Genomic DNA, 56923 nt, shown 5'->3' with positions numbered 1-56923 from the left:
CAGATCCCAATAAGTTCATTGCCAAGATGGGCGCGGAAGCTATCTACGATTTGCTGTCACGCCTCGACCTTGACTCTTTGTCTTACGAACTGCGTAACCGTGCCGGAAGCGATGCTTCACAGCAACGCAAGACCGAAGCTCTGAAACGTCTTCAGGTAGTTGAGTCGTTCCGTGCATCACGCGGACGCAACAAGCCCGAGTGGATGATTGTACGCATTGTACCGGTTATTCCGCCCGAACTTCGTCCGTTGGTCCCATTGGATGGCGGCCGTTTCGCAACTTCTGACTTGAATGACCTTTACCGTCGTGTCATCATCCGTAACAACCGTCTGAAGAGATTGATTGAAATCAAGGCTCCTGAAGTGATTTTGCGTAATGAAAAACGTATGTTGCAGGAAGCTGTCGACTCTCTGTTTGATAACTCCCGTAAATCGAGTGCAGTGAAGACCGACGCTAACCGTCCGTTGAAGTCACTTTCCGACAGTTTGAAGGGTAAGCAAGGACGTTTCCGTCAGAACTTGTTGGGTAAGCGTGTCGACTATTCCGCACGTTCTGTAATCGTTGTAGGTCCGGAGCTGAAGATGGGCGAATGCGGTATCCCTAAACTGATGGCAGCCGAGCTTTACAAGCCGTTCATCATTCGTAAGCTCATTGAGCGTGGTATCGTGAAGACGGTAAAGAGCGCCAAGAAGATTGTAGACCGCAAGGAACCCGTTATCTGGGATATTTTGGAACACGTGATGAAGGGGCATCCGGTGCTGTTGAACCGTGCCCCGACACTTCACCGTCTGGGTATCCAGGCATTCCAGCCTAAAATGATTGAAGGTAAGGCAATCCAGCTGCACCCGTTGGCATGTACGGCGTTCAATGCCGACTTCGACGGTGACCAGATGGCCGTGCACTTGCCGTTGAGCAACGAAGCGATTCTGGAAGCACAGATGCTAATGCTCCAGTCACACAATATATTGAACCCTGCCAACGGTGCTCCTATCACTGTGCCTGCTCAGGATATGGTACTTGGTCTGTACTATATTACGAAGCTGCGCAAGGGTGCCAAGGGTGAAGGCCTGACATTCTACGGTCCTGAGGAAGCGCTGATTGCCTACAATGAAGGTAAGTGCGACATCCATGCTCCGGTAAGCGTAATAGTGAAAGACGTTGACGAGAATGGTAACATTGTGGACAAGATGATGCACGATACCTCCGTGGGCCGTGTCATTGTCAACGAAATTGTTCCGGCAGAAGCAGGATATATCAATACGATTATCTCCAAGAAGTCACTCCGAGACATCATCAGTCACGTAATCAAGGTGTGCGGTGTTGCCAAGGCAGCCGACTTCCTCGACGGAATCAAGAACCTCGGTTATTACATGGCCTTCAAGGGTGGTTTGTCGTTCAACTTGGGCGATATCATTATCCCGGAAGAGAAGGAAGCATTAGTACAGAAAGGTTATGATGAAGTAGAGCAGGTAATCAATAACTATAACATGGGTTTCATCACGAACAACGAGCGTTACAACCAGGTAATCGATATCTGGACGCACGTGAACTCTGAGTTGTCCAACATCCTGATGAAAACCATTTCAAGCGACGACCAGGGTTTCAACTCTGTATACATGATGCTGGATTCCGGTGCCCGTGGTTCTAAGGAACAGATTCGTCAGCTCTCCGGTATGCGTGGTTTGATGGCGAAGCCCCAGAAAGCAGGTGCCGAAGGCGGTCAGATTATCGAAAACCCGATTCTTTCTAACTTTAAGGAAGGTCTGTCCGTGTTGGAGTACTTTATCTCTACCCACGGTGCCCGTAAGGGTCTTGCCGATACCGCTTTGAAGACGGCCGATGCCGGATACCTGACCCGTCGTCTGGTTGACGTATCGCATGATGTGATTATTAATGAAGAAGACTGCGGCACGCTCCGCGGATTGGTTTGTACGGCACTGAAGAACAATGATGAAACCATTGCCACTCTGTATGAACGTATCCTGGGTCGTGTATCCGTACATGATATTGTTCATCCTACAACCGGCGAACTGATTGTGGCCGGCGGTGAGGAAATTACCGAGGACATTGCACAACGCATTGAAGACTCTCCAATCGAGAGCGTTGAAATCCGTTCTGTATTGACCTGCGAATCCAAGAAAGGTGTTTGTGCCAAGTGTTACGGACGTAACCTGGCTTCCAGCCGTATGGTTCAGAAGGGCGAGGCAGTCGGCGTAATCGCTGCACAGTCTATCGGTGAGCCGGGTACACAGTTGACACTGCGTACATTCCATGCCGGTGGTACGGCAGCCAATATTGCTGCCAACGCAAGCATCGTGGCCAAGAATCCTGCCCGTCTGGAATTCGAAGAACTCCGTACGGTAGACGTTATCGACGAAGCAGGCGAACCGGCAAAGGTAGTGGTAGGCCGTTTGGCCGAAGTGCGTTTCGTGGATGTCAACACGGGTATTGTGCTTTCCACTCATAATGTACCCTACGGTTCTACGCTCTATGCAGCCGATGGTGAAATGGTAGAGAAAGGCAAGATGATTGCCCGTTGGGACCCGTTCAACGCGGTTATCATTACCGAAGCTACCGGTAAGATTGAATTTGAAGGTGTTATTGAAAACGTGACTTATAAGGTAGAGTCTGATGAATCTACCGGTTTGCGCGAAATCATCATCATTGAGTCTAAGGATAAGACGAAGGTGCCTACCGCACACATCATGACAGAAGACGGCGAACTGATCCGTACATACAACTTGCCAGTAGGTGGCCACGTAGTGGTTGAAGACGGTCAGAAGGTAAAGGCCGGTGAAGTTATCGTGAAGATTCCGCGTGCCGTAGGTAAAGCGGGTGATATCACGGGTGGTCTTCCCCGTGTCACTGAGTTGTTCGAGGCACGTAACCCGTCTAATCCCGCTGTGGTTTCAGAAATCGACGGTGAGGTTACCATGGGTAAGGTGAAACGCGGTAATCGCGAAATCATCGTTACTTCCAAGACCGGTGAAGTGAAGAAGTACCTCGTACCGTTGTCCAAGCAGATTCTGGTTCAGGAGAACGACTATGTACGCGCCGGTACTCCGTTGTCTGACGGTGCTATCACACCTGCGGACATCCTGGCTATCAAAGGTCCTACGGCCGTGCAGGAATATATTGTGAACGAGGTTCAGGACGTTTACCGTCTGCAGGGTGTGAAGATTAATGATAAGCACTTTGAAATCATCGTTCGTCAGATGATGCGCAAGGTGGAAATCGACGAGCCAGGTGATACCCGCTTCCTGGAACAGCAAGTTGTTGACAAGATGGAATTCATGGAAGAGAATGACCGTATCTGGGGAAAGAAGGTGGTAGTGGATGCTGGAGATTCCCAGAGTCTGCAGGCTGGCCAGATTGTGACGGCCCGCAAGCTGCGTGACGAGAACTCCATGTTGAAACGCCGCGACTTGAAACCCGTGGAAGTGCGCGACGCTGTACCTGCGACTTCTACTCAGATTCTTCAAGGTATCACCCGTGCTGCATTGCAGACTTCAAGCTTCATGTCGGCTGCTTCCTTCCAGGAAACGACGAAGGTACTGAACGAGGCTGCCATCAACGGAAAGGTGGACCGTCTGGAAGGTATGAAGGAGAACGTAATTTGCGGTCACCTGATTCCTGCCGGTACCGGACAACGCGAGTTCGAGAAGATTATCGTTGGCTCCAAAGAAGAGTACGACCGTATGCTTGCCAACAAGAAGACGGTACTTGATTATGCTGTAGACGAGAAAGTAGAGGGATAGCCTTACAACGTCAATATAATTCTATAAAATAGAGAGGGAATATCCTATAAGAAGGAGTATTCCCTCTCTGTTTTATCTTTGCCTCTTCCTTCTGTACTGCAATGCTTCTGTATGTTTGTTACAGTGCTACTGCAAAACGGTTGCAGTGGCTTGCTCCTTTTTCAGAACGGATTATTATGTGTCTTTTTGAACTTAAATGTATATCATCCGAAAAAAAAGAGTACTTTTGGTCTATCTTTTAAGAACATTTTAAAAACAATTGTGCAACATGGAAAATCAAGAAAACAACAACGGTCAACTCCAGATAGAATTGAAGGAAGAAGTGGCGCAAGGTACATATGCCAATTTGGCTATTATAACTCATTCCAGTTCGGAATTTATTCTCGACTTTATCCGCGTGATGCCTGGAATGCCAAAGGCTGGCGTGCAATCGCGCATAGTTTTGGCACCCGAACATGCCAAGCGTTTGCTGCGTGCACTCGAAGAGAATATTGGGAAATATGAACGCGCTTTCGGACTGATTCGCATGCCGGACGAACAAACATTTCCGCCTCTTCCCAACATCAAGGGTGAAGCGTAAAATCAAAAAAAAACTTGTAGTGCATTGATTATTCAAAACTTATTAGTATCTTTGCAGCCCAAAAGTGTATAGTTTTGAATTAATATAAACAATAATATATAACTAAAAACAATTAAAATGCCTACAATTCAGCAATTAGTAAGAAAAGGACGCGAAGTGCTGGTGGAGAAATCAAAGTCTCCAGCCTTGGACTCTTGTCCTCAAAGACGTGGCGTTTGCGTGAGAGTGTATACAACCACTCCGAAGAAGCCGAATTCAGCTATGCGTAAAGTAGCTCGTGTACGTTTGACCAATGGTAAAGAGGTGAACTCTTATATTCCGGGAGAAGGTCACAACTTGCAGGAACACTCTATCGTGTTGGTACGTGGTGGTCGTGTAAAAGACCTTCCGGGTGTGCGTTATCACATCGTACGTGGTACTTTGGATACTGCAGGTGTTGCAGGTCGTACACAAAGACGTTCCAAATACGGCGCAAAACGTCCGAAACCGGGTCAAGCAGCTCCTGCTAAGAAGAAATAATCTGGTGGCCTGATTCCCAAAATAGGAAAATTTAAAGTAATAACTTACGTTTTAGTTTGTTGGAAATGCTAAAGGTTGAGTAAATTCTCCGGAGGGAGAGTTGAAGAAGACAGAAGTAAACAACCAAGAACGAAAAACATTATTCTTTCAGACAAATGAGAAAAGCAAAACCAAAAAAACGCGTTATCCTTCCGGATCCCGTGTTCAATGATGTAAAAGTTTCCAAGTTCGTGAATCACTTGATGTACGATGGAAAGAAGAACACTTCTTATGAAATCTTCTATGCTGCGTTGGAAACAGTGAAGAACAAAATGCAGAACGAAGAGAAATCCGCTCTTGAAATCTGGAAAAAAGCTCTGGATAATGTGACTCCTCAAGTGGAAGTTAAGTCTCGCCGTGTGGGTGGTGCTACTTTCCAGGTTCCTACAGAAATCCGTGCTGACCGTAAGGAATCAATTTCCATGAAGAACTTGATTATCTTTGCACGTAAGCGTGGCGGTAAATCAATGGCTGATAAGCTGGCTGCCGAAATCATGGATGCTTTCAATGAACAGGGCGGTGCTTACAAACGTAAAGAAGATATGCATAGAATGGCAGAAGCTAACCGTGCATTTGCTCATTTCAGATTCTAATACTATAAGAGACTAACCAATTAGAAGATTAAAAAAACTTAAAGTAAGGGAATTAGAAAATGGCAAAGCATGATTTACATTTGACACGTAATATCGGTATCATGGCCCACATCGATGCCGGAAAGACAACGACTTCTGAACGTATTTTGTTTTACACGGGTTTGACCCACAAAATCGGTGAGGTACACGATGGTGCCGCTACAATGGACTGGATGGAGCAAGAACAAGAACGTGGTATCACTATCACTTCTGCTGCTACTACCACTCGTTGGAAATATGCCGGTGATACTTATAAAATTAACTTGATTGACACTCCGGGGCACGTTGACTTTACCGCTGAGGTAGAACGCTCTTTGCGTATTCTTGATGGTGCCGTTGCTGCTTATTGTGCAGTAGGTGGTGTTGAACCGCAATCTGAGACAGTTTGGCGCCAGGCTGATAAATATAACGTACCGCGTATCGCTTACGTTAATAAGATGGACCGTTCGGGTGCTGACTTCTTTGAGGTAGTCCGCCAGATGAAGGACGTTTTGGGCGCTAATCCGTGTCCTATCGTCGTTCCTATCGGTGCTGAGGAATCTTTCAAAGGTCTGGTAGACCTTATCAAAATGAAAGCTATCTATTGGCATGATGAAACAATGGGTGCTGACTATACAGTAGAAGAAATTCCTGCAAATCTGGTAGACGAAGCTAATGAATGGAGAGATAAGATGCTCGAAAAAGTGGCTGAGTTTGACGATGCTTTGATGGAGAAATATTTCGATGATCCTTCTACCATTACAGAAGAAGAGGTTTTGAGAGCTCTCCGTAACGCAACAGTGCAAATGGCTGTCGTTCCGATGCTTTGCGGTTCTTCATTCAAGAACAAAGGTGTACAGACATTGCTCGATTACGTGTGTGCATTCTTGCCTTCTCCGCTGGATACAGAGAACGTTATCGGTACAAACCCCGAAACTGGTGCTGAAGAAGACCGTAAACCGAGCGAAGACGAAAAGACTTCTGCTTTGGCATTTAAGATTGCAACAGACCCGTATGTAGGTCGTTTGACTTTCTTCCGCGTTTATTCCGGTAAGATTGAGGCTGGTTCTTATATCTATAACTCTCGTTCTGGTAAGAAAGAACGCGTATCCCGTCTGTTCCAGATGCACTCAAACAAGCAGAATCCGGTAGAAGTTATCGGTGCTGGTGATATTGGTGCTGGCGTAGGTTTCAAGGATATACATACTGGTGATACATTGTGTGACGAAACTGCACCGATTGTATTGGAGTCTATGGACTTCCCGGAACCGGTAATTGGTATCGCAGTTGAGCCTAAGACTCAGAAGGATATGGATAAACTGTCAAATGGCTTGGCTAAGCTGGCTGAAGAAGATCCGACGTTTACAGTTAAGACTGACGAACAGACTGGTCAGACAGTTATCTCTGGTATGGGTGAGCTTCACTTGGATATTATCATCGACCGTCTGAAACGTGAGTTCAAGGTTGAATGTAACCAAGGTAAGCCTCAAGTTAACTATAAGGAAGCTATCACTAAGACAGTCAACTTGCGTGAAGTTTACAAGAAGCAGTCCGGTGGTCGTGGTAAGTTCGCTGATATTATCGTGAACATCGGCCCGGTTGATGAAGACTTCAAGGAAGGCGGATTGCAATTCGTCGACGAAGTGAAGGGTGGTAACATTCCTAAGGAATTTATCCCGTCTGTACAGAAGGGCTTCACTACTGCCATGAAGAATGGTGTGTTGGCAGGTTATCCGTTGGATTCACTGAAAGTAACCTTGATTGACGGTTCTTTCCACCCGGTTGACTCTGACCAGTTGTCTTTCGAAATCTGTGCTATCCAGGCATATAAGAATGCTTGTGCTAAGGCAGGCCCGGTATTGATGGAGCCTATCATGAAGCTGGAAGTTGTTACTCCGGAAGAGAACATGGGTGACGTTATTGGTGACTTGAACAAGCGTCGTGGCCAGGTGGAAGGTATGGAATCCAGCCGTTCCGGTGCACGTATCGTGAAGGCAATGGTTCCGCTGGCAGAAATGTTCGGTTACGTAACAGCATTGCGTACCATCACTTCTGGTCGTGCAACCTCTTCAATGGTATACTCTCACCACGCCCAGGTTTCCAACTCTATTGCCAAGGCAGTATTGGAGGAAGTAAAAGGTCGTGCTGACTTAATCTAAAAAAACTTGAAGTCCCGTAGGCTAGCGAATGACTCTTAGCCTGCGGAACTTCATCTTATATAACTATTTAATAATTAAAGACAGTAATGAGTCAAAAAATTAGAATCAAACTGAAATCTTACGACCACAACTTGGTTGACAAGTCAGCTGAGAAGATTGTAAGAACGGTGAAGACAACGGGCGCCATCGTTAGCGGTCCGATTCCTCTTCCTACGCACAAGCGTATCTTTACCGTGAACCGTTCGACTTTCGTTAACAAGAAGTCGCGTGAACAATTCGAACTCTCTTCTTACAAGAGACTGATTGACATCTATAGCTCAACAGCTAAGACAGTAGATGCTCTGATGAAGTTGGAGTTGCCGAGTGGTGTGGAAGTAGAAATCAAAGTGTAAGTATTAAAAATTAAGTGAAATGCCAGGATTATTAGGAAAAAAAATCGGAATGACATCCGTTTTCAGTGCCGAGGGTAAGAATGTACCATGCACTGTTATCGAAGCAGGTCCTTGTGTTGTTACTCAAGTGAAAACTGTAGAAAAGGACGGTTATGAAGCTGTTCAGCTGGGCTTCCAGGACAAGAAGGAGAAGCACACTACAAAGCCTTTGATGGGCCACTTTAAGAAAGCTGGAGTAACTCCCAAGAAACACTTGGCTGAGTTCAAAGAATTTGAAACAGAGTTGAATCTGGGTGACACTGTTACCGTAGAACTGTTCAATGACGCAACTTTTGTTGACGTTGTAGGTACTTCTAAGGGTAAAGGTTTCCAGGGTGTAGTAAAACGCCATGGTTTTGGTGGTGTAGGCCAGACTACTCACGGTCAGCACAACCGCGCTCGTAAGCCGGGTTCTATCGGTGCTTGTTCTTACCCTGCAAAAGTATTCAAAGGAATGCGCATGGGCGGACAGCTTGGTGGCGACAGAGTAACTGTTCAAAACCTGCAGGTATTAAAGGTAATCGCGGAGCACAATCTTCTTTTGATTAAGGGATCTGTTCCTGGTTGCAAAGGTTCAATCGTAATAATTGAGAAATAATGGAAGTTAACGTATATAACATTAAAGGTGAAGACACTGGGAGAAAGATTACGTTAAACGAGTCTATCTTCGGAATTGAGCCCAACGACCACGCTATCTACTTGGATGTTAAACAGTTTATGGCTAACCAGCGTCAGGGTACACACAAGTCAAAGGAAAGAAGCGAAATCAGTGGTTCTACTCGTAAAATCGGTCGCCAGAAAGGTGGTGGTGGTGCACGTCGTGGTGACATGAACTCACCGGTACTTGTTGGTGGTGGACGCGTATTCGGTCCGAAACCGAGAGATTACTACTTCAAATTAAACAAAAAAGTAAAGGCTCTGGCTCGTAAGTCAGCTTTGTCATACAAGGCTCAGAACAACGCAGTTGTAGTAGTAGAAGACTTCTCTTTTGAAGCTCCGAAGACTAAAGATTTTGTTGCAATGATAAAAAATCTTAAAGTTTCTGACAAAAAGCTGCTTGTGATTTTACCAGAAGCAAATAAAAACGTATATTTGTCGGCTCGTAATGTGAAGGGTGCTAATGTGCAGACTATCTCAGGGTTAAATACTTACAGAGTATTGGACGCTGGGGTCGTTGTGTTTGCTGAAAGTGCACTTTCTGCTATCGACAATATCTTAATGTAAAAAGGAGGCTTAAATAATGGGAATTATTATTAAACCGTTAGTGACAGAGAAGATGACTGCAATTACTGATAAGACGAATAATCGTTTCGGCTTTATCGTGCGTCCTGAAGCTAATAAACTGGAAATTAAGAAGGAAGTTGAAGCCCTTTACAACGTTACAGTAGTTGATGTGAATACAATGAAGTATGCCGGCAAAAACAAGAGCCGCTATACTCGTGCCGGTATCATCAACGGACGTACGAATGCGTTCAAGAAGGCTATCGTTACGTTGAAAGAAGGAGATACTATTGATTTTTATAGCAATATTTAATAAAAATGGCAGTACGTAAATTTAAGCCCACAACACCGGGGCAAAGACATAAAATTATTGGTACTTACGAAGAGATTACTGCACGGGTACCAGAAAAGTCTCTTGTATTTGGTAAGAAATCTTCAGGTGGTCGTAACAACGAAGGTAAGATGACTATGCGCTACATCGGTGGCGGTAGTAAGAAGATTATTCGTATCGTAGATTTCAAGAGAAATAAAGACGGTGTGCCTGCAGTGGTTAAAACAATTGAATACGATCCGAATCGTTCGGCTCGTATCGCTTTGTTGTTTTATGCAGATGGAGAAAAAAGATATATTATTGCTCCCAATGGATTGCAAGTTGGTACGACTTTGATGTCAGGTGAGACTGCCGCTCCGGAAATCGGAAACGCACTTCCGCTTCAGAATATTCCGGTCGGTACTGTAATTCACAACATCGAATTACGTCCGGGACAAGGCGCTGCCTTGGTTCGCTCGGCTGGTAACTTCGCTCAGTTGACTTCTAGAGAAGGTAAGTACTGCGTTATCAAGTTGCCTTCAGGTGAGGTTCGTCAGATCCTCAGTACTTGTAAGGCTACTATTGGTAGTGTAGGTAACTCAGATCATGGATTGGAAAGTTCAGGTAAAGCTGGACGTTCTCGTTGGTTAGGACGTCGTCCGCGTAACCGTGGTGTTGTTATGAACCCGGTTGATCACCCGATGGGTGGTGGTGAAGGACGTGCTTCAGGAGGACACCCGAGATCTCGTAAGGGATTGTACGCTAAGGGTCTTAAGACAAGAGCTCCGAAGAAACAATCGTCTAAGTATATTATTGAGAGAAGAAAGAAGTAATCTGATTAATTGAGTAAATTATGAGTCGTTCATTAAAAAAAGGTCCGTATATTAACGTTAAGCTTGAGAAGAAAGTGCTTGCCATGAATGAATCGGGCAAGAAAGTGGTAGTTAAGACCTGGGCCAGAGCTTCAATGATTTCGCCTGATTTCGTAGGCCATACTGTTGCAGTTCACAACGGAAATAAATTTATTCCTGTTTATGTTACCGAAAATATGGTAGGACACAAGTTGGGCGAATTTGCTCCAACTCGTACTTTCAGAGGACACGCTGGTAACAAGAAAAAATAAAACAGGATTTATCTGAAATAATAAAGTAATAATATAATGGGAGCAAGAAAAAAAATATCGGCTGAAAAAAGAAAAGAAGCCCTTAAGACCATGTATTTTGCGAAATTGCAAAATGTTCCTACTTCCCCCCGTAAAATGCGTCTCGTGGCTGACATGATTCGCGGGATGGAGGTGAACAGAGCACTCGGCGTTTTGAAGTTCTCTTCAAAAGAGGCTGCCGCAAGAGTGGAAAAGTTGCTGCGCTCTGCAATTGCTAACTGGGAGCAGAAAAACGAACGTAAAGCTGAAAGTGGCGAGCTGTTCGTAACCAAGATTTTTGTTGATGGTGGTGCTACACTCAAAAGAATGAGACCGGCTCCGCAGGGTAGAGGTTACAGAATTCGTAAACGTTCAAACCACGTAACGTTGTTCGTTGGTTCTAAAAGTAATAACGAAGATCAAAATTAAGGTAAATGGGACAAAAAGTTAATCCAATAAGCAACCGTTTAGGAATTATCAGAGGATGGGATTCCAATTGGTATGGTGGAAAGAATTACGGCGATTCTCTGCTGGAAGATAGCAAGATTCGTAAATATTTGAACGCTCGTCTGGCAAAGGCTAGTGTGTCAAGAATTGTAATTGAACGTACACTGAAACTCGTGACTATTACCGTTTGTACTGCACGTCCGGGTATCATTATCGGCAAAGGTGGCCAAGAAGTTGACAAGTTGAAAGAGGAGTTGAAGAAGGTTACTGATAAGGATATTCAGATTAATATCTTCGAAGTTAAGAGACCAGAGTTGGATGCTGTTATCGTGGCTAACAACATTGCCCGTCAGGTTGAAGGCAAAATAGCCTACCGTCGTGCCATCAAGATGGCTATTGCCAATACAATGCGTATGGGTGCGGAAGGTATCAAGATTCAGATTTCAGGACGTTTGAATGGTGCAGAAATGGCCCGTTCTGAAATGTATAAGGAAGGAAGAACTCCGTTGCACACTTTCAGAGCAGATATCGACTATTGTCATGCAGAAGCATTGACTAAGGTTGGTCTTCTCGGCATTAAAGTTTGGATTTGTAGAGGTGAAGTTTATGGTAAGAAGGAGTTGGCTCCGAACTTTACGCAAAGCAAGGAAAGTGGTCGTGGAAGCAATAGCGGAAACAATGGCGGAAAGAACTTCAAAAGAAAGAAAAATAATCGCTAACGAATTTGATTTTTAGGAATTATGTTACAACCGAAAAAAACAAAATTCAGAAGACAACAAAAAGGCCGTCAAAAGGGTAATGCCCAAAGAGGAAACCAGTTGGCTTTCGGATCTTTTGGTATTAAGGCCTTGGAAACGAAATGGATTACAGGCCGTCAGATTGAAGCTGCGCGTATTGCAGTGACAAGATATATGCAACGTCAAGGACAGATTTGGATTCGTATTTTCCCCGACAAACCTATCACCAGAAAGCCTGCTGATGTGCGTATGGGTAAGGGTAAGGGTGCGCCGGAAGGATTCGTAGCGCCTGTTACACCGGGTAGAATTATTATCGAAGCCGAAGGAGTATCTTATGAAATCGCTAAAGAAGCTTTGCGCTTGGCTGCACAGAAGCTTCCTATCACAACTAAGTTTGTGGTTAGACGTGATTATGATATTCAAAATCAAAATGCGTAAGAAGTATGAAAACAGCAGAAATTAAAGAGATGCCTACCAGTGACTTGGTAGAAAGAGTTGAAGCAGAAGTAGCTAATTACAACCAAGTGATTTTAAATCATTCTATTTCTCCTTTGGATAATCCTGCTCAGATCAAACAATTACGCAGGACTATTGCGCGTATGAAGACTGAATTACGCCAAAGAGAACTTAACAATAAATGATGAGCTTGATGGAAGCAAGAAATTTAAGAAAAGAAAGAACTGGGGTTGTGCTGAGCAACAAGATGGATAAGACCATTACAGTAGCAGCTAAGTTTAAGGAGAAACACCCCATATATGGTAAGTTCGTTAGCAAGACGAAGAAGTACCATGCTCATGATGAAAAGAATGAGTGCAATATCGGCGATACTGTACACATCATGGAAACTCGTCCTTTGAGCAAGACTAAGAGATGGAGATTGGTAGAAATAATTGAAAGAGCTAAGTAATTATGATACAAGTAGAATCCAGACTTACAGTATGTGATAATAGTGGGGCAAAAGAGGCTCTCTGTATCCGCGTTTTGGGTGGTACAGGTCGTCGCTATGCTTCAGTAGGGGACGTGATTGTCGTTTCTGTTAAGAGCGTTATCCCTTCAAGTGATATTAAAAAAGGTGCAGTGTCTAAAGCTTTGATCGTACGTACTAAGAAAGAAATCCGTCGTGCTGATGGCTCTTACATACGTTTTGATGATAATGCTTGCGTGTTGTTGAACAATGCAGGTGAAATTAGAGGTAGTCGTATTTTCGGTCCGGTAGCTCGTGAACTTCGTGCTACTAACATGAAAGTTGTGTCACTCGCTCCTGAAGTACTTTAATATTGTAAAAGATTTGAGTAATGAGTAAATTACATATTAAAAAAGGCGATACAGTTTATGTAAACTCCGGTGAAGACAAGGGTAAGACTGGTCGTGTATTGAAGGTTCTTGTTGATAAAAACCGCGCAATCGTTGAAGGTATCAACATGGTGTCTAAGAGCACAAAACCGAATGCTAAGAACCCGCAAGGTGGTATTGTGAAGCAAGAAGCTTCTATCCACTTGTCAAACTTGAACCCCGTTGATCCAAAGACTGGCAAAGCAACGCGTGTTGGTAGAAAAGTAAGTGCTGAAGGCACTTTAGTGCGTTATTCTAAAAAATCAGGAGAGGAGATTAAGTAATGAGTAATACTGCTAGCCTTAAGAAAGAATATGCAGAGCGTATTGCGCCTGCATTGAAATCACAGTTCCAGTATTCTTCTTCTATGCAGATACCCGTACTTAAGAAGATTGTTATCAATCAGGGTCTGGGTATGGCTGTTGCCGACAAGAAGATTATTGAAGTGGCAATTAATGAAATGACTACTATCACTGGCCAGAAAGCCGTGGCAACCATTTCTCGTAAGGATATTGCAAACTTTAAGTTGCGTAAGAAAATGCCGATTGGCGTTATGGTAACTCTGCGTCGTGAGAGAATGTACGAATTCCTTGAAAAGTTGGTTCGTGTAGCTCTGCCTCGTATCCGCGACTTCAAGGGTATTGAAAGTAAGTTCGATGGTAAGGGTAACTATACCCTTGGTATTCAGGAACAAATCATTTTCCCTGAAATTAATATCGATAGTATTACTAGAATTCTCGGAATGAATATTACCTTTGTAACCTCTGCGCAAACAGATGAAGAAGGGTATGCCTTGTTGAAAGAATTCGGTTTACCGTTTAAAAACGCTAAAAAAGATTGATAATATGGCAAAGGAATCAATGAAAGCACGCGAAGTAAAGCGTGCTAAATTAGTAGCCAGATATGCCGAGAAAAGAGCTGCGTTGAAGCAAATCGTTAGAACCGGTGATCCTGCTGAAGCTTTTGAAGCTGCACAGAAATTGCAGGATTTGCCTAAAAATTCTAACCCGATTCGCATGCACAACCGTTGCAAGCTGACAGGTCGTCCCAAAGGATATATCCGTCAGTTTGGCATCTCCAGAATCCAGTTCCGTGAGATGGCTTCTAACGGTCTTATTCCCGGTGTAAAGAAAGCAAGCTGGTAATTATTGTTTTTAAATATTGTCAGGGTAGGCCTGATTAATTTAATTTATTTTTTATATGACTGATCCAATAGCAGATTATTTGACGAGGTTGCGGAACGCTATTCAAGCGAAGCACAGAGTTGTGGAAGTTCCGGCTTCTAATTTGAAAAAAGAAATCACTAAGATTCTTTTTGAAAAGGGCTACATTCTTAATTATAAGTTTGTAGAAGATGGTCCTCAAGGTACAATCAAAGTTGCCTTGAAGTATGATCCGGTAAACAAGGTTAACGCAATCAAGAAGCTGGAGAGAATCTCTTCTCCGGGTTTGCGTCAATATACCGGTTATAAAGACATGCCGCGTGTTATTAATGGTTTGGGTATTGCTATAATATCTACTTCCAAGGGTGTAATGACCAACAAAGAAGCCGCTGAACTGAAGATTGGTGGTGAAGTTTTGTGTTATGTATATTAATAGGAGGAATTAGCAATGTCAAGAATAGGAAAATTACCCATTAGTATTCCCGCTGGAGTAACAGTTACTCTGAAAGATGACGTGGTTACCGTTAAGGGACCCAAAGGCGAAATGAGCCAATATGTAAATCCTGCTATCAATGTTACCATCGAAGACGGTCATGTTGTTTTGGCTGAGAATGAAAATGCAATGCTGGATAACCCCAAGCAAAAGCATGCATTCCATGGATTATACCGTTCATTGGTGCACAACATGGTTGTTGGTGTATCAGAAGGATATAAGAAAGAATTGGAACTTGTCGGTGTAGGTTACCGTGCCTCTAACCAGGGAAATATCATTGAACTGGCTTTAGGTTATACTCACAGTATCTTTATACAGTTGCCTCCTGAAGTTAAAGTTGAGACTAAGTCTGAAAGAAACAAGAATCCTTTGATTATATTGGAATCTTGCGACAAGCAGTTACTTGGTCAAGTTTGCTCTAAAATACGTTCTTTCCGTAAGCCTGAACCGTATAAGGGTAAGGGTATTAAGTTTGTTGGCGAAGAAATTCGTAGAAAGTCTGGTAAATCAGCTGGTGCTAAATAATCATTTAAATTGATATTATTATGACAACAAAAATAGAAAGACGAATTAAGATCAAATATAGAGTACGCAACAAAATTTCAGGTACTACTGAATGCCCGCGTATGAGTGTATTTAGAAGTAACAAGCAAATCTATGTTCAGATTATCGATGACTTGTCCGGTAAGACATTGGCTGCCGCTTCTTCGTTGGGTATGACTGAAAAAATGCCTAAGAAGGAACAAGCTGCTAAAGTAGGTGAACTGATTGCGAAAAAAGCTCAGGAAGCAGGTATTACTACTGTTGTTTTCGACCGTAATGGTTACTTGTATCATGGGAGAGTAAAAGAGGTGGCTGATGCTGCCCGTAACGGTGGACTTAAATTTTAATCATTATGGCAGGACTTAATAATAGAGTTAAGATTACAAACGATATAGAGCTGAAAGACAGATTGGTTGCTATTAATCGTGTAACCAAAGTAACCAAAGGTGGTAGAACTTTTAGTTTCTCTGCTATTGTGGTAGTAGGAAACGAAGAAGGCATCATCGGTTGGGGCCTTGGTAAAGCTGGTGAAGTAACCGCTGCTATTGCCAAAGGTGTTGAATCTGCAAAGAAAAACCTGACAAGAGTGCCTGTACTGAAAGGTACAGTTCCTCACGAACAGTCTGCAAAGTTCGGTGGCGCTGAAGTATTTATTAAACCGGCTTCTCACGGTACTGGTGTTGTTGCTGGCGGTGCAATGCGTGCCGTATTGGAAAGTGTTGGTGTAACAGACGTTTTGGCTAAGTCAAAAGGTTCTTCCAACCCGCACAACTTGGTAAAGGCTACTATCTTGGCATTGAGTGAAATGCGCGATGCTCGTATGGTTGCCCAGAACAGAGGAGTTAGTATGGAAAAAGTATTTAGAGGATAAGGAGGAAGAATATGTCGACTATAAAGATTAAACAAGTTAAAAGTAGAATTGGTGCTCCTGCTGATCAGAAGAGAACTCTCGATGCACTGGGACTTCATAAGTTGAATCGTGTGGTTGAACACGAATGCACTCCTTCAATTCTTGGAATGGTGGATAAGGTTAAACACTTGGTTACCATTGTTAAGTAATTATTTGTTGAATATAAAACGAATTACAATATGAACTTAAGTAATTTAAAACCTGCAGAGGGATCTACTAAAACAAGAAAGAGAATTGGACGTGGTCCGGGTTCTGGCTTGGGAGGTACTTCTACTAGAGGTCATAAAGGAGCTAAATCAAGATCTGGATACTCTAAGAAAATCGGTTTTGAAGGTGGTCAGATGCCTCTTCAACGTCGTGTACCTAAGTTTGGCTTTAAAAATATCAATCGTGTAGAGTATAAGGCTATCAACTTGGATACAATTCAGAAATTGGCTGAAGCAAAGAACTTGCAGACTGTAGGTATCAGTGACTTCATTGCTGCTGGTTTCATTTCTGCAAGCCAGTTGGTAAAAGTATTAGGTAACGGAACTTTGACTGCTAAGTTGGATGTACAAGCACATGCATTTTCTAAGACTGCTGTTGCTGCCATCGAAGCTGCTGGTGGACAAGTAGTAAAACTCTAATTCAATGAGAAAAGCTATTGAAACATTAAAGAATATATGGAAAATTGAGGATCTGAGACAACGGATCCTCATTACCATATTGTTTGTGGCAATCTACCGTTTTGGTTCGTATGTCGTTTTGCCGGGTATCAATCCGTCAATGCTGACACAATTGCATCAACAGACAAGCGAAGGTCTTTTAGCCTTGTTAAATATGTTTTCCGGAGGAGCATTTTCCAATGCCTCTATTTTTGCATTGGGTATCATGCCGTACATCTCTGCCTCCATTGTGATTCAGTTGCTGGGTATTGCGGTTCCGTATTTCCAGAAATTGCAGCGCGAAGGTGAGAGTGGTAGAAGAAAAATGAATCAATATACTCGTTATCTGACGATTCTTATTCTTTTGGTTCAGGCTCCTTCTTATTTGCTCAATCTTAAGATGCAGGCTGGTCCTTCTTTAAATGCTTCATTAGATTGGACTCTGTTTATGTTTACTTCTACCATTATTTTAGCGGCTGGAAGTATGTTTATTTTGTGGCTTGGTGAGAGAATTACGGATAAGGGTATCGGTAATGGTATTTCGCTGATTATCATGATTGGTATCATCGCCCGTCTGCCACAGTCCTTATTCCAGGAATTGATTTCCCGTATGACGGACAAGACTGGTGGTCTGGTAATGTTCTTGATTGAGCTTGTTGTTCTGCTGGTTGTTATTGCATTCGCTATTCTTTTGGTGCAGGGAACTAGAAAGATTCCTGTACAATATGCGAAGAAGATCGTGGGTAACAAGCAATATGGCGGTGCTAGACAGTATATTCCTTTGAAGGTGAATGCTGCTAACGTGATGCCTATCATTTTTGCTCAGGCTATCATGTTTATTCCTATCACTCTTGTTGGGTTCTCAAATGTAAATGATGCAAGTGGTTTCGTACGTGCATTGACTGATCATACAAGCTTTTGGTATAATTTGATTTTTGCAGTGTTGATTATATTGTTTACGTATTTCTATACTGCAATTACTATTAACCCGACTCAGATGGCTGAAGATATGAAGAGAAACAATGGTTTTATTCCGGGTATCAAGCCAGGAAAGCAAACTGCTGAGTATATTGACGTGATTATGTCGCGTATTACTTTGCCTGGTTCTTTCTTCTTGGCCTTGGTTGCCATTATGCCTGCGTTTGCCGGTATATTCGGTGTGAAAGCTGAGTTTGCTCAATTCTTTGGCGGTACATCTTTGTTAATCCTTGTGGGTGTGGTGCTTGATACTCTCCAGCAGGTAGAAAGTCATTTGTTGATGAGACACTATGACGGTTTGCTGAAATCCGGACGTATTAAAGGCCGCAGTGGTAATGTAGCTGCATATTAATCTTTTTTGAAGAATGATATTTCTTAAAACAGAAGATGAAATAGAGCTGCTCCGCAAGAGTAATTTGCTTGTTGGAAAGACGTTGGCTGAGATAGCTAAGGTTATAAAGCCCGGAGTGACAACAAAAGAGCTGGATAGGGTGGCGGAAGAGTTCATCAGAGACAATGGTGCTGTTCCAACCTTTAAAGGTTTTCCTAATCAATATGGCGATCCGTTTCCAGCTTCTATTTGCACATCTGTAAATGACCAGGTGGTACATGGTATTCCGGGAGATGATGTGGTACTGAAAGATGGTGATATCGTGTCTGTTGATTGTGGTACTTACATGAATGGCTTTTGTGGCGACTCAGCCTATACGTTTTGTGTAGGTGAAGTTGACGAAGAAGTCCGCAAATTACTGAAGGTTACTAAAGAAGCATTGTACATAGGGATACAGAATGCCGTTCACGGCAAGCGGTTGGGTGATATCGGTTATGCGATACAGCAGCACTGCGAATCTAATTCTTATGGTGTGGTGCGTGAGTTTGTGGGTCACGGAATAGGCAAGGAAATGCATGAAGATCCTCAGGTTCCCAATTACGGAAAGCGTGGTTATGGGACAATGCTGAAGAAAGGCTTGTGCATTGCCATTGAACCGATGATAACTTTAGGTAACCGACAAATACTCATGGAGCGTGATGGCTGGACGGTGAGGACAAAAGACCGCAAGTGTGCAGCTCATTTTGAACATACGATAGCAGTCGGCACTGGTGAAGCTGATATATTGTCATCATTCGAGTTCATTGAAGAAGTATTAGGAGATAAAGCAATTTAAGAAATTAATATGGCAAAGCAATCTGCAATAGAACAAGATGGAGTTATAGTTGAAGCATTGTCTAATGCAATGTTTCGTGTTGAATTAGAAAACGGACATGAGATTACTGCACATATTTCCGGTAAGATGCGGATGCATTACATCAAAATCCTGCCAGGGGATAAAGTAAGAGTCGAAATGTCTCCTTACGATTTATCGAAAGGAAGAATTGTATTTAGATATAAATAAAATTAAGATATGAAAGTAAGAGCATCCTTAAAGAAACGTACGCCAGAGTGTAAGATCGTTAGACGTAATGGCCGTTTGTATGTTATTAACAAGAAAAATCCTAAGTATAAACAACGTCAAGGATAATATTATTATTTTTGCAAAAAAAATAATTTAGTATATGGCTATAAGAATAGTTGGTGTCGATTTGCCTCAAAACAAGAGAGGTGAAGTTGCGTTGACCTATGTATATGGTATAGGTCGTAGTAGTTCAGCAAAAATTTTGGATAAAGCAGGTGTTGACAGAGACCTGAAAGTAAAAGACTGGACGGATGATCAGGCTGCCAAGATTCGTGAGATCATTGGTGCAGAGTATAAGGTTGAAGGTGATCTTCGTTCTGAAGTTCAATTGAACATTAAGCGTTTAATGGATATCGGTTGCTATCGTGGTGTTCGTCATCGTATTGGTCTTCCAGTAAGAGGTCAGAGCACAAAGAACAATGCCCGTACTCGTAAGGGTAGAAAGAAAACCGTTGCTAATAAGAAAAAAGCTACTAAATAATAATTGTTGATATGGCAAAAAAAACAGTTGCAGCAAAAAAGAGAAATGTGAAGGTTGATGCTAATGGACAGTTGCATGTTCATTCATCTTTTAACAACATTATTGTTTCTCTGGCAAACAGCGAAGGTCAGATCATTTCTTGGTCTTCTGCCGGAAAGATGGGTTTTAGAGGTTCAAAGAAGAACACTCCCTACGCAGCACAGATGGCTGCTCAAGATTGTGCTAAGATAGCATACGATCTTGGCTTGAGAAAGGTAAAAGCATATGTGAAGGGCCCGGGTAACGGACGTGAGTCTGCTATTAGAACTATCCACGGTGCAGGTATCGAGGTTACTGAAATCATTGACGTAACTCCGCTTCCGCACAACGGTTGTCGTCCTCCGAAAAGACGTAGAGTTTAAAATTTACCTTTAATAGAAGTGAGACTTGATTTTGTTATTGGATTGTAAACTTTCTCTCTGCAATCGCGGCTGCAACAAACCCAAGTTCATGAATAAACAATTAAATATTTAAAAGAAATGGCTAGATATACTGGACCAAAATCAAGAATAGCCCGTAAATTCGGTGAAGGTATCTTTGGAGCAGATAAAGTATTGTCAAAGAAGAACTATCCTCCCGGACAGCACGGTAATTCCAGAAAGAGAAAGACTTCTGAATACGGTGTTCAACTTCGTGAGAAACAGAAAGCCAAATATACTTATGGCGTTTTGGAAAAACAATTCCGCAACTTGTTTGAGAAGGCTGAGACTGCTAAAGGTATTACTGGTGAAATCCTTCTCCAATTGTTGGAAGGTCGCCTTGACAATATCGTATTCCGTTTGGGTATTGCTCCTACTCGCGCAGCTGCTCGTCAGTTGGTGAGCCACAAGCACATTACTGTAGACGGTGAGGTTGTGAATATTCCTTCTTATGCAGTGAAACCGGGTCAGGTGATCGGTGTTCGTGAAAGATCCAAATCATTGGAAGTTATCGCTAATTCACTGGCTGGCTTTAACCATAGCAAATATCCTTGGTTGGAATGGGATGATAACTCTAAGGTAGGCAAATTGCTGCATGTACCTGAAAGAGCAGACATTCCTGAAAACATTAAAGAGCATTTGATCGTAGAATTGTATTCTAAATAATAATTAATTTCATGGCGATATTAGCATTTCAAAAACCTGATAAAGTATTAATGTTGGAAGCGGACTCTAGATTCGGAAAATTCGAATTTCGTCCGTTGGAGCCCGGTTTCGGTATTACCGTGGGTAATGCACTGCGCCGCATCCTGCTTTCTTCATTGGAAGGTTTTGCTATCACTACTATCAAGATAGACGGTGTTGAGCATGAATTTTCCAGTGTTCCGGGGGCAAAAGAGGATGTTACTAACATTATCTTGAATCTGAAACAAGTGAGATTCAAGCAAGTAGTTGAAGAATTCGAGAGTGAGAAAGTAAGTATTACAGTCGAGAATTCAAGTGAATTTAAAGCAGGTGACATAGGTAAGTATTTGACTGGATTTGAAGTGTTAAATCCTGAATTAGTTATTTGTCATTTAGATTCAAAGTCGACTATGCAGATAGATATTACGATCAACAAAGGTCGTGGTTATGTTCCTGCTGACGAAAACCGCGAATATTGCACCGATGTGAACGTAATTCCTATCGATTCTATTTATACTCCGATACGTAATGTGAAGTATCAGGTAGAGAACTTCCGTGTAGAGCAGAAGACCGACTACGAGAAACTGGTACTTGAGATTACTACCGACGGTTCCATTCATCCGAAAGAAGCCCTGAAAGAAGCTGCAAAGATTCTGATTTATCACTTCATGCTTTTCTCTGACGAGAAGATCACGCTGGAAACAAATGATGTTGACGGCAATGAAGAGTTTGATGAAGAAGTATTGCACATGCGTCAGTTGCTGAAGACCAAGCTCGTTGATATGGATCTCTCTGTACGTGCCCTCAACTGTCTGAAGGCTGCAGATGTAGAGACTCTTGGTGACTTGGTACAATTCAACAAGACGGATTTGCTGAAATTCAGAAACTTCGGAAAGAAATCGCTTACCGAGCTTGATGATTTGCTGGAAAGTCTGAATCTGTCGTTTGGAACTGATATTTCTAAATATAAATTAGATAAAGAATAAAAAATGAGACATAATAAGAAATTCAACCATTTGGGTCGTACTGCCTCTCATAGAAACGCTATGTTGGCTAATATGGCGTGTTCTTTGATTAAGCACAAAAGAATCACTACGACCGTTGCAAAGGCTAAAGCTTTGAAGAAGTTTGTTGAGCCTTTGATTACAAAGGCTAAAGACGATACGACTAATTCCCGTCGTGTTGTATTTAGCAATTTGCAAGATAAGTATGCTGTAACTGAATTGTTTAAAGAAATCTCTGTGAAGATTGCTGATCGTCCGGGTGGTTACACTCGTATTATCAAGACTGGTAACCGTTTGGGTGACAATGCTGAAATGTGCTTCATTGAACTCGTTGACTACAACGAAAACATGGCTAAGGAAAAGGTTGCCAAGAAGGCTACTCGTACCCGCCGTTCAAAGAAAGCTGCTGCTACTGAAGCTACTCCTGCTGCAGAAACTGCTGCACCAGTTGCAGAAGTTCCTGCTGCTGAGGAAGCTAAAGCTGAATAATTCAACTATTCTTTTTATATATAGAAGCCGTTCCAATTTGTTTGGAGCGGCTTTTTATTTCCTATAAATCATCCAAGAAACATTAAAAGATGTGTGCATTAAACAAATTCCTGAAAGAAACTGTTATATTTGCACATAGATATGGCTAAATTCTTAAGATTCATAGGATTCATGGTGCTTGCATTGGCTTTATGGCAGACTGTAAGCGATACATTTGCCAATAAAGCGGCGAGTGGTGGGAATGTTGTGAGTGAGAATACTATTGCCGTACATGAGCAGGCTGATGCCTATATTGCGATGCCTCAATTGCCTTATCTGCCGGATGCAGAGCTGGCGGGCATGGGTGGACAATTACATTCGCTGACGTACTCCCGTATACAGCGCATTTCTACCACGGAATATATATTTTCTTTAAAGGACTGGATTGACAAACTGGCCCAGCGAGCGGCTGTTTTGTCTCTGCATCGTGAGAAACTCTATAATGCCACTGCCTATTATCGTTGCCAGCCGGTGTGCGAATATTACATTTTCACGCTAAGGCGTATTCTCATTTAGTGTTTTATTGAATCTTCCTTTTTCCCTTGTGTATGGTCAGACTATGTGTTTTTGCAGGGAAATACTGTATTTTCTATTTCTAATAAATTCATTAAAACATATTATAATTATGGCAACTCAAACTATTGACGCAACTCTTTTTGCGTCTTCACATCCCGATATTGTAAAGCGTACCAGTGTTTCAGGACTTATCTTTTCAGTAGCTATGCTGCTGGTCGGTGTTTTTATTTTTGCATCCATTTTTGAGATGAGTGATAAGTCTTCCACTCTCAGCATGGCTTTGATGGTGCTGGGTACGGCATTCGTCTTGCTTGGCGTGTTCCGTCTGTTTTGGAAATCGAAGGAAGTGGTCTATTTGCCGACGGGCAGTGTGACCAAGGAACGCAGTGTTTTCTTCGATTTGAAATATTTGGGCAAACTTACAGATATGATTGAGAATGAACAGCTGAATGGCGAGACTGAAATAAAAAGTAGCGGCAGTGGAAATGTGCGCATGGATGTCATGATTTCGCAGGATAATAAATTTGCGGCTGTACAGTTGTATCAGTTTGTGCCTTACACGTATACTCCGGTAACTTCCGTACGCTACTATACGGGTAGCGATGCGGTTGCAGTATCTACTTTCCTGGAGAAATGTAAAACAGCATAATCAGTCAAAGCGTTAGACTTGACTTTAACTGTGGTGGGGATTAGTCGGCAACGGCAATCCCCATTTTTTTCATCAGGAAGCAGGCGTTCATATTCTGGGCGATGCCTGGGCGCAAGCGGTAGGAGAAGGTCAGTTCATTGTCTGTAATGTCTGCTTCGAAGCGATAGTTGCGGATGTCATCGGGGAAGAGGTCGATGAGTGTTCCCAGCAGCAGGTCGTGGGTGGCAATGATGCCATTGGCCTGCAAAGTCATGAATTGCTTGATAAGGGCAAAGGAGCCTTTCTGCTTGTCTATGGAGTTGGTACCTTTCAGAATTTCGTCGAGGATGATGAAAAGCTCCTCACCAGCCTGCAGCTTGTCTATGATGAGTTTCAGACGTTTGAGTTCGGCAAAGAAGTAGGACTCGTTGTCGTTCAGTGAATCCGAGGTACGCAGGCTAGTGATGAGCCGGGCCGGGCATATTTCCATTTGGCGGGCACAGACGGGGGCGCCGATGCAGGCAAGGAGGTAATTGATGCCCACCGTACGCAGATAGGTGCTTTTCCCTGCCATGTTGGCGCCGGTGACGATGATGAAAAACGGTCGTTTCACCATGTCAATGTCATTGCGGACACAGCGGTCACGGTTCATCAGCGGATGGCCCAGGGCTTCGGCACGGAGACGGAAGGAGGAAGGGGCATTGATGGGTGCTTCCGTTTCAGAATTGCTTTCTTCTTCTTTATTTAGGTTTCCTTTCCCCTTTCTTTCCGCTTGAACTATCTTTGGGTAAATATAGTCCGGATGATTATAGGCAAATGTTGCCAGTGAGTTGAGCGCATCCATTTGTCCGATGGCATCGAGCCACCCGGGCAGTTCAGCGGCATATTGCTCTTTCCAGGCTTCAATGCGCATGATTTGACGCAGTTCCCAGAAGAAGAGGCCGTTCAGAATGACGTACATAAAGACATTGTTGCGTTGGTCGAGTTCATCCATGAGCTTGTTCAGCCTGCTGATGGAGTGGGAGGCTTTCCGTTTTTCTCCGTCAATCTGTTGTTTTATCTCTTTGAGCAGGGTGGCTTGTGCAGGCTGCTTTTCCATGAGGTGGAGCAGGGCGGCGTAGGTGGAGAGAATTTGCAGTTTTTTGCCATAGATGGCCTGCATCTTGGTGACTTTGCCAGTGAAGCCGAAGCCGGCGATGACGAAGCAGGTCCAGATGATGCCGTAGATACTTGCGGACAGAATTCCTGCCATGACGAGTGCGAGGCAGATGAGGTTGGCTCCCGTCACCAGTACCGGCAGGAGGCGCAGTAATTTCCGGCTCCGGAAGATGCTCGGACTTTCCGCCCATTGGCACAGTTCTGTTTCATCGGCGGCTTTTCCTTTGTACAGCAGGCCGAGGATACGGAAGCGCTGACGGAATTTCAGTTCCGGAGCCAGTTCACTGACGGCTTCTTGTCGGCGGATGATTTCTTCCTTTCTCTCGAGATGTTTCCCCAGCCAGTGGGCGAGGCGGTGTTTCCCGGGCTGTGTGCAGGTACGGTTGATGTACTGGAAAAGGGAATGCGGACCGAAAACATCCAAATCATAGGTGTAGAGATGGGTGGGGTCGATGTATGCTTCGCCGTCATCGAAAGAAGACGTATCGTAATCCAGAGCGGCGAGTTCCTGCTCGTTGATTTCCATCTTCTTTTCCAGATAGTCCTTGCGATGGAACAGCCGGTTGTGGTATTTCATTAAAAATAGGAACGGCAGTAGGGTGATGAGGGCAATGCAGGCCAGTATACCCCAGCTCTCGCTCCAGAAATAGATAATTCCTACTACTCCTGCCACAAACAGCAGCAGGCGCAGGCTGCCGATGCGGTAAATCTTCTGTTGTACTTTATTCAGTTCTTGTCTTGCCTCTTCTGCCGTGTTGCGGTAGACGGCGCTGATTTTATCTATCGTATTTATTTGCTCCATACATGTTAAGTTTAAGGCAAAGATATACATTTCCAATTGTTTTTTCCGCGATTTTTTGTCTACTTCCGATAAAAAATGTACCTTTCGCTCACTAAAACAAAGTTTCAGAAAAGAGGAGGTTGGGATATGAAGAAGAGTTGGTTGTTAGGCGTTCTGATGTTGCTGGCGGTTTTGCCGGTGGGGGCGCAACAGGTAATGTATTCCAATCTGAGAGAGTTGGTGGAGAACCGTGGCGATACGGTTACCACACTGAAGATTGAGAAGCGTACAAAGAACCAGATTTACCTCATGGGCGGTGCCGATTATCGTATTACGGTAGACGACAATCCCGGTCTTTGCCGTTATTTGAAGTCCCGTTGTTATGCTGTACGGGTAGATACCTCGCTTTATGTCAATTGCCGTAAGATGCGCTATAAGCGTTATCGCTTCGGGCAGTGGTATGCACCTGCCATGTGGCTCGGTGGAAAGGTTTACTTCTGTGCACAGCCTGTGGGACAAGCAGCCACCAGTACCATGACTCCCGATGATGCCACACGATTGGGCGGTGAAGTGGGAGACGCCATCAATGCTTCGGGACTGGTGCATGCCCGCGTCTATTACGAACTGAATCCCGAAACAGGAAAGTCCGAGTTCGTGGGACGTGAGCGAATGATGCAATTGCTTGCCGGATACCCGACACTGCACGCCGAATTCGAGAAAGAAACAAGCGAGTCGGCAGAGGTCATCGGCAAGTATCTGCGTGCACTCCGTCCATTAATCACTAACCATTAATCATTAATAAGATGATATTATTGCAAGACGTGCCCGATGGGTACGAATACTGCTTTGCGGGTAACGGAAAGTGCCCCAAAGCCTCTTCCTGCCTGCGGGCGATAGCGGCACAACTGTTGTCCGAGAGTGAAGCCCCCCAACCACAGTCCGTTCGTGCGGTGAATCCTTTTTATGTCAGCAGCTTGTCCGGGTCCTCCACCTGTGCCCGTTACCGCTCCAGCGAGCAGCTGCACTATGCTCGCGGTATGACACGCCTTTTCGACGAAGTACCCACCAAGCTGCTTTTCACCGTGCGCCATCGCGTGATGGGATGCTTCTCTTGCGAACGCTATTACTATCATTGCCGCAAGGGCGAGCGTCCTATCTCTCCCGAAGAACAGCAGCGGATAGCCCGGGTATTCAATGCGGTAGGCATAGGCACCAAGCCTAAGTTCGACCACTACGAGTATGCGGTAGCTTGGTGACCGGCTGCAAAGTCACTGCACACCTTTTGCAGCGTCACTGCAAACCCGTTGCAGTCGCGCTGCAAAGCAGTTGCAGTATCACTGCAAATAGGTATGCAGTGATGCTGCAAACGGTATGCAGTGGCACTGCAAAATGCATGCACTCACTTTGCAGTGAGAAGTCGCTGTTGTTCACGTTGTTACAGTATGAATACAATGAGGTCTTATCTCCCTCTTTTCGGCCTGCTGTTTACAGATTGCAGAAGAAGGATACGAATACCGGTACACTCATGTCAATTAATATTCCGTGGAATATAGCGATAGGAATCACGTCCTTTCCGGAATATTGGGTGATGGAGGGTAGAAGTACATCCATCGAATTGACCCCTGCCGCTGATATAGGTGCCAGTTTGCCGAAATATTTCCGGATGAGCGGTGCACCCAGCAAAGCCATCATTTCACGGAAGATATTGGCAAGCAGGGCGATGGTGCCCAGCTCCGTGGCGAGTTGCAGGCCTATGGAAGGTTCCTTGAATTGCGTAATCAGAATGGAGGAAAGCGAATAATAAGCAAATCCGCTGCCCACCGCCATGCAGTCGAACACACTCCATTGGCTCAACAGCAGACTGGCGAAGGCGGAGAACAACAGTGTTCCCACAATGGTGGCCATCGGCACCAAAAGCATTTTGGGCCGCAGGCTCTTGACCAGCTCCTTCAGTTTCTTGTTGCTCCCGATGCCGATGCCCACCTGGAACATCAATGCATAGAGCACATACATGGATAAGTCGTGCAGGTCGAACTGAAAATCATTGGCTACTCCCATCAGGCAGCCGGCACAGAAAAATGCAACAACCGTCAAACTTCCCTTCATCTCTTCTCTCCTTTCTTGAAAAATATGTGAAACACCATCAGTGAGGCCAGCATGCTGCCTGTAATGCTCAGTGAGGCCAGTACGGCGGCCTGCCACCCGAATCTTCCCAGATTGTCAACAATCAGACGGTTGGAACCGATGGATACACCGAGTACAAAGAGCAGCAGTAAGATGGTGAGCGAGGCGCTTTTCTCCACTTTTTGCAACATTTGTACGTTACGCATCAGGTATCCGATACCGATTCCTATAAACATGATAGATATAATTGTAAACATAAGTTTTCTTCTTCTTTTTGGTGAATACATAGGTTAGTCCGGTTTTTCCGAATGGAAACCCCATACACGGCATTTCTCCCTCCTTTTCTCTGTAAGGGAAGTGCAAAATAGTAAAATGTAAATTGCAGGGTAGTTAAATGAATCCGCTGAACCAATGTACGTGCACTATGAAATGGCCGCATAAGGTCTTGTTGCCCCATGCAGCATTGCGCGTATTGTATGTTGTAGTTAAGGACTGGTTCATATCGTTTTTTGAATTTCGGCGCAAAGGTAATGCTAGCTTGAATAATTTCCAAATAAATATTCATAATTTGTTTTGTGAAAAGACTCTTCAATATATGGAAGCTCCCGTAAAAACATTATTTTTGCAGGAACATAGAGGAAATACAAGAGTTCCTTTGTTTAGAAATATAGTTTTAAAAAGAAAAGAGACATGAAAAGATTGAGAGATTTAACTGCTGTTCTTGGCATGGTTGCTTTGAGTGCTTGCAACAATGCCTCCATTGAAGGCTCCTGGGTGGAGCCGGTTCCGGGAATGCCCGGCATGCAACAAGGTTTCGTTCTTGATGGGGACGGAAGCGCCTCTTCCATTAACATGGCCACCTTGAAATATGAGGCATGGAAAAAAGTAGGAAACCGGTTGTTACTTTCAGGTACCAGCATCGGCAATCACCAGAATATTTCTTTCACGGATACGCTGACAATAGAAAAACTGACGCAGGACAGCCTGATTCTCAAAAGAGGAGAGTTGCTCTTGAAATATGCCAGGAACAATGAAGCACTGAATCAAGAAACAATACCTGCCGCGGTGCTTACCCCTGCCAAGAAACTTTTGTCAGTAAAAGGCGAGCTGGTCGTCGGCCATGAAGTGCGTTCCTTCAAAGCCGAAGGAGATTCTGCCGATTATTGGATTGTGGATGAGACCGGAGAACTCATGCAGAAATATGATGATATGACGAAAGGAATTAAAAACGGAAAACCGGTATACGTAGAGTTGGAAGTAGTCGATATGGGCAAAGCCGATGACGGATTTGCCGCCGATTATGAAGGTGTCTATCAGATAATGAAAATCAATAAAATGGCTTTAAAATAGAATTCCTCTTTGTTGGTTTCTGACTAAAAGATAAATAATCCCGGCATTCCATTGCGAATGTCGGGATTTATTTCTATATTGCGGCAAATATAACCCTTGTGGGCTGACACTTTGTAAATCCTTAATCTTTATATGTCATGGAGATAACCTTAAGTAAAACATTGCCTGCCTATCCTTCCTTTGTCGAGGGTATCCGGCGGGCACCCGACCGTGGCTACACCCTTACCCCTGCGCAGACGGCTACGGCATTGAAGAACGCTTTGCGCTACATCCCCAAAGAGCTGCACGAAACCCTCGCTCCGGAGTTCATGGAAGAACTGCGTACACGTGGACGTATCTACGGCTACCGCTACCGCCCGCAGGGCGACCTCAAAGCGAAACCCATCGACGAGTACAAGGGGAACTGCATTGAAGGCAAGGCCTTCCAGGTGATGATTGACAATAATCTTTGTTTCGACATCGCCCTTTATCCGTATGAATTAGTTACCTATGGTGAGACGGGACAGGTCTGCCAGAACTGGATGCAATACCGGCTCATCAAGCAGTACCTCGAAGTGTTGACGCGCGAACAGACACTGGTCATCGAAAGCGGACATCCGTTGGGGCTTTTCAAGTCCAAGCCCGAGGCGCCCCGTGTCATCATTACCAATGCGCTGATGGTGGGGCTCTATGATAATCAGAAGGACTGGCACACCGCTATGCAGATGGGCGTTGCCAACTACGGGCAGATGACTGCCGGCGGCTGGATGTACATCGGTCCGCAGGGCATCGTGCACGGCACGTTCAATACGTTGCTGAATGCAGGCCGTCTGAAACTGGGCATTCCGCAAGATGGCGATTTGCGCGGACGCTTGTTTGTTTCTTCCGGTCTGGGAGGCATGAGCGGTGCGCAGCCCAAAGCTGCCGAGATGGCAGGGGCGGCGGCAATCATTGCCGAGGTGGATGCTTCCCGCATCGAAACCCGCCATACCCAGGGCTGGGTGGGACACGTTACAGATTCTCTGGAAGAAGCCTTCTCGCTGGCTCGACAAGCCATGGACGAGTGTCGCCCGGTTTCTGTGGCCTATCACGGCAATGTCGTCGATTTGCTGGAATATGCGGTGCAGAAGCAGTTGCACATAGATTTACTTTCCGACCAGACTTCCTGCCATGCCACCTATGAGGGCGGTTACTGTCCTGCCGGACTGACGTTTGAGCAGCGTACCCATATGCTGCACGAGAATCCGTCGAAATTCCGGTGTCTGGTGGATGCTTCCTTGGAGCGTCATTTCAAGGCTATAAAAAGGCTGGTGGAACACGGCACGTACTTCTTCGATTATGGGAACTCCTTCATGAAAGCCGTCTACGATGCCGGCGTGAGCGAAATTGCTCGGGACGGAGATGATAAGAACGGCTTCATCTTTCCCAGCTATGTGGAAGACATAATGGGACCGGAACTGTTTGATTATGGTTATGGTCCGTTCCGCTGGGTGTGCCTCAGTGGAAAACATGAAGACTTGGTGAAGACCGACCGTGCGGCGATGGAATGTATCGACCCTACACGTCGCGGGCAAGATTTGGATAACTATAATTGGATTCGTGATGCGGAGAAAAACAACTTGGTGGTAGGCACGCAGGCTCGTATTCTTTATCAGGATGCCGTGGGACGTATGAATATAGCTTTGCGCTTCAATGAAATGGTGCGTAAGGGAGAGGTCGGCCCCATTATGTTGGGACGCGACCATCACGATGTCAGCGGTACAGACTCTCCATTCCGTGAAACATCCAATATCAAGGACGGCAGTAATGTCATGGCAGATATGGCGGTGCAGTGTTTTGCTGGAAACTGTGCGCGTGGCATGAGCTTGGTGGCCTTGCACAATGGAGGTGGCGTAGGTATCGGAAAAGCCATCAACGGCGGTTTCGGCATGGTGTGCGACGGCAGTGACCGGGTAGACGAAATCCTGCGTTCCGCTATGTTGTGGGATGTGATGGGTGGTGTGGCCCGCCGTTCGTGGGCACGCAATCCGCATGCCATGGAGACGAGCGAGGAGTTTAACCGTACGCATGCAGACGGCTATCATATCACGATGCCGTATGTGGCTGATGAGAAGTTGGTGCAGAAAGTGGTGAAGGAGTAAGTAAAGTGATGATTTCATTTTTTAGACGCGGATAACGCGGATTTTTTCTTTCAAAAGAATCCCGACGTCTCTGTATTCCGATAAAAAGAATTCGCGTCATCTGCGTCTGAAAAATCAGAGTATATATATTTTTTTTTAAAGAGCATTATGAATAAGATTATGGAATGCGTCCCCAATTTCAGCGAAGGGCGCGATTTGCAGAAGATAGATAAGATAGTAGCTCCTTTTCGGGGCAAACAAGGTGTGAAACTGTTGGATTACAGTAACGATGAAGACCACAACCGCCTTGTGGTGACCGTAGTGGGCGAGCCGGAACCGCTTCGTGATGCTGTGCTCGAAGCTATCGGCGTGGCGGTAGAGCTGATAGACCTCAATCACCATCAGGGACAGCATCCTCGTATGGGTGCTGTAGATGTAGTACCTTTTATCCCCATCCGGAATGTGACGATGGAAGAAGCCGTTGCCCTCTCGAAAGAAGTGGGCAAGGAGGTTGCAAAACGTTACAATCTTCCCGTCTTCTTATATGAAAAGTCTGCTTCTGCCCCTCATCGGGAGAATTTGGCTGCTGTCCGTAAAGGGGAGTTCGAAGGTATGGCCGAGAAGATAAAGCAACCGGAATGGCATCCCGACTTCGGACTGGCCGAACGTCATCCCACCGCAGGCACAGTGGCTATCGGTGCCCGCATGCCTTTGGTGGCTTATAACATCAACCTCAATACCCCCAGTCTGGAGATAGCCCATGACATCGCTAAGAAAATCCGTTTCATCGGCGGAGGACTGCGTTATTGCAAGGCAATGGGAGTGGAGTTGAAGGACCGCGGCATCACGCAGGTATCCATCAACATGACGGACTATACCCGCACCGCCCTCTACCGTGCTTTCGAACTGGTGCGTGTGGAAGCCCGCCGCTACGGCGTCAGTATTGTGGGCAGTGAGATTATCGGTCTGGTGCCGATGGAGGCCTTGATAGATACAGCGTCCTACTATCTGGGATTGGAGAACTTCTCCATGGAGCAAGTCTTAGAAGCACGAATGTAACCGAATTAAATAGTACTAACTTAATTCCCCTCCCTACGGGGGAGGGGTTAGGAGAGAGGCTTTATGACAGAAAACCTTATTATATTCAATACCCGTGTAGTGACCCCCCTCGGCTTTTCTGCCCGTTGCGGCAAGGAGATGGAGCAACTGAGCATCATCGACAATGCTACGGTGGAAGTGACCGACGGTGTCATCACCTACGTCGGTCCCAACCGTGGAGAGGAGCGTGACGGCTATTATCAGCACTACTGGCATTACAATGCCCGCGGCAAGTGTCTGCTACCCGGCTTTGTGGACTCACACACACATTTTGTGTTTGGTGGCGAGCGTGCCGAGGAGTTCTCCTGGCGTTTGAAGGGAGAGAGTTACATGTCCATCATGGAACGTGGAGGAGGCATCGTGAGTACGGTGAAAGTTACCCGTGCATGTAATTTCATCCAGCTGCGCAGCAAGGCGGAGGGCTTTCTGAAGCAGATGAGTGCTATGGGAGTGACTACCGTAGAGGGAAAGAGCGGCTACGGTCTGGACAAGGAAACCGAGCTCCTGCAGCTTCGGGTGATGCGTAGCCTTAATAATGACGAGCACAAGCGTGTAGACGTTGTCTCCACTTTTCTCGGTGCACATGCTGTGCCTGCAGAATACAACGGACAGACGGACGAGTACGTGGACTACATTATCCGCGAAGTGATGCCCGTAGTGGTTCATAATAATTTGGCAGAGTTCTGCGATGTCTTCTGTGAGCAGGGCGTTTTCTCCATCGAGCAGTCCCGTCGCCTTTTGCTGGCAGCCAAGGAAATGGGACTTGTCTTGAAACTCCATGCCGACGAGATTGTACCATTAGGGGGTGCCGGACTGGCTGCTGAACTTTCTGCCGTCTCTGCCGACCATCTGCTGCATGCTTCGGATGCGGACATCCGCGCCATGGCCGACAAGGGAGTTGTGGCGACCCTTCTTCCGCTGACAGCCTTTGCTTTGAAGGAACCCTATGCTCGTGGGCGCGAAATGATTGATGCTGGTTGTGCCGTGGCCCTTGCCACCGACCTCAATCCGGGCAGTTGTTTCTCCGGTTCCATCCCCCTGACATTTGCCTTGGCGTGCATTTATATGAAAATGAGTATTGAAGAGGCCATCACTGCTCTGACCTTGAACGGTGCGGCCGCTCTGAACCGTGCGGACAGCATTGGTAGTATCGAGGTGGGCAAGAAAGGAGACTTCGTAGTGCTCAATACGGATAATTATCACTTTTTACCTTATTATGTAGGTATGAATTGTGTCAATACCACCATAAAGGGGGGAGTGCTTTATCCTGTACTTTAAGAAGTGCTGATATCCCCTCTTAATCCTTAATCTTTAATATTTAATATCATGTTAGTTGATTTGACAGTAAAGGAATTTTTGAATAAAGTGGCGGGTAGCGATCCCGTCCCCGGTGGCGGTAGTATTGCCGCTTTGAACGGTGCTATTGCTTCTGCTCTTGCCGCTATGGTTGCTAACCTCACCATCGGTAAGAAAGGTTATGAACTTCACGAAGAGCTGATGCGCCATATCTCCGGAGTTGCCTTGCAGCAAAAGGGGGCTTTTGTAGAAGATATAGACCGCGACTCTGAAGCCTACGACAAGGTGTTTGCCTGCTTCAAGATGCCGAAAGCTACGGATGAGGAAAAGGCGGCGCGCAGTACTGCCATCCAGGCGGCTACCAAGTTTGCCGCCCTTGTTCCCATGCAGGTGGCACGCAATGCGTATGAGCTGATGACGGTTATCATGGATGTAGCTCGCCTGGGCAACCGCAATGCCGTTACGGATGCTTGTGTGGCCATGATGTCTGCCCGTTCGGCTGTGCTGGGCGCACTGATGAATGTACGCATCAACCTGGGTTCGCTGAAGGACAAGGAGTTTGTGTCCAAGCTCCAAAGTGAAGCCGACGAATTGGAACACTTGGCTTGTGCGAAAGAAAAGGAATTGTTGGACGAAATCAATCAAGAGCTGAAAGTATGAACAATGTCTATTATGTAGGTTCCGGTGAGTTGACCTTCGACCTCATCGAACGTATCATCAATGAAAATCTGAAACTGGAGCTGGCTCCGGAAGCCAAGCTGCGGATACAGAAGTGCCGCGATTATCTGGACAAGAAGATTGCGGAGTCGGAAGAACCCTTGTATGGCATTACCACCGGTTTCGGCTCGTTGTGCAGTAAGAGCATTTCGTCGGACGAGCTGGGCACCTTGCAGGAAAATCTCATCAAGAGCCATGCTTGCAGTGTGGGCGAGGAGATACGCCCGGTCATCATCAAACTGATGATGTTGCTCAAGGCGCATGCTCTCTCTTTGGGGCATAGCGGTGTGCAGGTCATCACCGTGCAGCGCATCCTCGATTTCTTCAATAACGACGTGATGCCTATCGTTTATGACCGTGGCTCACTGGGCGCCTCCGGCGACCTGGCTCCTCTGGCCAACCTCTTCCTGCCGCTTATCGGTGTGGGCGATGTCTATTATAAAGGAAAGAAGCGCGAGGCTATCAGTGTGCTCGACGAGTTCGGTTGGGAACCGGTGAAGCTGATGAGTAAAGAGGGATTGGCATTACTCAACGGCACCCAGTTTATGAGTGCCAACGGTGTCTTTGCTCTTCTCAAAGCCTTCCGTCTCTCCAAGAAAGCCGACTTGATTGCCGCCCTCTCCCTGGAAGCTTTCGACGGGCGTATAGATCCGTTTATGGACTGTATCCAGCAGATTCGTCCACACAAGGGCCAGATAGAAACAGGTGCCAACTTCCGCAAACTATTGGAAGGCAGCGAGCTGATAGCCCGTCCCAAGCAGCATGTACAAGACCCTTATTCGTTCCGTTGCATCCCTCAGGTGCATGGGGCCACGAAAGACGCCATCCGTTACGTGGCTTCCATCCTGCTGACGGAAATCAATTCTGTGACGGACAATCCCACCATCTTCCCCGATGAGGACCGTATCATCTCGGGCGGTAACTTCCACGGCCAGCCGCTTGCCATTTCCTACGACTTTCTCGGCATTGCCCTGGCAGAGCTGGGCAATATATCCGAGCGGCGCATCGCCCAGCTTATCATGGGGCTGCGTGGACTTCCGGAATTCCTTGTGGCCAATCCCGGTCTGAACTCCGGTTTCATGATTCCGCAATATGCTGCCGCGTCTATGGTAAGCCAGAATAAGATGTACTGCTATGCCGCCAGCAGCGACTCCATCGTTTCCTCCAACGGGCAGGAAGACCATGTCAGCATGGGTGCCAATGCAGCTACTAAGCTTTATCGCATTATGGACAATCTGGAGCATATCCTTGCCATCGAACTGATGAATGCCGCTCAAGGCATCGACTTCCGCCGTCCGGCAAAGACTTCTCCCGTTCTGGAGCGTTTCCTGCACGAATATCGCAAGGAAGTCCCTTTTGTGAAGGAAGACATCGTGATGTATAAGGAAATCCATAAGACAGTCGCTTTCCTCAACCGGACAAAGTTTGATTATTAGGAACTTCCCAATAAATCTGCCAGAAACATAATAATTATTAATCTGTTAACAATAAGAAAGGAAACTTAATTGGCGAATTGAGTTTTCTTTCTATATTTGTCCCGTTTTATTCCGATAATGAATAAAAATAGTTTTAGTTTAGAAAGGGAAGAAAAATGGGCGAACACACGAAGCATTCAACATCACGGGTGGAACTGAGGGAACGTATCATTCTGGCCGCCGTAGAATTATTTACAACAAATGGAATAAAAAGTATCACGATGGATGAGATTGCCGCATCTTTGGGTATCTCTAAGCGCACTCTCTACGAAGTTTTTCCGGACAAGGAAACCTTGTTGGAAGAATGTATCCTGAAGTCCCAGAAGGATGGTGATATTTTTGTGAAAGGAGTAATAGAGACTTCCAGTAACGTATTGGAAGTTTTGTTGAGATGTTATCAGTGGAGCATAGAGCGTTTTCATGCCACGAACAAGAAGTTTTTTGAGGATATCAAGAAATATCCCAAGGCTTATCAGTTGATGAAGAACAATCGGAACCGGAGCTCGGAAGATACAGTGAACTTCTTCAAAGAGGGCGTGAAGCAAGGCATTTTTCGTGATGATGTGAATTTCGCCATTATCAATCTGCTCGTGCGCGACCAGCTCGATTTGCTGATGAATTCGGACATCTGCAATGAGTATTCTTTCCTTGAAGTGTACGAATCTATCATGTTCACTTTCTTGCGCGGTATCTCTACGGAGAAGGGTGCCCGTGTCCTGGAGGACTTTATCTGCGAATATCGCAAGAATCAGGTAAAGCCGGATGAAACGAAGGAGTAGTTTTAATAAATAATCTATTTTTGATTTATGAAGATGCAGAGATTTTGGGTAGGAAGAGCACTACTGTTGGCAGTTGCTGTGCTGTATGCCGGCGGCTATGTGCGCGCACAAGAGGCAAAGGATACCCTGACCCTGACCCTTGACCGTGCCTTGGAGATTGCTTTAAGCGACAATCCTACCATAAAGGTGGCGGAGGAAGAAATTGCTTTGAAGAAAGTGACTCACAAGGAGACCTGGCAGAACTTGCTTCCGCAGGCAAGCATTGACGGTACGTGGAATCATACCATCAGTGCGGCACAGATGAATCTTGGCGGACAGTCGTTCAAGATGGGTATGGACAATTCGAATACGGTAAGCGGGGTGCTGAATATCAGTTTGCCCATATTCGCCCCTAGCGTATATAAGGCCATGTCGATGACCAAGACAGACATTGAACTGGCTGTGGAAAAGTCACGGGCTTCTAAGCTGGACTTGGTGAACCAGGTAACTAAGGGTTACTATCAGCTGATGCTGACGCAAGACTCCTACGATGTGTTGCAGAAGAGCTATAAGCTGGCGGAAGACAACTACAACATTGTCAATGCCAAGTATCAGCAGGGTGCCGTCAGTGAGTTCGATAAAATCAGTGCCGAGGTGCAGATGCGCAGCATTAAGCCGAATGTGATTTCGGCGGGTAATGCCGTGACGTTGTCCAAGTTGCAGTTGAAGGTACTGATGGGGGTAACGGCCGATGTGGATATAGAGATTGCCGACAATCTCGGCAACTATGAGACGGAGCTGTTTGCCAATGAACTGAATCAGCCCGCTGCCAATCTGAACAATAATACGACGATGAAGCAGTTGGACTTGAACCGGAAGATGCTCAATCAGAACATCAAGTCACTCCGTGCCAACTTCATGCCTACTTTGGGTATGAACTATTCTTACCAGTACCAGTCACTCTACAACGAGGATTGGAACATCCTCGATTATAATTGGAGCGGAAGTTCCGCACTGATGTTTACGCTGAGTATTCCTTTGTATAAGGCAAGCAATTTCACCAAGCTCAAGTCCAACCGTATTCAGATACGTCAGTTGGAGCAGAACCGTCTGGACACAGAGCGAAAGCTGAACATGCAGATTACCAGCTACCAGAACAACATGGCTGCCAGTTCCGAGCAGGTTGTCAGCAACCGCGAGAATGTGATGCAGGCACAGAAAGCTGTGCAGATTGCCGGTAAACGCTATGAGGTAGGTAAAGGTACGGTGTTGGAGCTGAACACTTCGCAAGTGCAGCTTACGGAGGCCGAACTGACTTATAATCAGTCCATCTATGATTATCTGGTTGCGAAGGCTGACCTTGACCAAGTGCTGGGAAAGGATTATATTGCAGAGAACTAAGAATGAAGAACTAAGAATGAAGAATAGAAATAAGAACAACGATATGAAAAAAGGTTTTCAATGGATGGCCCTGCTGGTTGTTGCCATGCTGGGGGCATGTAGCGGAGGTAGTGATAAAGCTGCTGCTGAGAAGGTGGACGAAAAGCCGAGGGTGAAACTGGCCGAGGTGTCGTCCCGTCCCGTGGAACAGATTCAGGAATACACCGCTACGGTGGAAGCCGAAGTAAAAAACAATATTGCTCCCTCTTCTCCGGTGCGTATAGACCGCATTTTTGTGGAGGTGGGCGACCGCGTGTCGAAAGGCCAGAAGCTGGTCAGCATGGATGCTGCCAATCTGAAGCAGATAAAATATCAGTTGGACAACCAGCAGATAGAGTTCAAGCGTATTGACGAGTTGTATAAGGTAGGCGGTGCCTCCAAGTCGGAGTGGGATACCGCCAAGATGAATCTCGACATCCGTGAGACTTCCTATAAGAATCTCTTGGAGAACACCTCGTTGCTCAGTCCCATTAACGGGGTGGTGACGGCACGCAATTACGATAACGGAGATATGTATAGCGGTGGAGAACCGGTACTGGTAGTGGAGCAAATCACTCCGGTAAAACTATACATCAACGTATCCGAAGGCTACTTTACCAAAGTGAAGAAGGGCGCTCCCGTATCCGTGAAAGTAGATGTCTATGGTGACGAGGAGTTCGAAGGCAAAATCAGCCTTGTTTATCCTACCATCGACCCGGCTACCCGTACTTTCCCGGTAGAGATACAGCTTGTCAACCGTGATCAGCGCGTACGTCCGGGAATGTTTGCCCGCGCCACGCTGAACTTCGGAACACAGGACCACGTGGTTGTTCCCGACCTGGCCATTGTGAAGCGTGCCGGTTCAGGCGACCGCTATGTCTATGTCTACAAGAACGGCAAGGTGTCTTATAATAAGGTAGAGCTTGGCCGTCGTATGGATACGGAGTATGAGTTGATTTCCGGTGTAGACAATAACTCTCAAGTTGTTATTGCTGGGCAGTCTAAATTAGCCGATGGTGTGGAAGTCGAGGTAGAAAAATAATATGGTAATGTGGTAATGTGATAATATGCTAATGTGCCGATGTAGCTACATTGCGCAGCCAATTAGCATATTAGCACATTGGCAAATTAAAGAATTAATCTTATGAGTTTATACGAAGGAGCGGTTAAGAAACCGATTATGACCTCGCTCTGCTTCCTGGCAGTGGCTATATTTGGTCTGTTCTCTCTGTCGAAATTGCCGGTAGACCTTTATCCGGACATCGAGACCAACACCATTATGGTGATGACGACCTATCAGGGTGCCAGTGCCTCGGACATCGAGAATAACGTGACCCGTCCGTTGGAAAACGTGCTGAATTCGGTCAGCAACTTGAAGCATATCACTTCCCGTTCGTCGGAGAATATTTCCGTGATTACGCTGGAGTTTGAGTATGGGTATGACATAGACGTGCTGACGAACGACGTGCGTGATAAACTGGACATGGTGAGCTCCATGCTGCCCGATGAGGTCGAAACTCCCATCATCTTCAAGTTCAGTACGGACATGATTCCTATCCTGCTGCTCTCCGTGCAGGCGGAGGAGAGCCAGCCGGCTCTTTACAAAATATTGGATGACAACGTGGCGAATCCCTTGGCGCGTGTGCCCGGTGTCGGTACGGTGTCCATTTCGGGTGCCCCCAAGCGTGAGGTCAATGTATATTGCGACCCCAATAAACTGGATGCCTACAACCTTTCTGTAGAAACTATCAGCTCTATTATCAGTGCCGAAAACCGGAATACGCCGGGCGGTACGTTTGATGTAGGTAGCAATACCTATTCGCTGCGTGTGGAAGGTGAGTTCAAGGATCCCAAAGAGATGGAGAACATCGTGGTAGGTACGCACAACGGTGCTTCCGTCTATCTGCGCGATGTGGCAAAAGTTGTGGACTCTGTGGAGGAACGTGCACAGAAGACGTATAGCAACGGTGTGCAGGGCGCTATGATTGTGGTGCAGAAACAATCGGGTGCCAATTCTGTAGCCATTTCGCAGAAGGTAATTGATATGTTGCCACAGTTGCAGAAGTCACTGCCGAGCGATGTGAAGCTGGGGATCATTGTCAATACTTCCGATAACATCTTGAATACGATAGACAGCTTGGAGGAAACCATTATGTACGCTATGCTGTTCGTTATCTTGGTGGTGTTCGTTTTTTTGGGGCGTTGGCGTGCCACGGTCATCATCTGTATCACCATACCGATGTCACTGGTTGCCTCGTTCATCTATCTGGGTATCATCGACGGCGGTTCACTGAATATCATCTCGCTCTCTTGTCTCTCTATTGCTATTGGTAACGTGGTGGACGACGCCATTGTGGTACTCGAGAATGTAACGACCCATATTGAACGGGGTTCCGAACCGAAGCAGGCAGCGATACATGCCACGAACGAGGTGGCCATCTCCGTAATTGCATCTACGCTGACTATGATTGCGGTATTCTTCCCATTGACGATGGTAAGTGGTATGTCCGGTGTGTTATTCCGTCAGTTGGGATGGATGATGTGTGTGATTATGACGGTTTCCACAGTTTCAGCCTTGTCATTCACCCCGATGATGTGTGCGCAGCTTCTGCGTTTGCAGAAAAAGCAGAGTAAGATGTTCGTTACGCTCTATACGCCGATTCAGCGTGCGCTGGACGGTCTTGACGTGTGGTATCAGAACCGGTTGAACTGGGCTGTGCGCCATCGTCTGACGGTTATGGCAGGCTGTGCCGCATTCTTTGTGGCAAGTCTGTTCTGTGCCAAGTATATCGGTACCGAGTTCTTCCCGGCAGCAGACAATAGCCGCATCGGTATCAACCTTCAGTTGCCCATCGGGGCCCGTGTGGAGCGTGCGGAAGCGTTGGCTTCGGAACTGACAAACAAGTGGATGACGCGCTACGGAGATATGATGAAAGTTTGCAACTACACTGTGGGGCAGGCGGACTCTGACAATACGTTTGCTTCCATGCAGGACAACGGTAGTCATATCATTAGTTTCAATATCAGTCTGGTGAGTCCGGGAGACCGTGACGTGACACTGGAAACCGTTTGCGACGAAATGCGTGAGGACTTGAAGGGGTATCCCGAATTGGACAAGGCGCAGGTTATTCTGGGCGGTAGCACAGGCGGCATGAGCGCCCAGGCAAGTGCCGACTTTGAGGTTTATGGTTACGACTTCACCGCTACGGACAAAGTGTCAGCCGAACTGAAAGAGAAATTGTTGCAGGTGAAAGGTGTGAGTGAAGTGAACATCAGCCGTCAGGATTATCAGCCCGAATATCAGGTGGACTTTGACCGTGAGAAGCTGGCATTGCATGGCTTGAATCTTTCTACTGCCTCCAACTATCTGCGTAATCGTGTAAATGGTGCTTTGGCATCTTATTATCGCGAAGATGGTGACGAGTACGACATCCGTGTGCGTTACGCTCCCGAATTCCGTACAAAGATTGAAGATTTGGAGAACATCCTTATTTATACGCCTTCCGGTGAGGGTATCCGCGTGAAAGACCTCGGCAAAGTAGTCGAGCGTTCTGCTCCTCCTACCATCGAACGTAAAGACCGTGAGCGTATTGTTACTGTATCTGCGGTTATTTCGGGAGCACCTTTGGGCGATGTGGTGGCCGATGGTAATGCTATAATTGATAAGATGGACCTACCAAGTGGTGTTTCTATCCAGATTTCGGGTTCGTATGAGGACCAACAGGATTCATTCTCCGACTTGGGAACGCTGGCTGTATTGATTGTTATTCTCGTATTCATTGTGATGGCAGCTCAGTTTGAGTCTTTGAGTTATCCGTTCATCATCATGTTTTCCATTCCATTTGCATTCAGCGGTGTGTTGATGGCATTATTCTTTACGGGAACCAATTTGAATGTGATGTCGCTTTTGGGTGGAATCATGTTGATTGGTATTGTGGTGAAGAACGGTATCGTACTCATAGACTACATCACGCTTTGCCGCGAACGTGGTCAAGCGGTGCTTCACTCTGTAGTCACGGCAGGCCGCAGCCGTTTGCGTCCGGTATTAATGACTACACTGACCACTATCCTCGGTATGGTGCCGATGGCTGTAGGGCAGGGTGAAGGTGCCGAGATGTGGCGTCCGTTGGGTGTTGCCGTAATTGGCGGTCTGACGGTATCTACCATTCTGACATTGATTCTTGTCCCCGTACTCTATTGCTCGTTTGCAGGTGTTGGTATCCGCCGCACGCGTAAGAAGATTAAGAAAGACCGTGAGCTGAATGATTATTACCAGTTGCATAAGGAGAAGATGACGAAACCACGTAAACAATGATTAATCATTATCCGTTAATCATTAAACATTAATCACTAAACATTATATAGCGTGAAATCAGTATTTATAACATTCGACCAAGCGTTCTTTGAACGTATCATGGCATTGCTTGACCGCCACAACTGCCGCGGCTTCAGCTATTGGCAGCAAGTACAGGGGCGTGGCAGTAAGACGGGGGAACCGCACTATGGCAGCCATGCCTGGCCCAGTATGTGTTCCGCCATCATCACTATCATAGATGAGACTAAGGTGGCTCCGTTGCTCGAAGCGCTCCACCGGATGGACAAGGAGACCGAGCAACTCGGACTCCGTGCTTTTGTTTGGAATATCGAACAGACCATTTAATCGGGTCTGCTCTGTCTATAACCGTTATCCCCGGAGAAAAAATCTTGTTTCTTTGGGGATAATTCTTTTTTGTCCGGAGAGATTTTTTCAACCTATATCTATATCTTTGCGGCCACATTAGGTATGGAAAAGAATTCATTGAAATATACGGGTCTGTTGGCGTTTATCGTATGGGGTGCATTGTTGCTGATGCATCTGTTGCCAAGTATTACGATGGGTGGCCGTGTGCTGAGGCGTGTGGATATCTTGGGGGACGTGCGTCGTCCTTCCAAGCCGGTGAGTGAGCCGGACAGCCTGCTGCCTCCGCCCCCGAAGGTGAAGCCCGCCTTTGTGGACACCTGCCGTGCGGGCATGACGTGCATTGAAGATTACAGCGATTCTACCATGCGTGGCATGACGCGGTTCTATCAGGCGCTCGACGAGCTTGCCAAAGCACCCCGTCCGGTTCGTATCGCCTACTTCGGCGACTCCTTTATCGAAGCGGATATTCTGACGGCTGATTTACGCGAGATGCTTCAGCAGAAATATGGCGGTTGCGGAGTAGGTTTTGTCACCATTACGTCCATGACCAGTGGCTTCCGTCCTACAGTGCGTCATTCCTTCAGCGGATGGCAGAGTCATTCTGTCATGGACTCCGTGTTCTTTGACCGTAGCAAGCTGGGAGTCTCCGGACATTACTTTATTCCGAATACCGGTGCTTATGTGGAACTGCGGGGGCAGAAGAACTATGCCTCCCGTCTGGATACTTGCCAGCGTGCCAGTATTTTTTTCTATAACCGTGGCACAACCACCCTTTCTGTCCGCGTCAATCGTGGCGAAGCAACTACCGAGACTTTTGAGCCGATTGATGATTTGCAGGAGATGACGGTAGAGGGAAATATCGGTTCTGTCCGTTGGACGGTGGAAAGTGCGGACTCCACCTTGTTTTATGGCCTTGCCATGGACGGTACTTCCGGCATTGTGCTGGATAACTTCTCACTGCGTGGCAGCTCCGGCCTTTCCCTCCGCTCTGTTCCCGTGTGGATGATGCGTGAGTTCAATGAACAGCGTCCTTACGATTTGATAATCCTGCAGTACGGACTGAATGTGGCTACAGAGCGCGGACGGAATTACGACAAGTACATTGCCGGCATGCAGACAACGGTGCAGCATCTCAAGGAGGCCTTTCCGCAAGCAGCCATCCTCATAGTCAGCGTGGGCGATAGGGACTATAAGACCGAAGAAGGGGAGCTGCGTACCATGCCTGGCATCAAGAATCTGGTTCGTTATCAACAGAATTTGGCGGCGGATGAGGCTGTCGCTTTCTGGAACATGTTCGAGGCTATGGGTGGGGAAGGCAGTATGGCAGACATGGTGCATGCCAAGCCGTCATTGGCCAATTATGATTATACGCACATCAACTTCCGTGGTGGAAAGCATCTTGCGGGATTACTTTATGAGTCTTTGATTTATGGCAAGGAACAGTATGACAGAAGGAGGGCCTACTATGAAGAGGAGCCATAAGGAGGATTCACGATTGTACGATTTACGATGTACGATTTGCTGCGCGGTGCTGGTGCTGATTGCGGCGATACGGCCGCTCCATGCACAGGACATACTGCCAGGCAGCCTTTCGTGTCATGCCGGTGGAGCGGATTGTGATACTCTCTGCCTCTATTCCCAACGTACGGATACGGTGTCTGTCCCTTTGATAACTTTTCCCGCCGCATTCCGGCAAATGAAGGAGAATGTACTTACCGACAGTCTGGGTATTCTTAATCCTTTCTGGGAGAAGTTGCGTCTGTCTCGGCTGGGCGCTTCCGCTGATACGCTTCGCATCGTACATGTGGGCGACAGCCATATACGCGGCCATATCTTCCCCCGTACCACCGGTGCGTTGATGCAGGACACTTTCGGGGCAGTCTCTTATACCGATGTAGGTATCAACGGTGCATTTTGTACTACTTTCACCCGTCCGGACCGTATTGCTGATATTGCGGCTCTGCATCCCGACCTGCTTATTCTTTCCTTCGGGACGAACGAAAGCCATAACCGCCGTTACAATACAATGCTGCACTATCGCCAGATGGACGACCTTGTACGCATGCTTCGCGAGAAACTGCCGAATGTACCGATGTTGATGACCACTCCTCCGGGCTCTTACGAGAGTTTCCGGCAGCGTCGCCGTCGTCGGACCTATAAGATTAATCCGCGTACTGCCGTTGCCGTGCAGACTATCCGCTGCTATGCCGATGAAAACGGATTGGCGGTATGGGACATGTACGAAATACTTGGCGGTACCCACCGTGCCTGCCTCAACTGGCAGGAAGCCGGATTGATGCGTCCGGACCATGTACACTATTTGCCGGACGGTTACCGCCTGCAAGGCGAGCTGTTCTACCAGGCCTTGTTAAAAGCTTATAACGATTATGTGGAATATTGACGAATTTTTATCCGGATTGAATATAGACTTGGACCGTTTGCGCGATGTCTTCACTTATGACCCGCAAGCCCCGATGATATTCAGCAGTGGTATTTTCCTCTGGCTGTTTGTCGCTTTTATATTGGTTTATCTGTTGTTGCAACGCCGGACGACGGCGCGTTTGCTGTTTGTCACCTTGTTTTCCTATTACTTCTATTATAAAAGTAGTGGCACTTATTTCTTCCTGCTTGGACTGGTGACGGTCTGTGACTTTTTCATTGCACGCTTGATGGCACGCGAGGCTATTCCCTGGCTACGTAAGGCATGGGTTGTGTTGAGTCTGTTCATCAATTTGGGATTGTTGTGTTACTTCAAGTACACCAATTTTCTGGGCGAAACTTTTGCCTCGCTGACGGGAGGCACGTTCACGACAATGGATATTTTCCTTCCTGTGGGCATCTCTTTTTTCACTTTTCAGTCGTTGAGCTATACGATAGATGTGTACCGTCGCCAGATAACGCCTCTGACCAGTTTGTTGGATTATGCTTTTTATGTTTCTTTCTTTCCCCAGTTGGTGGCGGGTCCTATTGTACGTGCCCGTGATTTCATTCCGCAAATCCGCCGCCCGCTGTTTGTCTCCAATGAGATGTTCGGACGTGGAATCTTCCTCATCGTGAGTGGGCTCTTCAAGAAAGCGGTTATATCGGACTATATCAGCGTTAACTTTGTAGAGCGTATTTTTGATAATCCTACTCTTTATTCGGGGGTGGAGAATCTGATAGGTGTTTATGGCTATGCCTTGCAGATTTATTGCGACTTCTCCGGTTACAGTGATATGGCTATCGGCATTGCCTTGTTGCTGGGCTTCCATTTCAATATCAATTTCGATTCCCCTTATAAGTCCGCTTCCATTACGGAATTTTGGAGGCGGTGGCATATTTCGCTTTCCAGCTGGTTGCGCGATTACCTTTATATTTCTTTGGGAGGCAACCGGAAGGGGAAAATTCGCCAATATGCCAATCTCATCATTACCATGTTCCTGGGCGGCTTGTGGCATGGCGCTTCGTGGAATTTTGTACTTTGGGGAATGATGCATGGCGTTGCGCTTGCAGCCCATAAGTTCTGGATGACGCTTACCGGGCGTAAGAAGGGGACGGAGAGCCATGGCATCCACCGCTTCTTCGGAGTGCTTGTCACTTTCCATTTTGTTTGTTTCTGCTGGATATTCTTCCGTAATGCGGAGTTCTCCACATCAATGGATATGCTGAAGCAGATATTCACTACTTTCCGTCCGCAACTCTTCCCGCAGCTGGTAGAGGGTTATTGGGAAGTGTTTGCACTGATGGCATTGGGCTATCTGCTGCATTTTGTGCCCGACAGTTGGGAACGTGCTTGCACAAAAACAGTAATCCGCCTCCCCTTGTTGGGAAAGGCGGTACTGATGCTTGCTGTAATCTATCTGGTCATTCAGATGAAAAGTTCGGAGATACAGCCGTTTATCTATTTCCAGTTCTGATTACTTCTTCTCGGTCGCTGTGGAGTCTGCCTGCTGTCGGAAGGGTTCCCGGTAGTTGAGCCCGTCTCTCCGGTAGAGGCCGATGAGTCCGGCCAGTCGGGTAGTGAAGTTTGTATAATCTTTCTTTTCCAGTTGTGTCCATTGTACTTCGGCAAGGGCGGCCATACGGGGGAGAACCATATACTCTACCTGTTCGCTGGTCGGGATGTATTCTGTCCAAAGGTTGGCTTGTGTGCCGAGTATGTGCTTGGCTTGTTCTTCGGTCAGTGAGGCGGTAGGATTCAGACTGTATACTTTCTCCAATGGGACAAAGCCTCCGATGGCAAATGGTTCGTGCCGGGTATCCTCACTTTGGTAATAATCAAAGTAGCAATAGTCATTGGGTGTCATTATCACGTCGTGTCCCAGTTGGGCCGCCTTGATTCCTCCTGCCGAGCCACGCCATGACATAACAGTTGCGTTGGGGGCGACGTCGCCTTCCAGAATCTCATCCCAGCCGATAATCTGGCGTCCTTTACTATTGAGGAGCTTTTCGATACGTGTCATACAATAGCTCTGCAGACGGTCTTCGGCAGTATGGTTCTTGTCGGCTTTCAATTTTTCGGTTCTGATACGTGCCTGGCATTTGGGACACTTTTCCCAACGGGTGCGGGGAGCTTCGTCACCGCCGATGTGGATGTATTTGGAAGGGAATATGTCAATGATTTCGGCCATGACATCTTCGAGGAACTGCATGGACTTTTCGTTGCCGATGCACAGCACATCTTCGAATACGCCCCAACGTGGGCACACTTCATACGGTCCACCGGTACATCCCATTTCGGGATAGGCGGCCAGTGCGGCAAGCATGTGTCCGGGCAGGTCTACTTCGGGGATGACCGTGATATAGCGCTCCCCGGCATATTTTACGATTTCTTTGGCTTGCTCCTGCGTATAGAAACCGCCATACCGGGTGTTGTCATACTCTTCGGTGTTCCGGCCGATAACGGTACGGTCGCGCCAGGCGCCAATTTCCGTCAGCTTGGGATACTTCTTTATTTCTATTCTCCAGCCTTGGTCTTCGGTGAGGTGCCAGTGGAAGGTATTCATATTGTGAAGTGCCAGCAAGTCTATGTATTTTTTTACGAACTCAATGGGAAAGAAGTGGCGGCCCACATCGAGGTGCATGCCCCGGTAGCTGAAGCGGGGTTCATCCTGGATGCTGCCGGCAGGCAATAGGATAGAGGTGGCTTTGGTTTCGGCGGGGATTGATTTACGCAGGGTTTGTATACCGTAGAACACCCCGTTCTCGGTCTGTCCGTTTAGGGTCACCCGGTCGGCTTTGACGGTCAGCACATAGCCTTCCCGGTTGCCGATGGCCGGATCCAGTCCCAATGTGATGGCGCCTTTGGGCGCTTCGCTCCCCGGGGCAAGGGCTTCTGTCTGGAGGGTGTGGCCGGTGGACTGGCTGATGTATTCGGCCAAAAACTCGGCATTGCGTTTCAAAAGTTCATTGTGTTCGGGGTAGGCGATGATGGTACCGTCATTCAGGTTGAAGGGGGATTCCTGACTCAAGGCAACCTCCTGGGGCAGGGGAATGACTTGATAGTTGGCTGTTGTTTCTACTCCGCATGAAGAGCAGGCCAGGATGAGAGTGCCTGCAAGGAGCATGTGTGTAAGTTTTCTCATGGTATTGAACTGATTAAATTAGTGTCTGACAAATATACTAAAAAAATACTAAAGAGGCAGAGGAGAAGGGGATAAATGCATGCTCATACCTCAGTTCTTCTTTGCTCTGTACTCCTTGGGTGACATTCCCGTGTGTTTCTTGAAATATCGTCCGAAGAAAGACTGGTCGGGAAAACGATATTTGTCGGCAATCTCTTTCAGTGACATGCCGGTGGATTGCAGTGCCATTTTCAGTTCCAATATCAGGTTTTCGTCAATGATTTCTTTGGCAGAATCTTCTGCCACTTGTTTGGTGATGGCAGATAGGTAGCGGGTCGAAATGCAGAGTTGGTCAGCATAAAAAGCGACATCCCGCTGGGTAGTACAGTACGTATGTACCAGATTTATGAACTTTTTGAACAATTCTTCTTTCCGGTTACTGCCATTGATTTGCTCTTCCGTAAAGTAACGTTGAACCTTGTCGTAGGTGTCGAGGAAGAAAATTTGCAGCAGGTTTTGTGCAATGGCTTCGCGATACAGATTTTCAGAATCGCGGTAGATGGCATTGCTTGCCGTGATGAGTCCTGTGATAGCACGAACCGGTTCGTCTTCGGTATGCGTATAGCATGCATTCTCCTTTATAAAATGTATGAAGGGCGGCTCTAAACGGAAACATGCCGTCTTGAACATTGTCTCGGAATAGGCAAAGAAGTCCACCAGGAAATCTTTACTCGCACTTGTCAGTGAAATAATGGAACTTGGAAGCAGCGTAATGTGCGTATTGGGTACAATATGATATTTTCTTAAATCTATTGTGATATTTGCTTCTCCACGGGTGCAGAACATCAGTGCTCCATTGTTCATTTTCAGAAGACGTTCCCGGAAGAATTCCAGCTTGTCTGTTCCGGCTCTGAACGTTTCTTGTTTGGTAGTCAGTAATGGGTTCATATGTTAGATTGCTTATGATTTGCGGTTACAAAGGTACGAGTTCTTTTTGGATTGTTAAATGGCATGTTCCGAAAATGAACAGTCGTGTACCTTCAATGAAACAAATGGTTGTTCAAAAACGGCATACCTTTGCTGCCGGCTTAAAAAATGAAAGAGAAAGCCGACGTATTATTTTTTTAAGATAAAAAGTATGATAACAAAAAAGAGTATGATGAAACAGATGATGACCGTCATCTGTAGTGCAACACTGGCAGCCTGCGGCAGCGCGCCTGTCGTGCAACCCCAGTCGGAATATCAGGTGATGACTATTTCGACTACCGACAAAGAACTGCAGACAATTTATTCCGCAGCCATCCGCGGACGGCAGGACATTGACATCTATCCGCAGGTGTCCGGTACACTCACCAAACTTTGTGTGGAGGAAGGACAGACCGTGCGTCGGGGGCAAGTCTTGTTTATTATCGACCAGGTGCCCTATCTGGCAGCCTTGCGCACAGCAGAAGCCTATGTGGAAGCTGCCCGTGCCGGCGTGGCCACTTCGCAACTGACATATGACAGCAAGAAGGAGCTTTATGCCCAGAAGGTGATTTCCGAGTTTGACTTAAAGACTTCCTACAACAGCCTGCTGACAGCGAAAGCCCAGTTGGCCCAAGCCGAGGCGCAGCAGGTGAATGCCGCCAATAACCTCTCTTATACAGAAGTGAAGAGTCCGGCAGATGGAATGGTAGGTACGCTCCCTTATAGGGTGGGGACGTTGGTCAGCGCCAGTTTGCCCAAACCACTGACGACCGTATCCGATAATTCTAATATGTATGTCTATTTCTCCATGACAGAGAATCAGTTGCTTGACCTCACCCGCCGCTACGGCTCCAAGGATAAGGCGCTGGCAGAGATGGACTCTATCGAATTACAGCTCAATGACCGTTCTGTCTATCCGCAAGAAGGTAAGATAGAAACTATCAGTGGTGTAATTGATACCTCTACGGGTACAGTCAGTCTGCGTGCCGTGTTCCCCAATAAAGAGGGATTGCTGACCAGTGGCGGTTCGGGCAACGTCATCATCCCGGTACGGAAAGAGAACTGCATCGTTGTTCCCCAGAGTGCCACTTACGAAGTACAGGACAAGGTCTATGTATATAAGGTAGTTGACGGCAAGGCGCAATCAGTTCCCGTGCAAGTGACCCGTGTGAATGGAGGTCAGGAATATATCGTAGAGAGTGGCTTGAAAGTGGGGGACACAATTGTGGCCGAAGGCGTGGGTTTGCTGCGTGAAGGTACCTCCGTCCAACCCAAAACGAATGAATGATAATTTTTAACCGATAGAATATGAACCTCAGAACTTTTATAGAACGCCCCGTTTTTTCGGCAGTCATCTCCATTACGATTGTCATTCTGGGCATCATCGGATTGTTCACCTTGCCCGTTGAGCAATATCCCGACATTGCGCCGCCCACCATCATGGTGAGCACCACTTACTATGGTGCCAGTGCGGAAACCCTTCAGAAAAGTGTTATCGCTCCGTTGGAAGAGGCCATCAACGGTGTGGAGGACATGACTTACATGACTTCTACCGCCAGCAATGCAGGGTCGGTTTCCATTACTGTTTACTTCAAGCAGGGTACAGACCCGGACATGGCGGCGGTCAATGTGCAGAACCGTGTGTCCAAAGCTACGGGGCAGCTTCCTGCCGAAGTAACCCAGGTGGGTGTCACCACCAGCAAGCGGCAGACCAGTATCTTACAGATGTTCTCTTTATATAGCCCTGATGACAGCTATGACGAGAACTTTCTTGCCAACTATATCAGTATCAATCTGAAGCCGCAGATTCTCCGTATCTCCGGTGTGGGCGATATGATGATTATGGGTGGTGACTACAGCATGCGTATCTGGATGAAACCGGATGTCATGGCGCAGTACAAGCTGATACCTTCGGATGTGACGGCTGTGCTGGCAGAGCAGAATATCGAATCGGCCACCGGGTCGTTTGGTGAGAACTCGGATGAGACGTATCAATATACCATGAAATATACGGGACGCCTCATTACTCCTGAGGAGTTCGGCGACATCGTCATCCGTTCTACCGAAGACGGCGAGGTGCTGAAACTGAAGGACATCGCCGATATAGAGCTGGGTAAGGACAGTTATGCCTACAAAGGTACCATGGATGGACATCCCGGTATCTCCTGCATGGTGTTCCAGACCGCGGGCTCCAATGCCACGGAAGTGAACCGGCAGATTGACCGGCTCCTTGAAGAAGCACGCAAGGACTTGCCGAAAGGCGTGGAGCTTACCCAGATGATGTCCAGCAACGATTTCCTCTTCGCCTCTATCCACGAAGTGGTGAAAACGCTGATTGAGGCTATTATCCTGGTTATCCTGGTGGTTTATGTCTTTTTGCAAGACATCCGCTCTACGCTGATTCCGCTGGTAGGTATCGTTGTTTCACTGATTGGTACGTTTGCTTTCATGTCCGTTGCCGGATTCAGTATCAATCTGATTACGCTGTTTGCGCTGGTATTGGTGATTGGTACGGTGGTGGATGACGCCATTGTCGTGGTGGAGGCGGTGCAGGCACGGTTTGATGTGGGCTATAAGTCCTCCTATATGGCAAGTATCGATGCGATGAAGGGCATCAGCAACGCGGTTATCACTTCTTCACTGGTGTTTATGGCGGTGTTTATTCCGGTATCGTTCATGGGAGGGACTTCCGGTACGTTCTATACCCAGTTTGGGTTGACGATGGCGGTGGCCGTTGGTATTTCGGCGATTAATGCGTTGACACTCAGTCCCGCACTTTGTGCCTTGCTGCTGAAGCCTTATATCAATGAGGACGGAACGGAGAAGAATAATTTTGCTTCGCGCTTCCGCAAGGCATTCAACACGGCTTTCGAGGCGGTGGTCGAGAAGTATAAGAAGATAGTGTTGCTGTTCATCAAGCGCCGCTGGCTGGGATGGTCGTTGCTGGCACTTTCGGTGGTGCTGCTGGTATTCCTGATGAATACCACCAAGACCGGACTGGTGCCCGACGAGGACCAAGGAACGTTGTTTGTCAACGTTAGCACCGCTCCGGGTAGCTCGCTCAAGACGACAAATGACATTATAGACCGCGTGGAGAAGCGTCTGGAAGACCTTCCTCAGAAATTGCACTTGCAGAAAGTTGCCGGTTATGGTCTGCTGTCCGGGCAGGGAAATTCTTTCGGTATGATTATCGTGAAGCTGAAACCTTGGGACGAGCGTACGGCAAAGGAAGACCAGGTGCAGGCAGTCGTCAACCAGATATACGCTCGCACGGCGGATATTAAGGATGCTACAGTCTTTGCCATTGCTCCGGGTATGATTCCGGGCTATGGTATGGGTAATGCGCTGGACTTGAATGTGCAGGACAAGCAGGGAGGGGATATGAACACCTTCTTCCAGACCACCCAGCAGTATCTGGCGGCACTGAACCAGCGTCCGGAAATTTCGATGGCATACTCCACGTTCGATGTACGCTATCCGCAGTGGACCGTCGAGGTGGATGCTTCCAAGTGCAAACGTGCCGGGATTACTCCCGACCAGGTGTTGTCCACACTGTCGGGCTATTATGGCGGGCAATATGTCTCCAACTTCAACCGTTTCTCCAAAGTTTACAAGGTAATGATTCAGGCCGACCCGAAGTTCCGTTTGGATGAGGCTTCACTGAACAATGCCTTTGTGCGCATGTCCAACGGTGAGATGGCTCCGTTGAGCCAGTTCGTTACGCTGACCCGTTCCTACGGTGCCGAGTCCTTGAGCCGCTTCAACATGTTCAACTCCATTGCCGTGAATGCCATGCCTGCTGAGGGATACAGTACCGGTGACGCCATCCGTGCCGTACAAGAAACGGCGGAGATAGCCTTGCCGAAGGGATATGGCTATGACTTTGGTGGCATCACCCGCGAGGAAAGCCAGCAGAGTGGTACTACAGTCATCATCTTCGGTATCTGTATCTTGATGATTTACTTGATTCTGAGTGCGCTTTACGAGAGCTTTCTGATTCCGTTTGCCGTTATCCTGGCCGTTCCTGCGGGCCTGATGGGGTCGTTCCTTTTTGCCAGGATAGCCGGGTTGGAGAATAATATCTATTTACAGACGGGACTTATCATGCTGATAGGTCTGTTGGCAAAGACCGCTATTCTGTTGACGGAGTATGCCGCCGAGCGCCGTAAAGCGGGAATGGGGCTGATTGCTTCTGCCGTCAGTGCGGCAAAGGCGCGTTTCCGTCCCATCCTGATGACGGTACTGACGATGATTTTCGGCCTTTTCCCCTTGGTGGTTGCCACGGGTGTCGGAGCCAACGGTAACCGTTCATTGGGTACGGGTGTTGTCGGTGGTATGTTCATCGGCACATTGGCGCTGCTGTTCATTGTTCCTGTCTTGTTCATCAGTTTCCAGTGGTTGCAGGAGCGGCTTCGTCCTGCCCAATCCGTCCCGACGAGCGACTGGCAGATTGAGGAAGAGATGAAAGTAAGCCGGAAGGAGATAGAAGAATCACATTAGTACATTATCGCGTAACTAACATAAAAAAATAATGAAGAAACAATTCATATTATTAGCTGTCGCCGGCTTGGTACTGACCAGTTGCGGCATCTATACCAAATACCAGCGCCCGGAGGACATCACGACCGATGGACTTTATGGACACGATTTGGACGGGCAAAGTCTGGATAGCCTGAGTCTGTTTGCGGCATCGGACACTACCTCCATCGCTTCCCTTTCCTGGCGCGAGCTTTTTACGGACCCGCAATTACAGTCGCTCATCGAACAAGCCTTGCAAGGCAACACTGACCTGCTTTCCGCCCAACAACGTATCAAGGAGGCAGAAGCCACGCTGATGTCGGCCAAACTTTCGTACCTGCCTTCGTTTATGCTCACTCCGCAGGGTGGCGTCAGCAGTTTCGACAATTCCAAAGGCTCGTGGACCTATTCCGGCATTGCCTCGGCAAGTTGGGAAGTCGATATTTTTGGTAAGTTGACCAATGCCAAACGCCGTTCCAAAGCGCTCTACCTTCAAAGCTTGGAGTACGAACAAGCCGTCAGCACTTCGCTGATAGCTAATGTGGCCAATCTGTACTACACCTTGCTGATGCTCGACGAGCAATACCGCATTTCCGAAGAAACAGCCGCCAGTTGGCGCGAAAGTGTACGCACCATGCGAGCCATGATGGCTGCAGGCATGACGAACGAGGCGAGTGTCTCGCAATCCAAAGCCAACTGTCGTCAGGTGGAAGCTTCGCTGCTCGACCTCCGGCAGCAGGTAAAGGAAGTGGAGAACAGTCTCTCCATTCTGTTGGGCGATGTTCCGGGCACCATTGAGCGTGGCCGGTTGGCGGGGCAGGAGTTCCCGCAGGAACTTGCGGTGGGCGTACCTCTGCAATTGCTTTCCCGCCGTCCCGATGTGAAAAGTGCCGAACTCTCGCTGGCATCCGCTTTCTACAGCACCAATGCCGCCCGTTCTGCTTTCTACCCCTCCATCACCTTGAGCGGTACAGCTGGCTGGACCAACTCGGCAGGAAGCATGATTGTCAATCCAGGAAAACTACTCTTCTCCGCCATCGGTTCGCTGACACAACCCTTGTTCAACAAAGGGCTGAACGTGGCACAGCTCAAGATAGCCAAAGCACAGCAGGAAGAAGCCAGGCTCGCTTTTCAGCAAGCTTTGCTCAATGCCGGTAGCGAAGTGAACAATGCTCTGACCCAAGTGCAGGTAGCCCGTGGAAAGACGGAGCTCCGCGCAAGGCAGATAACTTCACTGGAAACTACCGTCCGCAGCACCCGGTTACTGATGCAACACGGCACTTCCACCTATTTGGAAGTGCTCACTGCCCAGCAGGGGCTACTCTCTGCCCAACTGACACAGGTAGCCGACCGCTTTGATGAAATACAAGGTATCATCAACCTCTATCAAGCCCTCGGTGGAGGGCGGGAGTAAAATATACTCTTTCTCATCTTCATTCTCTCGCCCCTCTATCAATCCGGCATTTCCTTTTTTTGTGGGAATCCGATGGTAGAGGGGCTTTCATATAAGCGGGCTATGGCAAAAAAACTACGGTTTCTTGCCGTCAAACCGGGACAAACTTTATAACTTTGCGGCATACGACATAAAAATCTATCTATTATGAACTGCAAATCCTTGTTTTTTCTGGTTGTTTTTTCCCTGACCCTTATATCAGGGGTGTTTGCTCAAAAGAAAGTTTCTATTCTTGGCGATTCCTATTCCACTTTTTACGGTCATGTCTCTCCTGCCGCCAATCTCTGCTGGTATGGAGTTCCCGGCGAAAAGAAAGAGAATGATGTGACAAAGGTGGAGGAAACCTGGTGGTACCGTTTCATCCATGAGCACGGCTTTCAGTTGGAACGCAACAATTCCTATTCCGGCTCCACCGTCTGTCATACCGGTTACGAGAAAGCCGATTACTCCGACCGTTCTTTTATCACCCGTATTCACAACCTCGGCACCCCCGACATAATCCTTGTTTTTGGCGGTACCAATGACAGTTGGGCAGGTGCTCCCATTGGCGTATACCAATATGATGGCTGGACGAAAGCCGATTTGTATAGCTTCCGTCCTGCCTTTTGCTATCTGCTTGCATCTCTCAAGCAGCTCTATCCTGCGGCCAGGATTTATAATATTACCAATTCTGAATTATCCGAAGAGGTAACTGATTCCATGGATGAAATTTGCCGGCACTATGGCATCGAGAATATTCGTTTGCACGACATTGATAAACAATGGGGGCATCCTTCTGTGCAAGGAATGCAGAGTATCGATGCTCAGGTTTGGGAGTCTGTCTCCCCGATATTGGAGGCTTCTGTTTCTTTGCCTGCCAAGAACTAAGGACAGACTCATTGGGAGTTATCCTTTTCTATCCTAAATGCTAATCTTTCCACTGCCGTATTCTTTTCTTTCCACAGCTGTGGAAAGAAAAGAATACGGCAGTGGAAAGAAAGTAAAATCCTTGTGGCAAGAAAAATAATTAGTACCTTTACTGCCAGCTTCTGCCGATTTCGAGAACATTTCTTCCCCAAGTTTGCTGCAAGTTTCCCTCAATTCTCTATAAACCATTAATTTAAATTATTTTATGAGTGCTTATTATGACCTTTATGAAACGCCTGTCCCCGAAGGCGAGGAACCGAAGTCGCTGCATGCCCGTGTCTGTTCCAAGGGAACCATTTCTGGTAAAGAGTTCATGGAACGGGTTTTTCGTGAAGAACATATGCCCCACGCCATGGTTGTGGGTATTGTGCAAGCCATCACCACTACGCTTGGAGACTGGCTGGCAAAGGGCTATACGGTGGAGATAGAGGGACTTGGCTTCTTCAGCACCACGCTGAAGTGTACCCATCCGGTGATGAATAAGAAAGAAGTACGTGCGGAGTCGGTCAAGATGTCCACGGTGAAATTCCGTCCCGGCATCGAATTCAAACGTTATGTGGCAGGTAAGATGGAGTTGGAACGTGCGGATAAACGCTTTTTCCCGGATAAACCGAAAGCAATGGGCGACATGGTTGCCCGTGAAAAAAGCATGATGGACTTTCTGGAAGCTAATGTCTGTATTACTCGTGCAGAATATTCCCGCCTTGTCCATGTCACCGCCCGCCGGGCTTCGAGGGATTTGCAGACATTTATCGATTCCGGCGTGATTCGCAAGCGTGGTGCCGGCCGTTCAGTGGTCTATGTCAAGGGGT

At 46.8% G+C, this 56923-nt stretch carries 63 protein-coding genes (1 of these 63 cut by a window edge); 58 read left to right on the top strand and 5 right to left on the bottom strand.

Annotation, left to right across the window (positions count from 1 at the left end; translation table 11 throughout):
* The 37 genes from rpoC to DW800_RS00150 all read left to right on the top strand — a co-directional run.
* On the top strand, positions 1-3758 hold the 3' portion of the coding sequence (gene rpoC / locus DW800_RS00330; protein ID WP_008661873.1) for a DNA-directed RNA polymerase subunit beta'. The gene continues 538 nt to the left of window position 1, outside the view; the window shows 3758 of its 4296 coding nt (coding positions 539-4296); the start codon falls outside the window, past its left edge; it ends in the stop codon at positions 3756-3758.
* 268 nt (positions 3759-4026) lie between these two features.
* A complete protein-coding gene (locus tag DW800_RS00325) occupies positions 4027-4338 on the top strand; it encodes a DUF3467 domain-containing protein (protein ID WP_005825714.1) in 312 nt (103 codons plus the stop codon).
* 117 nt (positions 4339-4455) lie between these two features.
* Complete coding sequence (rpsL, locus tag DW800_RS00320) at positions 4456-4857, top strand: 30S ribosomal protein S12 (protein WP_005825712.1); 402 nt, start codon at positions 4456-4458, stop codon at positions 4855-4857.
* A gap of 155 nt (positions 4858-5012) precedes the next feature.
* On the top strand, positions 5013-5489 hold the full coding sequence (gene rpsG, locus DW800_RS00315; RefSeq protein ID WP_005825710.1) for a 30S ribosomal protein S7: 477 nt from the start codon (positions 5013-5015) through the stop codon (positions 5487-5489).
* Positions 5490-5548: 59 nt separating this feature from the next.
* Entirely contained in the window at positions 5549-7666 is a 2118-nt protein-coding gene (fusA, locus tag DW800_RS00310; RefSeq protein ID WP_016271993.1) for an elongation factor G, read from the top strand.
* Positions 7667-7752: 86 nt separating this feature from the next.
* A complete protein-coding gene (rpsJ, locus tag DW800_RS00305; protein ID WP_004291244.1) occupies positions 7753-8058 on the top strand; it encodes a 30S ribosomal protein S10 in 306 nt (101 codons plus the stop codon).
* A gap of 19 nt (positions 8059-8077) precedes the next feature.
* Positions 8078-8695 carry a 50S ribosomal protein L3 gene (rplC, locus tag DW800_RS00300; RefSeq protein WP_005825708.1) on the top strand — a complete coding sequence of 206 codons (618 nt, stop codon included), beginning with the start codon at positions 8078-8080 and terminating at the stop codon, positions 8693-8695.
* The gene (gene rplD / locus DW800_RS00295) at positions 8695-9321 is read left to right on the top strand and encodes a 50S ribosomal protein L4 (protein WP_117704073.1); all 627 of its coding nucleotides are present in this window, start codon (positions 8695-8697) and stop codon (positions 9319-9321) included. Before rplC ends, rplD begins: the two co-directional genes overlap by 1 nt.
* 16 nt (positions 9322-9337) lie before the next feature.
* Positions 9338-9631 carry a 50S ribosomal protein L23 gene (gene rplW, locus DW800_RS00290; protein ID WP_005825706.1) on the top strand — a complete coding sequence of 98 codons (294 nt, stop codon included), beginning with the start codon at positions 9338-9340 and terminating at the stop codon, positions 9629-9631.
* A gap of 5 nt (positions 9632-9636) precedes the next feature.
* Positions 9637-10461, top strand: coding sequence for a 50S ribosomal protein L2 (rplB, locus tag DW800_RS00285; protein ID WP_005825705.1), 825 nt, complete (start codon positions 9637-9639; stop codon positions 10459-10461).
* Between the two features lie 20 nt (positions 10462-10481).
* A complete protein-coding gene (rpsS, locus tag DW800_RS00280; RefSeq protein WP_002558070.1) occupies positions 10482-10751 on the top strand; it encodes a 30S ribosomal protein S19 in 270 nt (89 codons plus the stop codon).
* A 36-nt stretch (positions 10752-10787) separates the two neighbouring features.
* Positions 10788-11198, top strand: a complete 411-nt coding sequence (gene rplV, locus DW800_RS00275; protein WP_004291236.1) for a 50S ribosomal protein L22 — start codon at positions 10788-10790, stop codon at positions 11196-11198.
* 5 nt (positions 11199-11203) lie between these two features.
* Entirely contained in the window at positions 11204-11935 is a 732-nt protein-coding gene (rpsC, locus tag DW800_RS00270; RefSeq protein WP_004291235.1) for a 30S ribosomal protein S3, read from the top strand.
* A gap of 21 nt (positions 11936-11956) precedes the next feature.
* On the top strand, positions 11957-12391 hold the full coding sequence (rplP, locus tag DW800_RS00265) for a 50S ribosomal protein L16 (RefSeq protein ID WP_004291234.1): 435 nt from the start codon (positions 11957-11959) through the stop codon (positions 12389-12391).
* Positions 12392-12396: 5 nt separating this feature from the next.
* Entirely contained in the window at positions 12397-12594 is a 198-nt protein-coding gene (gene rpmC, locus DW800_RS00260) for a 50S ribosomal protein L29 (protein WP_005825702.1), read from the top strand.
* On the top strand, positions 12591-12860 hold the full coding sequence (rpsQ, locus tag DW800_RS00255) for a 30S ribosomal protein S17 (RefSeq protein ID WP_005825701.1): 270 nt from the start codon (positions 12591-12593) through the stop codon (positions 12858-12860). The genes rpmC and rpsQ overlap by 4 nt, the downstream gene beginning before the upstream one ends.
* 2 nt (positions 12861-12862) lie before the next feature.
* Positions 12863-13228, top strand: coding sequence for a 50S ribosomal protein L14 (gene rplN, locus DW800_RS00250; RefSeq protein WP_005825700.1), 366 nt, complete (start codon positions 12863-12865; stop codon positions 13226-13228).
* A 20-nt stretch (positions 13229-13248) separates the two neighbouring features.
* Positions 13249-13569: a 50S ribosomal protein L24 gene (gene rplX / locus DW800_RS00245; RefSeq protein ID WP_005825699.1), complete on the top strand. Its 321-nt coding sequence runs from the start codon at positions 13249-13251 to the stop codon at positions 13567-13569.
* Positions 13569-14126 (top strand): 50S ribosomal protein L5, encoded by a 558-nt coding sequence (gene rplE, locus DW800_RS00240; RefSeq protein ID WP_005825698.1) that lies wholly within the window; start codon positions 13569-13571, stop codon positions 14124-14126. Before rplX ends, rplE begins: the two co-directional genes overlap by 1 nt.
* A 4-nt stretch (positions 14127-14130) precedes the next feature.
* Positions 14131-14430 carry a 30S ribosomal protein S14 gene (gene rpsN / locus DW800_RS00235; protein ID WP_005825697.1) on the top strand — a complete coding sequence of 100 codons (300 nt, stop codon included), beginning with the start codon at positions 14131-14133 and terminating at the stop codon, positions 14428-14430.
* A 55-nt stretch (positions 14431-14485) separates the two neighbouring features.
* The gene (rpsH, locus tag DW800_RS00230; protein ID WP_004291226.1) at positions 14486-14881 is read left to right on the top strand and encodes a 30S ribosomal protein S8; all 396 of its coding nucleotides are present in this window, start codon (positions 14486-14488) and stop codon (positions 14879-14881) included.
* Between the two features lie 15 nt (positions 14882-14896).
* Positions 14897-15466: a 50S ribosomal protein L6 gene (rplF, locus tag DW800_RS00225; protein ID WP_005825696.1), complete on the top strand. Its 570-nt coding sequence runs from the start codon at positions 14897-14899 to the stop codon at positions 15464-15466.
* A gap of 20 nt (positions 15467-15486) precedes the next feature.
* Positions 15487-15831 carry a 50S ribosomal protein L18 gene (rplR, locus tag DW800_RS00220; RefSeq protein WP_005656518.1) on the top strand — a complete coding sequence of 115 codons (345 nt, stop codon included), beginning with the start codon at positions 15487-15489 and terminating at the stop codon, positions 15829-15831.
* A gap of 5 nt (positions 15832-15836) precedes the next feature.
* Positions 15837-16355 carry a 30S ribosomal protein S5 gene (rpsE, locus tag DW800_RS00215; RefSeq protein WP_005825693.1) on the top strand — a complete coding sequence of 173 codons (519 nt, stop codon included), beginning with the start codon at positions 15837-15839 and terminating at the stop codon, positions 16353-16355.
* A gap of 11 nt (positions 16356-16366) precedes the next feature.
* On the top strand, positions 16367-16543 hold the full coding sequence (gene rpmD / locus DW800_RS00210; RefSeq protein ID WP_004291222.1) for a 50S ribosomal protein L30: 177 nt from the start codon (positions 16367-16369) through the stop codon (positions 16541-16543).
* 30 nt (positions 16544-16573) lie between these two features.
* A complete protein-coding gene (rplO, locus tag DW800_RS00205; protein ID WP_005825692.1) occupies positions 16574-17020 on the top strand; it encodes a 50S ribosomal protein L15 in 447 nt (148 codons plus the stop codon).
* 4 nt (positions 17021-17024) lie between these two features.
* Complete coding sequence (gene secY / locus DW800_RS00200) at positions 17025-18368, top strand: preprotein translocase subunit SecY (RefSeq protein ID WP_005825690.1); 1344 nt, start codon at positions 17025-17027, stop codon at positions 18366-18368.
* A gap of 13 nt (positions 18369-18381) precedes the next feature.
* Complete coding sequence (gene map, locus DW800_RS00195; protein WP_005825687.1) at positions 18382-19182, top strand: type I methionyl aminopeptidase; 801 nt, start codon at positions 18382-18384, stop codon at positions 19180-19182.
* Positions 19183-19191: 9 nt separating this feature from the next.
* Complete coding sequence (infA, locus tag DW800_RS00190; RefSeq protein ID WP_002558052.1) at positions 19192-19410, top strand: translation initiation factor IF-1; 219 nt, start codon at positions 19192-19194, stop codon at positions 19408-19410.
* Between the two features lie 9 nt (positions 19411-19419).
* Complete coding sequence (ykgO, locus tag DW800_RS00185) at positions 19420-19536, top strand: type B 50S ribosomal protein L36 (RefSeq protein WP_002558051.1); 117 nt, start codon at positions 19420-19422, stop codon at positions 19534-19536.
* A 34-nt stretch (positions 19537-19570) separates the two neighbouring features.
* Positions 19571-19951, top strand: coding sequence for a 30S ribosomal protein S13 (gene rpsM / locus DW800_RS00180; RefSeq protein ID WP_004291218.1), 381 nt, complete (start codon positions 19571-19573; stop codon positions 19949-19951).
* A gap of 11 nt (positions 19952-19962) precedes the next feature.
* Positions 19963-20352, top strand: a complete 390-nt coding sequence (gene rpsK / locus DW800_RS00175) for a 30S ribosomal protein S11 (RefSeq protein WP_002558049.1) — start codon at positions 19963-19965, stop codon at positions 20350-20352.
* Between the two features lie 117 nt (positions 20353-20469).
* Positions 20470-21075, top strand: coding sequence for a 30S ribosomal protein S4 (gene rpsD, locus DW800_RS00170; protein WP_005825685.1), 606 nt, complete (start codon positions 20470-20472; stop codon positions 21073-21075).
* A gap of 11 nt (positions 21076-21086) precedes the next feature.
* Positions 21087-22079, top strand: a complete 993-nt coding sequence (locus tag DW800_RS00165; RefSeq protein WP_005825683.1) for a DNA-directed RNA polymerase subunit alpha — start codon at positions 21087-21089, stop codon at positions 22077-22079.
* A gap of 3 nt (positions 22080-22082) precedes the next feature.
* Positions 22083-22586 carry a 50S ribosomal protein L17 gene (rplQ, locus tag DW800_RS00160; protein WP_117704074.1) on the top strand — a complete coding sequence of 168 codons (504 nt, stop codon included), beginning with the start codon at positions 22083-22085 and terminating at the stop codon, positions 22584-22586.
* 141 nt (positions 22587-22727) lie between these two features.
* Positions 22728-23141 (top strand): hypothetical protein, encoded by a 414-nt coding sequence (locus DW800_RS00155; RefSeq protein ID WP_117704075.1) that lies wholly within the window; start codon positions 22728-22730, stop codon positions 23139-23141.
* Positions 23142-23250: 109 nt separating this feature from the next.
* Positions 23251-23790: a hypothetical protein gene (locus DW800_RS00150; protein ID WP_005833536.1), complete on the top strand. Its 540-nt coding sequence runs from the start codon at positions 23251-23253 to the stop codon at positions 23788-23790.
* A 40-nt stretch (positions 23791-23830) separates the two neighbouring features.
* Here the strand turns inward: DW800_RS00150 and DW800_RS00145 are convergent, their stop codons facing one another.
* Entirely contained in the window at positions 23831-25729 is a 1899-nt protein-coding gene (locus DW800_RS00145; protein WP_117704076.1) for a MutS family DNA mismatch repair protein, read from the bottom strand.
* Positions 25730-25855: 126 nt separating this feature from the next.
* Here DW800_RS00145 and DW800_RS00140 point away from each other — a divergent pair, with 126 nt between their 5' ends.
* Positions 25856-26500 carry a DUF6563 family protein gene (locus tag DW800_RS00140; protein ID WP_317126660.1) on the top strand — a complete coding sequence of 215 codons (645 nt, stop codon included), beginning with the start codon at positions 25856-25858 and terminating at the stop codon, positions 26498-26500.
* A gap of 11 nt (positions 26501-26511) precedes the next feature.
* Positions 26512-26964: a DUF6078 family protein gene (locus DW800_RS00135; protein WP_117704078.1), complete on the top strand. Its 453-nt coding sequence runs from the start codon at positions 26512-26514 to the stop codon at positions 26962-26964.
* Positions 26965-27193: 229 nt separating this feature from the next.
* Here the strand turns inward: DW800_RS00135 and DW800_RS00130 are convergent, their stop codons facing one another.
* Together DW800_RS00130 and DW800_RS00125 are read right to left on the bottom strand one after the other, a co-directional pair.
* Positions 27194-27814, bottom strand: a complete 621-nt coding sequence (locus tag DW800_RS00130; protein ID WP_005825665.1) for a lysine exporter LysO family protein — start codon at positions 27812-27814, stop codon at positions 27194-27196.
* Entirely contained in the window at positions 27811-28089 is a 279-nt protein-coding gene (locus DW800_RS00125) for a LysO family transporter (RefSeq protein WP_117689239.1), read from the bottom strand. Before DW800_RS00125 ends, DW800_RS00130 begins: the two co-directional genes overlap by 4 nt.
* Positions 28090-28522: 433 nt before the next feature.
* Between DW800_RS00125 and DW800_RS00115 the strand changes: the two genes are divergently transcribed.
* From DW800_RS00115 to DW800_RS00050, 14 genes are all read left to right on the top strand, one after another.
* Positions 28523-29182: a lipocalin family protein gene (locus tag DW800_RS00115; protein WP_087333286.1), complete on the top strand. Its 660-nt coding sequence runs from the start codon at positions 28523-28525 to the stop codon at positions 29180-29182.
* Between the two features lie 137 nt (positions 29183-29319).
* Positions 29320-31302, top strand: a complete 1983-nt coding sequence (locus DW800_RS00110; protein ID WP_087333287.1) for a urocanate hydratase — start codon at positions 29320-29322, stop codon at positions 31300-31302.
* A 147-nt stretch (positions 31303-31449) separates the two neighbouring features.
* Positions 31450-32340, top strand: a complete 891-nt coding sequence (gene ftcD / locus DW800_RS00105; RefSeq protein WP_005833514.1) for a glutamate formimidoyltransferase — start codon at positions 31450-31452, stop codon at positions 32338-32340.
* 63 nt (positions 32341-32403) lie between these two features.
* Positions 32404-33657, top strand: a complete 1254-nt coding sequence (gene hutI, locus DW800_RS00100) for an imidazolonepropionase (protein WP_016271987.1) — start codon at positions 32404-32406, stop codon at positions 33655-33657.
* Positions 33658-33705: 48 nt separating this feature from the next.
* Complete coding sequence (locus tag DW800_RS00095) at positions 33706-34335, top strand: cyclodeaminase/cyclohydrolase family protein (RefSeq protein ID WP_005825652.1); 630 nt, start codon at positions 33706-33708, stop codon at positions 34333-34335.
* The gene (hutH, locus tag DW800_RS00090; protein ID WP_044467781.1) at positions 34332-35828 is read left to right on the top strand and encodes a histidine ammonia-lyase; all 1497 of its coding nucleotides are present in this window, start codon (positions 34332-34334) and stop codon (positions 35826-35828) included. The genes DW800_RS00095 and hutH overlap by 4 nt, the downstream gene beginning before the upstream one ends.
* Before the next feature lie 155 nt (positions 35829-35983).
* Positions 35984-36646 (top strand): TetR/AcrR family transcriptional regulator, encoded by a 663-nt coding sequence (locus DW800_RS00085; RefSeq protein WP_005825647.1) that lies wholly within the window; start codon positions 35984-35986, stop codon positions 36644-36646.
* A 27-nt stretch (positions 36647-36673) separates the two neighbouring features.
* Positions 36674-38026 carry a TolC family protein gene (locus DW800_RS00080; protein WP_057087526.1) on the top strand — a complete coding sequence of 451 codons (1353 nt, stop codon included), beginning with the start codon at positions 36674-36676 and terminating at the stop codon, positions 38024-38026.
* A 43-nt stretch (positions 38027-38069) separates the two neighbouring features.
* On the top strand, positions 38070-39086 hold the full coding sequence (locus tag DW800_RS00075; protein ID WP_022400662.1) for an efflux RND transporter periplasmic adaptor subunit: 1017 nt from the start codon (positions 38070-38072) through the stop codon (positions 39084-39086).
* A 102-nt stretch (positions 39087-39188) separates the two neighbouring features.
* Positions 39189-42359, top strand: a complete 3171-nt coding sequence (locus tag DW800_RS00070) for an efflux RND transporter permease subunit (protein WP_057281922.1) — start codon at positions 39189-39191, stop codon at positions 42357-42359.
* A gap of 51 nt (positions 42360-42410) precedes the next feature.
* Positions 42411-42704: a PG0541 family transporter-associated protein gene (locus DW800_RS00065; protein ID WP_057281923.1), complete on the top strand. Its 294-nt coding sequence runs from the start codon at positions 42411-42413 to the stop codon at positions 42702-42704.
* 123 nt (positions 42705-42827) lie between these two features.
* Positions 42828-44207 carry an SGNH/GDSL hydrolase family protein gene (locus tag DW800_RS00060; RefSeq protein ID WP_005825636.1) on the top strand — a complete coding sequence of 460 codons (1380 nt, stop codon included), beginning with the start codon at positions 42828-42830 and terminating at the stop codon, positions 44205-44207.
* Positions 44155-45126, top strand: coding sequence for an SGNH/GDSL hydrolase family protein (locus DW800_RS00055; protein WP_172793044.1), 972 nt, complete (start codon positions 44155-44157; stop codon positions 45124-45126). The genes DW800_RS00060 and DW800_RS00055 overlap by 53 nt, the downstream gene beginning before the upstream one ends.
* Positions 45113-46621 carry an MBOAT family O-acyltransferase gene (locus DW800_RS00050; RefSeq protein ID WP_005825628.1) on the top strand — a complete coding sequence of 503 codons (1509 nt, stop codon included), beginning with the start codon at positions 45113-45115 and terminating at the stop codon, positions 46619-46621. Before DW800_RS00055 ends, DW800_RS00050 begins: the two co-directional genes overlap by 14 nt.
* On the opposite strand, the gene DW800_RS00045 is transcribed toward DW800_RS00050, so the two are convergent.
* A complete protein-coding gene (locus DW800_RS00045; protein ID WP_005833489.1) occupies positions 46622-48289 on the bottom strand; it encodes a beta-N-acetylhexosaminidase in 1668 nt (555 codons plus the stop codon).
* Between the two features lie 90 nt (positions 48290-48379).
* Positions 48380-49216: a helix-turn-helix domain-containing protein gene (locus DW800_RS00040; RefSeq protein WP_016271980.1), complete on the bottom strand. Its 837-nt coding sequence runs from the start codon at positions 49214-49216 to the stop codon at positions 48380-48382.
* Positions 49217-49406: 190 nt separating this feature from the next.
* Between DW800_RS00040 and DW800_RS00030 the strand changes: the two genes are divergently transcribed.
* The 5 genes from DW800_RS00030 to DW800_RS00005 all read left to right on the top strand — a co-directional run.
* Positions 49407-50522 (top strand): efflux RND transporter periplasmic adaptor subunit, encoded by a 1116-nt coding sequence (locus DW800_RS00030; protein ID WP_117704079.1) that lies wholly within the window; start codon positions 49407-49409, stop codon positions 50520-50522.
* 20 nt (positions 50523-50542) lie between these two features.
* On the top strand, positions 50543-53734 hold the full coding sequence (locus DW800_RS00025) for an efflux RND transporter permease subunit (RefSeq protein WP_005825618.1): 3192 nt from the start codon (positions 50543-50545) through the stop codon (positions 53732-53734).
* Between the two features lie 31 nt (positions 53735-53765).
* Positions 53766-55166, top strand: coding sequence for a TolC family protein (locus tag DW800_RS00020; RefSeq protein WP_008661819.1), 1401 nt, complete (start codon positions 53766-53768; stop codon positions 55164-55166).
* Between the two features lie 186 nt (positions 55167-55352).
* A complete protein-coding gene (locus tag DW800_RS00015) occupies positions 55353-56072 on the top strand; it encodes an SGNH/GDSL hydrolase family protein (RefSeq protein ID WP_008661817.1) in 720 nt (239 codons plus the stop codon).
* 244 nt (positions 56073-56316) lie between these two features.
* Positions 56317-56923, top strand: a 607-nt coding sequence (locus tag DW800_RS00005) for an HU family DNA-binding protein (RefSeq protein ID WP_005825608.1), incomplete at its 3' end; no start/stop codon positions are given.

Origin of the sequence: Bacteroides sp. AM32-11AC, from assembly GCF_003603515.1 — a bacterium.
Classification (GTDB): Bacteria; Bacteroidota; Bacteroidia; order Bacteroidales; family Bacteroidaceae; genus Bacteroides; species Bacteroides uniformis.
The sequence above is the reverse complement of the archived record's forward strand: the minus strand, read 5'-3'. Positions and strand labels throughout refer to the sequence as shown.

Excerpts from the sequence above, each read along its gene's own strand:
- DW800_RS00050 (WP_005825628.1), top strand. The coding sequence starts at position 45,113 with ATGTGGAATATTGACGAATTTTTATCCGGATTGAATATAGACTTGGAC.
- rplC (WP_005825708.1), top strand. The coding sequence starts at position 8,078 with ATGCCAGGATTATTAGGAAAAAAAATCGGAATGACATCCGTTTTCAGT.
- rplD (WP_117704073.1), top strand. The coding sequence starts at position 8,695 with ATGGAAGTTAACGTATATAACATTAAAGGTGAAGACACTGGGAGAAAG.
- DW800_RS00060 (WP_005825636.1), top strand. The coding sequence starts at position 42,828 with ATGGAAAAGAATTCATTGAAATATACGGGTCTGTTGGCGTTTATCGTA.
- rplW (WP_005825706.1), top strand. The coding sequence starts at position 9,338 with ATGGGAATTATTATTAAACCGTTAGTGACAGAGAAGATGACTGCAATT.
- hutI (WP_016271987.1), top strand. The coding sequence starts at position 32,404 with ATGACAGAAAACCTTATTATATTCAATACCCGTGTAGTGACCCCCCTC.
- DW800_RS00150 (WP_005833536.1), top strand. The coding sequence starts at position 23,251 with ATGGCAACTCAAACTATTGACGCAACTCTTTTTGCGTCTTCACATCCC.
- rpsQ (WP_005825701.1), top strand. The coding sequence starts at position 12,591 with ATGATGAGCTTGATGGAAGCAAGAAATTTAAGAAAAGAAAGAACTGGG.
- DW800_RS00085 (WP_005825647.1), top strand. The coding sequence starts at position 35,984 with ATGGGCGAACACACGAAGCATTCAACATCACGGGTGGAACTGAGGGAA.
- DW800_RS00140 (WP_317126660.1), top strand. The coding sequence starts at position 25,856 with ATGAAGAAGAGTTGGTTGTTAGGCGTTCTGATGTTGCTGGCGGTTTTG.
- rpsG (WP_005825710.1), top strand. The coding sequence starts at position 5,013 with ATGAGAAAAGCAAAACCAAAAAAACGCGTTATCCTTCCGGATCCCGTG.
- DW800_RS00025 (WP_005825618.1), top strand. The coding sequence starts at position 50,543 with ATGAACCTCAGAACTTTTATAGAACGCCCCGTTTTTTCGGCAGTCATC.
- DW800_RS00020 (WP_008661819.1), top strand. The coding sequence starts at position 53,766 with ATGAAGAAACAATTCATATTATTAGCTGTCGCCGGCTTGGTACTGACC.
- DW800_RS00115 (WP_087333286.1), top strand. The coding sequence starts at position 28,523 with ATGAAAAGATTGAGAGATTTAACTGCTGTTCTTGGCATGGTTGCTTTG.
- secY (WP_005825690.1), top strand. The coding sequence starts at position 17,025 with ATGAGAAAAGCTATTGAAACATTAAAGAATATATGGAAAATTGAGGAT.
- rpsS (WP_002558070.1), top strand. The coding sequence starts at position 10,482 with ATGAGTCGTTCATTAAAAAAAGGTCCGTATATTAACGTTAAGCTTGAG.
- DW800_RS00165 (WP_005825683.1), top strand. The coding sequence starts at position 21,087 with ATGGCGATATTAGCATTTCAAAAACCTGATAAAGTATTAATGTTGGAA.
- rpsD (WP_005825685.1), top strand. The coding sequence starts at position 20,470 with ATGGCTAGATATACTGGACCAAAATCAAGAATAGCCCGTAAATTCGGT.
- DW800_RS00145 (WP_117704076.1), bottom strand. The coding sequence starts at position 25,729 with ATGGAGCAAATAAATACGATAGATAAAATCAGCGCCGTCTACCGCAAC.
- DW800_RS00045 (WP_005833489.1), bottom strand. The coding sequence starts at position 48,289 with ATGAGAAAACTTACACACATGCTCCTTGCAGGCACTCTCATCCTGGCC.
- DW800_RS00325 (WP_005825714.1), top strand. The coding sequence starts at position 4,027 with ATGGAAAATCAAGAAAACAACAACGGTCAACTCCAGATAGAATTGAAG.
- rpsL (WP_005825712.1), top strand. The coding sequence starts at position 4,456 with ATGCCTACAATTCAGCAATTAGTAAGAAAAGGACGCGAAGTGCTGGTG.
- rpsN (WP_005825697.1), top strand. The coding sequence starts at position 14,131 with ATGGCAAAGGAATCAATGAAAGCACGCGAAGTAAAGCGTGCTAAATTA.
- rpmD (WP_004291222.1), top strand. The coding sequence starts at position 16,367 with ATGTCGACTATAAAGATTAAACAAGTTAAAAGTAGAATTGGTGCTCCT.
- rplN (WP_005825700.1), top strand. The coding sequence starts at position 12,863 with ATGATACAAGTAGAATCCAGACTTACAGTATGTGATAATAGTGGGGCA.
- DW800_RS00080 (WP_057087526.1), top strand. The coding sequence starts at position 36,674 with ATGAAGATGCAGAGATTTTGGGTAGGAAGAGCACTACTGTTGGCAGTT.
- rpsK (WP_002558049.1), top strand. The coding sequence starts at position 19,963 with ATGGCAAAAAAAACAGTTGCAGCAAAAAAGAGAAATGTGAAGGTTGAT.
- rpsE (WP_005825693.1), top strand. The coding sequence starts at position 15,837 with ATGGCAGGACTTAATAATAGAGTTAAGATTACAAACGATATAGAGCTG.
- rplP (WP_004291234.1), top strand. The coding sequence starts at position 11,957 with ATGTTACAACCGAAAAAAACAAAATTCAGAAGACAACAAAAAGGCCGT.
- rplX (WP_005825699.1), top strand. The coding sequence starts at position 13,249 with ATGAGTAAATTACATATTAAAAAAGGCGATACAGTTTATGTAAACTCC.
- DW800_RS00070 (WP_057281922.1), top strand. The coding sequence starts at position 39,189 with ATGAGTTTATACGAAGGAGCGGTTAAGAAACCGATTATGACCTCGCTC.
- DW800_RS00075 (WP_022400662.1), top strand. The coding sequence starts at position 38,070 with ATGAAAAAAGGTTTTCAATGGATGGCCCTGCTGGTTGTTGCCATGCTG.
- DW800_RS00095 (WP_005825652.1), top strand. The coding sequence starts at position 33,706 with ATGTTAGTTGATTTGACAGTAAAGGAATTTTTGAATAAAGTGGCGGGT.
- map (WP_005825687.1), top strand. The coding sequence starts at position 18,382 with ATGATATTTCTTAAAACAGAAGATGAAATAGAGCTGCTCCGCAAGAGT.
- rplQ (WP_117704074.1), top strand. The coding sequence starts at position 22,083 with ATGAGACATAATAAGAAATTCAACCATTTGGGTCGTACTGCCTCTCAT.
- DW800_RS00155 (WP_117704075.1), top strand. The coding sequence starts at position 22,728 with ATGGCTAAATTCTTAAGATTCATAGGATTCATGGTGCTTGCATTGGCT.
- rplO (WP_005825692.1), top strand. The coding sequence starts at position 16,574 with ATGAACTTAAGTAATTTAAAACCTGCAGAGGGATCTACTAAAACAAGA.
- DW800_RS00055 (WP_172793044.1), top strand. The coding sequence starts at position 44,155 with ATGGCAAGGAACAGTATGACAGAAGGAGGGCCTACTATGAAGAGGAGC.
- fusA (WP_016271993.1), top strand. The coding sequence starts at position 5,549 with ATGGCAAAGCATGATTTACATTTGACACGTAATATCGGTATCATGGCC.
- DW800_RS00135 (WP_117704078.1), top strand. The coding sequence starts at position 26,512 with ATGATATTATTGCAAGACGTGCCCGATGGGTACGAATACTGCTTTGCG.
- rplF (WP_005825696.1), top strand. The coding sequence starts at position 14,897 with ATGTCAAGAATAGGAAAATTACCCATTAGTATTCCCGCTGGAGTAACA.
- infA (WP_002558052.1), top strand. The coding sequence starts at position 19,192 with ATGGCAAAGCAATCTGCAATAGAACAAGATGGAGTTATAGTTGAAGCA.
- DW800_RS00130 (WP_005825665.1), bottom strand. The coding sequence starts at position 27,814 with ATGAAGGGAAGTTTGACGGTTGTTGCATTTTTCTGTGCCGGCTGCCTG.
- DW800_RS00030 (WP_117704079.1), top strand. The coding sequence starts at position 49,407 with ATGATAACAAAAAAGAGTATGATGAAACAGATGATGACCGTCATCTGT.
- rpsC (WP_004291235.1), top strand. The coding sequence starts at position 11,204 with ATGGGACAAAAAGTTAATCCAATAAGCAACCGTTTAGGAATTATCAGA.
- ftcD (WP_005833514.1), top strand. The coding sequence starts at position 31,450 with ATGAATAAGATTATGGAATGCGTCCCCAATTTCAGCGAAGGGCGCGAT.
- rpsM (WP_004291218.1), top strand. The coding sequence starts at position 19,571 with ATGGCTATAAGAATAGTTGGTGTCGATTTGCCTCAAAACAAGAGAGGT.
- DW800_RS00125 (WP_117689239.1), bottom strand. The coding sequence starts at position 28,089 with ATGTTTACAATTATATCTATCATGTTTATAGGAATCGGTATCGGATAC.
- rplE (WP_005825698.1), top strand. The coding sequence starts at position 13,569 with ATGAGTAATACTGCTAGCCTTAAGAAAGAATATGCAGAGCGTATTGCG.
- rplV (WP_004291236.1), top strand. The coding sequence starts at position 10,788 with ATGGGAGCAAGAAAAAAAATATCGGCTGAAAAAAGAAAAGAAGCCCTT.
- rplR (WP_005656518.1), top strand. The coding sequence starts at position 15,487 with ATGACAACAAAAATAGAAAGACGAATTAAGATCAAATATAGAGTACGC.
- DW800_RS00110 (WP_087333287.1), top strand. The coding sequence starts at position 29,320 with ATGGAGATAACCTTAAGTAAAACATTGCCTGCCTATCCTTCCTTTGTC.
- DW800_RS00040 (WP_016271980.1), bottom strand. The coding sequence starts at position 49,216 with ATGAACCCATTACTGACTACCAAACAAGAAACGTTCAGAGCCGGAACA.
- hutH (WP_044467781.1), top strand. The coding sequence starts at position 34,332 with ATGAACAATGTCTATTATGTAGGTTCCGGTGAGTTGACCTTCGACCTC.
- rpsJ (WP_004291244.1), top strand. The coding sequence starts at position 7,753 with ATGAGTCAAAAAATTAGAATCAAACTGAAATCTTACGACCACAACTTG.
- rpsH (WP_004291226.1), top strand. The coding sequence starts at position 14,486 with ATGACTGATCCAATAGCAGATTATTTGACGAGGTTGCGGAACGCTATT.
- rpmC (WP_005825702.1), top strand. The coding sequence starts at position 12,397 with ATGAAAACAGCAGAAATTAAAGAGATGCCTACCAGTGACTTGGTAGAA.
- rplB (WP_005825705.1), top strand. The coding sequence starts at position 9,637 with ATGGCAGTACGTAAATTTAAGCCCACAACACCGGGGCAAAGACATAAA.
- DW800_RS00015 (WP_008661817.1), top strand. The coding sequence starts at position 55,353 with ATGAACTGCAAATCCTTGTTTTTTCTGGTTGTTTTTTCCCTGACCCTT.
- ykgO (WP_002558051.1), top strand. The coding sequence starts at position 19,420 with ATGAAAGTAAGAGCATCCTTAAAGAAACGTACGCCAGAGTGTAAGATC.